Below are 57,671 nucleotides of genomic sequence, written 5' to 3' on the forward strand. Positions count from 1 at the left end.
CCTTCTCCAACAGGCTCACAAACAATCTAAGGCTGTCTGGCGGCCCCTCAACAAGTATTTCTACCTCAGAGCCGCCCATGTTGCGGACGTAGCCGGCGAGGCCTAGCCTCTCAGCTAGCCGGTGTACAAACGGTCGAAAGCCTACACCCTGCACGAGGCCTACAACACGTACCCGTAGTGCTTCACGGTTAGCCATACGCTACTTGCCCCAAACCATTTTCTCTATCTCCTCGGCCTTCTCCTCCAGGCTCCGGAGAAGCTCCTCTATTTCTCTAACCTGTTTCTCAAGCTCATCCTCTTTAACCTTCTCGATTATAACACCTGCATGCACCATGACCATATCGCCGGGCTTTAAGTCGCTGATAGCGCTAGCATACACCTCTCTAACAACACCATCGTGAAACTCTACAATCGCGATATCCCCGCGAACCTCCTTAACGAAACCGGGGACAGCCAGACACATACTAGCTACACCTCCAACTTAGAGGGCTTGTCAACAGTGCTATAGGCGCTGCGGCCGATAAAACCACCAGTATAAAGGAGAAGGTGAGCCATAGCTTCAACCCCTATGCGAGCCCCAGCTCTCTCGCTATCTCATCTGCTAGTCCTCCACCGCCGAAGCGGGCCCAGACGCTACATGTACCCTCGATACTGACCATGCAGGGTCCGTAGGGTGTACCTGGCGTACATACCTTCATGAAGAGTGGGCAGTCCGTCGGCTTGGCGAGGCCCAGGGTTACCTCGGCGCAGCGACAGCCCGGTGGAAGGTCGTAGCTCCACTCTTCGGGTGTTAGCTCCTTTATCCCGTACTGGTACATGGCGTCGTACCGGCGGTACTTGTCGCGGAAGGCTAGGCCGCTCTGTGGCACAAAGCCTAGGCCGCGCCACGCAGCATCGGTGACTTCGCAGCACTCATTGATGTAGCGCTGTGCCACCGTGTTGCCCTCCCAGCGGACTACACGCTTGTACTCGTTTATGAGGCGTGGCCTCCCCTCAGCGAGCATGGCGAGAATGTGGAATATTGCTAGGAGTATATCATGGGCCTCAAACCCTGCAACAACAGTGGGAACACCGTATTCCCTCGGCACGAACTCCCACGCCTTCGCACCAATAACGGCCGAGACGTGGCCTGGCGCTATAACACCGCGTATTGGGGCGTTGCGGTGACGCTCAAAGGTGTAGCGGAGTATTGGCGGTGTGAGTCTGTGCACATTTATGATCGTAAGGTTTTCTGGTACAACACCGTTAACTAGTGGCGCTGCTACAGCAGGCGCCGTGGTCTCAAACCCTACCGCGAGAAACACGGACTCTTTGCCATCCCTCTTAGCATGCTTCACAGCATCCATAAAGCTGTAAACCACTACCACATCGCCGCCAAGAGCACGAGCCTCCTCTAGGCTACGAGGACGTCCCTTATCGCCGAATGGACGGCCCGAGCCAGGCAGCCGATATGCATCGCCGTAGGTGTAAACACGGATCCCCTCTAGGGCAAACTTTATCGCAATGTCGACGTAGTAGGCGGGTGTTATGCAGACAGGGCAGCCGGGCCCAGCGACAAGCTCAACACCCTCCGGCATGAGGCTGCGGATTCCATTCCAGACAATGCTGTGTTCATGTGTGCCACAGAAATCCATTATCTTGATGGTGCCGCCGACACGTCTAATAGCAATAGGCGCAACTCGGTGTATAAGCTCTACAAGCCGGTCAATAACCTTCTTGTCAACCCTCCAGAGGCCGTAGAGGTTCACAACCTGCTTATCCAGGGTTGACGGGTCCTCCAAGCCATCAAACCCCGGACACCGCGATAGCTTGCAACTCGCCAATATAAACCTAAACACGAGTGAAACGGGGAAGTGTAGGCCATCTTTTTATAGTTCGCTTCGAGTAGACAAACTAGACGGCTAGCACGCATCCAGGGGGCGTTTCCTTCCGCCTTTCTCGGTGCTCCTGGCTACTTCTAGCTCCCCCGCTCTCTATCGGGTTTTTCCTCGGGGGCTACTAGCACGAGGAGCTTGCCCTCTATGAGTGCCTGGACAAGCTTCTTACGGCCGCTCGCTAGCGCTCTCCAAAGCGTACCCCGGGACACGTTCATCTTCTTCGCGGCCTCCTCTTGTGTAAGCCCCTCGTAGTATACTAGTCTCAGCGCCTCCAGCTCGTCTGGCAATAGGTAGACAGGCTCGCTAGGTATCGGCCTTCCCATCTCGTCTACGGGAACGAAAGCGCGGACACGCGGGCGGAACCATATCAGCCGGGGCTTTGGTGGTCTCCCCGGCCGGCTCCATGTCCACCGCCAGCGCCAGGGCCCGCCCGGCATACCTGCCATGTCCTCGTACACCCTGGGCCTGTGGCTGTAGTGTGGGACCCTAGTATCGGCAGCGCTAGCCCGGTAGCTTGGGATGCCGGGGCCAGCCCTCCCGGACCCCTACGTCAGCGTGGGAGGTTACCGCTCCTCTTGCCGGGGCTCGGGAGTAGTAGGAACTATTTTCTGGCGAGGGCTGTAGGACTTGTTGGGCGTTGGGCTTGCCGCGTATTGTACGGCTTCCTGGGGCGCCACCAGTACCTGGCGCCGTGGACGCCGGGTCTATTGAGGAGGCCGTGGAGGTTGCCGTCGAGGAGGCTTCCCGTGAAGAGGAGGTCTTGATTGTTGGCCGTGGCGCGTGGGAGGCCTACGGCGAGGCTGCGTGGAGGCTGCGGATGGAGGGTGGCAACTTCTACCTCTTGGAGGCCCTCGATGCTGACGAGGAGAAGCTGCACCGTGACGGGGCTTCGAAGCTGTTCATGGCGCGTCTAGCCTATCTTGCTAGACGCCGTGCCCGCGACGCTGTCTTAGAGCCTGCTGGCGGGGGGAAGAGGGTTAGCCGCCGCACGTTGCTCCGCACAGCTGTTGTCGGCTCCGCCATGGACTACACGGAGAAGCCGATACATGACCAGCTCTGCGGGAAGAAGCCCCTCGGAGACTACTGTAGCTGGTGCCTAGACGCTTGCGACGTTGAGGGGGGTTGCGCCGCATCCGCCGCGCTGTGCGGTGTTGAGCTGCTCCACGTGCCCGGGTATTCCCGGGCTGGGCTCCAGGACATGCTGCGGCTCCTCTCCATCACGGGGCCCGGCTACGCCCTAATAGCTCCACGCTCCGTGCTCGCCAAGCTCGTCCAGGAGCTAGGCAATAGCAGCCCCGGCCATCCCGTTGTCGTTGTGCCGGTCTCCTGCCCCTACGTCGTCGGGCTCGAGGAGCTTCTCGCCCTCCGGGGCCTCGGCCTGGAGCCCATCATGGTTGACGATGGCTGGGAACGGGAGCTGAGGAGGTGTAGGGAGAGCCGCAAAACATACCTCGAAACCGTGGCTGCCGACTACGAGGGGATTACCGGGGCCAGCCTCGCCATTGTGGAGGCCGGCAAGGCTGTCGGGCTCGTGCAGGAGGAGCCGGGCCTGGAGCCGCTCGGGGACGCGCTGGAGCTGCTCGGGAGAGGGCTGAGGCCCCTAGCGCTAGCTGTCGCCAAGAGGTCTGGGGTCTCGGCCGATCTGCGGACAGGGTTCACGGGGCTAGTAATAGTTGACCAGGAGCGCTGCACCCTCTGCGGCGCCTGCGCTAAGGAGTGCCCGACGGGCGCCCTCAAGCTGAGGGAGGAGGCGGAGGGTTCGGCTCTGCTCTTCCTGCATGACCGCTGCATAGCGTGCGGCTGGTGCCGGGAGGTCTGCCCAGAGGACGCGATAACGGTTAAGCGGGCCATAAACCCCGCCATCATAGACTCGCTGGTATCCCTCGTGGCAGGGGAGGAGCTGCGCTGCATAGTCTGCGGCAACCCGGTAGGCCCAACGAGGATGGTCGAGAAGGTCGTGGAGAAGCTGTTAGCGTCGGGCATCGACCCGGAGAAGATGCCTACTATACTCATGTGCAGCACGTGCAAGCAGAAGTATAGCCTAGGCCTCATAGACGAGGCGAAGGTAGACTGGGAGGCCCTGCGACGCTTCGTGCAGCGGGCACGAGCTAGGACAGCGGCTGGATAGGCAGCTGTTTAAAAGGCCACGCCGCAGCCTAGCAGCTGGGAGCACGGGTATGAGCATGCAGGTAACCGTGAAATACGACGAGGTACGCGAGGCGCTCCAAACGCTAACCGGGCTAAAGCTCCGAGGCAACATTAGCGGCCCCCCAACCTCCAGGCTCCCCCTCCGCAGGATAGTAGAGGACGCCATGAAGCCGAGGATAGCCGCTGTAGAGGAGTATCGCGGCAGCAGGATAGTAGCAGTGAAGATAGACGATAGCCTCTACCTGGTCTGCCACTTCGGGCTAGACCAGCCAGACGACTTCTGCATAGCGCTGGAAGGCGAGAACGCTTGGCAGCGCGTAGCCGAAGCCGCAGACAAGCTCTCGAGGAAGATGAACGAGTCCTACACGCTCACCCTCTCAGCCATAATCCACGCCCTCCAGGGAATCATAACCGGCGAAGAGGAGGAGGTAGAGGAGATAACCGACCCAGACCAGGTCATCGAGGAGCTGCTAACCTGGCTCCCCGAGTACATAGCAGTGGTAGAGTAAGCCTCCCCGAGACCGCCAGTTATGCCACGAACACTCTGAAAACGAGCATGCTCAGCAAAACTCCACTTCCGAAACCATAGCCTACTTTGAAACATCCACGACTGGATTCTCTTAAGAGCGTTGACCTCCTCCTGCCCGGACTACTCTGCCAGTCTAACAGCTGTGAAATACAGCATCTCTCTCTCGAAGAAAAATTGAAGAGTCATACAGTGCAGAATTGAACATGAGAGGAAGGGGGCTTCTATGCCCTCATTGAGGGCTAAAACCGTTATTGCAGCTTCCCTCGCAGCCGTTGTGCTCGCAGGCATAGCATTCTACGTGTCGCCAATACTGTCCGGCTACTTCCCGAAGCCGGGAACTGTAACTATTGTACTTGAGCCAAGCATATATAAAGCGGCTGGCAGGGAGTTCTCAGGGCATGGCCACATCTATATCAGCTACGGGGATAAGATTATTCACCGCGAGCTTGTTAAGGAGCTTGAGGAGGTTAAGGCCGGTAGAACGGTTAGGGTGCAGGTAGAGATACCGGATAACATTCTCGATGATTGGGCTAGGCATAGCAGGGCGCTAAAGCAGCTGCTCGCCGAGCAGAATTATGGGGTATCTGTCGAGATACCAGCTGTGACAGTCACATTCTACTTCACGTCTCCCAGCAGCAAAGTGAAGATCTGTACGGCAACCTACTCCGCAAGAGACTGGTACCTGGAGAAGCTCCATAACCCCATAGAGGCGGGCAAAAAGACCATCGAGGACCCCTTAAGGATGTTCGTCGAGGGAGCCATTATAAGGATAAACAGTGAGAAGCTGCGCTGCGGCACAGTGGAGACAAAAGCCCTTGAGGAGGCGCTAGTAGAAAACCTACAGAGCCGTGGCGTCAAGGCTAGCTGGCAGCCCGGCTTCGGGCTAGTCATAGGCGGGAACAAGACAGCAATGGTGGTAGCTAAGCCGGGTAAAACCGTAGACGGCTTAACAGCTACCACCACTGCTAGCAACTGTCCAGGCTACATGGAAGTAGTGTACAATTGGGACCTCTACAACTCCAGGTACAGCCCGCCCAGCAGCTGGTACGAGAGGCTGAGAGGCATACCTCGGAGCCAGGCAGAATGCCTATGGAGGCTCTTCGCTGAGACATACTCGAAGAAGTACTACTTCAACGCAGACATCTACAGCTACGACGAGGCCAGAAGCTACACCGTAAACAAGCTCGGCGGCGGCCTATACCCAATGCAGAACTTCATAGCCAGGCTCATAAACACCAACGGTGGCGCATGCACTGGAGGCTACATACCAACATGGTACCCCTCACCAGTACCAGACCCCAACCCAACACTAGACACGCCATGGCTGGGAGTAGTACTCTCATACACAACAACAGACCTAGAAACATTCAAACCGATACAAGTGTCTGGAGCATTGGCAGCAGGCAAGCTACAGTTCGCATACAGCGGTATATCATTCTTCGGCATACCGGTATGGGAGAACCCGTACGGCGGACTCCAGATGTATGCAAGCCCTGCCGGAACATCGGCTGAGGAACGAGCTTATGTGTTAGCTCCTACAATGTTTCTCTACCTGGGTGATGCAGCAGTCGTACTCTTCAACTCGGAGACAGTAACGTTTCCGGATGGATGCCGCTACTATGTGTTCTGGGCTGACGTGGCGTTCATCCCGCTCTACAAGATACAAAGCGTGGACTGGTCCAAGATGAAACCTGATCATCTAGACTTGACACAACTTCCTCCCAACTATATGGCGCTTAGCTGGAGCGCTCACGCAGAGCTAGTAAAATACGCCTATGCTGGAACCCGGAAAGAGACATTGCTCTATGAAACTTCATCGGCTGATGTGGTGGAGGGTGGTGCTGGCCTAGCAGCAGCGATATACTCTGTGTACCAGCCCTGGCTAGAGTCCGTGCTCAGCGGCATCCTGGGTACTACAGGGAACATACTAGCGTCCTACATGGTTTCCGTGATTAAAGCCGCTATAGGCTTTACCCAGTTCACCATAGAGGGTGAGGGCATGGCACACGCTGTTGAAGTAAGAGTGCAGGATGTAACGCCATATGCGTATCCTATTAGGATCTATAAGATGAGATGCCCTGACGTGCTTGCCGAGGAGTATACGTCGATAGGCTATGAGCCGTATACTGTAGAGTATATTGTTGAGGCAGGCGAGTATACTGGCGCTCCCCCTGGCGCGACCTAGAACGACAATACTAGCACCCGGCTGCAGCACCCAACATTTTAATATTCTTCAATATTAGCAATAGTTATATACATTATAAACTTTGAACACTACGAACACTACGGTAGCAATACAGGGACTCGCCAAGCCCCGGCTTGACATAGAACTTTGTGGCTAGTGGTAGGCTCTTATATTGATGGTTTAAGCTAGAAATAGTGGTGTCCAGGGAAGAGTGTAGGTTTATGTGGCAATAGACGTGCTACCAGCGTGTCCAGGGTGGGGTTCGAAAGGCGAATGTTGAGGCCTTGGGTGGTGAAGAGGAGAAGCGGTTTTAGGGCCTTAGAGGTGGATGATGAAGAGTTTTAGTTTGCCGTTGCAGCCAAGCTGGTTATACTTGAGATCCTAGACGAACTGAAGGGGCTGAGGGAAGACTTACAAGCTCTACAAACCCCCCTACCTAGAGAGTCTGAGCACGGCAAGAGGTTTTGACGGGTCAAACGTCGCGGAGGTACATAGGATGGGCCACATTGTCTGCCCATTCTTGCTCGAGAAGAGCCAGACCGGGGAAGGTTGCTAGAGAGGTGTTGAGCTGGTAGTGGCAGTAGGATCCGCGCCGGGCTCAAGCGCTAGTCGCTGGTGGGTAAGCGCACGGCTTTACCAGCAACGGAAAAACCGAGGTTCACTTCTTATGGGCTACTTGTAAGCCAGACCCTTTTCACGTCAGGTACTTTATCCAGCTCCTTATCCTCGCTTATCACTAGCCTTATACCATTCATCTTCATTGCTGCTACGTGGAGAGCATCGGAGGGTTTAAGGTTGAGCTTGGCTATTAGCCTAGCTGCCTCTCTGTACTCATCCTCGCCAAGCCCTATTACTGTAACGTAGGGCAGCACTATAGCCTCTATGAAGTCTAGCGTTACGCTATAGGGGATACCGTATTTCCTCTTGGAAACATAGATTAACTCGTCAAGTACAAGTACATCCGTGTAGAGCTTGTACCGGGATAGTATGTCCAGGTAGAAGCTCTCGTAGACGAGTCTACGCTCGTCCTCAGCTATAGTGTTGAGATATACTAGTAGTGGGGTGTCGAGAAAGGCTTTCAACTTTCAAACTCCTCCTCGAGATAGTCGGCTGCCGCCTCGCCCGGCGCTGGCTCACGTCTTCCCTGAATGCTTCTCAGCCTTGCCGCATGCGCTCTAAGAAGCTCTTTGATCCTATCCACATCAACCCGCTTCTTAGCGGGCTTTAGAAGTATACCATCCCTTATTTCAACTATCACCTCGTCACCCTCGTCGATGCCGACTGCCTCCCTCACAGCCTTCGGAAGTATAATGTAGCCCTTCCTGCCAACCCTGAGCTTGAGGGTCAAACCTGGCCCACCCAGGGGTGGAACTAGGCTGAGTAGCCACTAATTATTTGTGACACCTATAACCACACTCTAACCCGGCCATAAGCCATAGTGGATGAGTGTGTGCCTGGAGAAGCAGGACACACCAGCCTTCGGTGCCCCAACCACTTAATGGGGCTGTCTCTAGCCGCGATAGGCTTGTCCTGCGATGGTAGGTGCTCTCAGGAGTGTTTTCCAAGATCCTTGTGGTCAGAGAGGGTATGACGAGAGAATGGTTTGGGTTTTGGCTAGCGTTTAGTTGTAGGCTGTTCTCTCCAGCGGCCATTCTCTCGCTCAGACTCTAGGCTTTGACGAGCCCTAGGTATAGCTTTCCTGGCTCCGGGTGTGAGAGTGTTTCTGCTGAGCCCTCGATGCTGCCTGCCCCTGCACCAGTATGTAGCCCCTATCAGCTATCTCGAGGGCTTTCCTAGCGCTCTGATCTACTAGCAGCACTGCTATGTCGGAGTCTGCTATGCTTCTTATCGGCTTGAAGATCTCCTCTGCAGCTCTAGGGAGAGTGCTACTGTAGGGGCTTATCTAGCTTAACTCTGGTTGTTCCGGGCTCATGCTATCTTGGCTAGTTTTGCTATGAAGAAGCCTTGTGTCTTGTGTAGGTGTGGTAGCATGCGCTGAGCCTTTGGTAGGCCTTGTGGGCGCTCGCCGAGCACGGGCTCGGGCTCCACTATCTCCACGTCGGGGTGTGTTTCGAGGAGCCTCCGGAGAACCCATACCGTCTCGCTCCTCGTGAGGGTGCAGACGCTGTAGACTATCGTGGCTCCCCGGGGCAGCGACTTAGCTACTGATGCCAGTATTCGGAGCTGCAGGCGGCGGTAGTAGTGGAGGTCGCCTCTGGTGAGCCAGAGCTTGACCTCGGGCTCGTACTGCAGCCTACCAATATCAGTGCATGGAGGATCCACTATCACTACGTCCAGCTTTCTCCAGTACGGCATCCTTGCATCGCCAACGGCGAGATCCACGATGTGGCCTAGACCCAGCCTTGACAGCGTCCTCTTGGCCTCCTGGAGGCGCTGCGGCTTCACATCCCCCGCAACCACGTAGCGGGCGCCGAGCCACGCCATGTGGCTAGCCTTTATCGCCGCGCCAGCAGTGGGGTCAGCTGCCACCCTACCCCTGGGCGAGGCGACCCAGCCCACCAGTGTGGAGGCCTTATCCTGTATCGTGTAGAGGCCCTCCTGGTACTCCCTGGTGCGTGTGGCCTCAGAGGCACCCTTGACTATCCTGGCTACGTCTGGGAGGTCTTTGTCGGGTTCTATGACGACGCCCTGCTCTTGCAGCCTCTCTGCAAGCCATTTACGGTCTACGCCGGGTCTAATCCTTATCCAGCGCACTGGATCACTGTTCAGCACCTCGAGCAGCTTTGGCAGGTCTGGTATCCTGGCTTCCAGCAGCTCCTCCAGCATCCACCTGGGGAAGCTGTAGAGCACACTCAACCTGTCAAGCCCCGACAAGCCCTTCACAAACTCGCGGGGATCGGCCCCCCTCAGCTCCAGCAGCTTATCCGGGTCGAGCCCCGCCTTCTCCGCCAGCTTCCGGGCCCGGGTCGGCTTCAGCTTACCCGACAACGCCTCGTACACGAGGACCCTGGCTAGCATCCAGCGCTGAGAGTGGCTCGGGGGCCCATACCCTAGGCTCACCAGGACACGGTCCAGCAGCAGGTAGTGCCTTGCAACGCCAAGCGTCAACACCCTCACAATGGGCTTCATGTAGTCCAGCTCGGGGTTCCGGGAGAAGAACCCAACCGCAACGTCGCGGAGCGAAGCCCTCCTCCTAACGGTCTCAGCGAGAATCCTAGCGGCAACCTCCTCCGGCAGCACCATACCCTCTAACCCAGCTCCGTCAAACACCACACTGCGGTCTTCTAGGCTTCTCCCACCCACCGATCATGCCTATATAGCCCTCCGCCTAGCCATGCTGAGGCCCATGTAGTCCGGGAGACCCCTCCTAGACCATCAGAGCCCTTCACCAGCGAGGTGGAAGGCCTTATTCTGTCAGCCAGCCCAGCACCGTCGAGACAATAGCTATTCACTGGCGCGAGCCAGGTTAAAACCTAAAAATAATCTTCATGGAGTCGTGTTCCGATGAGGTGTCCTCCACCATGAAGTTTATGGTGCTTGTTCGAGGCTTTGTTCTAGGTGTTGCTCTCCTCCTAGCTGTATGGGATTTCCTCAGCGTATACTTTGTCGTCATGTCTGGTGAGGGCTGGTGGAACGGAGAGAAGCTTAGCGGCTGGGAGGCCATACGCACGCTTGCGCCTCTCTTCGCAGCGCAAGCTGTGCTCGAAGCCACAGCATTCTACATACTACACCAGGGATATAGGCCGTGGATTGCCTCGTTCCCCCAGCTGCTGCAGCATTGTTGCACGTCTATGCTGGGCTCCACATTTGCGCCGACTGCCCAATGTCGCCAGGAGAGGCCGGCTCGGCCTTGCCAGCGGGGCTAGCAGCTATGTTTGCCCCGTTCCTGCCAGGATCTCGTAGGGGAGAGCTCTCCAGTTGAGCCCCACCGATACAATGTGTTCTATAGGGGCTGGGTTGTTATAGATGCCGTGCCGGGTTGCTGATGCTCCGGAAGCACGTTATGCGGGTACACCGGCTTGGACAAGAATTAGGACTTATAGAAAGCCTCTTGAGGTTCGGTGGGCTGGGCCACCTTGAGCGCCGATGACAGGGGCTACAACGATGTCACCGTTGTTGTGCCAACGCTGAACGAGGAGAAGGCTATTGGGGCCGTTATAGACGAGCTGCTCTCTGTTGGTATTCCGCGGGAGCGCATCCTGGTCGTGGACGGGTACAGCACTGATCGTACGAGGGAGATTGCCGGGTCGAAAGGTGTACGCGTGGTGCTGCAAGAGGGGAGAGGGAAGGCTGCAGCAGTAAAGACCGCGTTGAGGTACATTGATACCCCTTACACCGTGCTCGTCGACGGCGACTACACGTACCCCGCCAACTACATCCCGGAGATGCTGGAAAAGGCTCGGAAGGGCTGCGACTGGGTTGGCGGTGCGAGAGTGAAAGCAGAGCCCGGAGCGCAATCGCTCATATACAAGCTGGGTAACCGGGTGCTCACAAGGCTCTTCAACCTCCTCTTCGGCACCAAGCTTCGCGACGTGCTCACCGGCCTCTACCTTGTAAGGACGGATGTGCTGCACGAGGTGGACTTCGAGTTCCACGGCTTCAGCGTTGAGAGCGAGATAGCAGCACACATGGCTAGCCAGGGCTACCGTGTATGCGAGGTGCCGATACTCTACCGGCGGAGGCTCGACCCCAGGAAGAAGCTTGGAATTCTCCACGGCCCACAGATAGCCCGGGACATGATCCGGCTCGCGTGGAGGTACAACCCAGCCTTCCTCATATTCATCCTTGGCGCCCTGCTGCTGGCACCAGGCATAGCCCTGGGGGGCTACGTGGCCTACAAGTACCTCGTCTACGGCGTGAAGCACCATGTTAAAGCATTGATAGCTACTACTACTATGACCTTGGCAGGATTTAACTCTCCTCCTGGCAGTGCTAAGCCTCTACCCGAAGAGGATGGAGATAAGGATTATGAGGAAACTCCGGGAAAAGACGGGCTAGAGCATCCCGAGGTACAGCTTCGATACTAGTGTGAGGATCTCCGCTGCGCAGTCGGTAACCTTGTAGTAGCCCTCACCGAGGCTTTCAAGGGCGCCACTCTGGGCTAGGAAATAGAGTATCCATTGCACCTCGACCAGCTGGGGATCGTCGAGCCTTATCTTCGGCTTGTGGTGAGCTAGGTATTCGAGCTTTGCCACTATAGCCAGTACACGGCCCTTATCCACGTTAAGCGGTATCAATGGAAGCATTACTGCCTCCCTCATAGACTCATGCTTATAGTACGCTGCAATGGGGCCGGCGAGGGAGGCTGCAAGCAGCGCTATGCCCGCCTCGGGCTTGAAGCCACCAGTAGCGTTTAGGTAGACCGTGTATCCTTCCCTGGCCAGCTCCTTCACGTCGCTGGTAATGGCTTCTACAATGTTTATGAGTCCCCGCCAGAAGTCTGTTCCGAGCCCAGAGACCATCCTCTCGGACACTTCTGCACCCCTGCATTTTCCTGTCAGGAAGCCCCTGAGTATTTCGGCTGCATACCTCCCCTCCAGCGTATCACTAGCATAGAGGACGATTCTGCCCACACCGGCACAGCCACTGCCGAGAACCCACTCCATAGCGTTCAGCTCAGCACTCATCCCATACGGGTCGCTCTTAACAAGACACTCCACGTAGCTCCAACACCTGCTATCCCTCCTCAGCTCGGCACACTTGCCCCGATCGAGCCTACGGGGATCAGCGCATGAAGCTAGCAGCTCCAAGCACCGGTCGCCAGGCCAGCTACAACCGTCATGAGCACCTCTCTGAGCCCTCTGGAGAGCATTACGCAGCACACTAGTACCAACAATCACGAGGTGTGCCTGCAAGACGCCTAGGCACCCCGCTGCACGTGAGAACCCGGAAGGCCGGGAGGTGCTGGGCTCCGGGTGGGAGGAGATGCACTAGAGCAGCTTTAGCTTTCCTGTTACCCGGTCAACAATAGGTGAAGGCGCTGGCCCCACAGCCACAGCCGTCCTAGTACCGGGTGGCAGCTCTGTCCGCCCCGCGTCAGCTATGAGGCTTGTTGGGAGCCCAAGGCGGAGCGCCTCCTGGTAAACCCGGAGCAGCTCAGCCTCGCTATCAACCTTCACCACGACCTTCTTCTGGCCCTGCCTCCTCCACTCCTCCAGCCACCTCCTCCACTCCGGATGGCCCGAGTCAAGAATCTCTAGTACAGCTTCAACAGCTGCATGAGCAGCCTGGGCAGCCAGCTTCCCACGGCTCATCTTTAGATCAGCCCTAACAACAATAACTTGCTTATACTCCGTGCCATCCACCATTATTAGCACCCCAGGCTGCCACAGCTGCTATCCCGCAGATCCCTAGCCTCTCACAATCTTATCATGCTTTTGAGGTCTTCTGGTATAATTCACCGCCAATACAGAGATAGGCTAACCCGGCCATTACATGTTCTTCGTCAAGTATATGGGATAGCTTTGCAGAGAGCCTCCCCGCCCCCTCCTCAAGCTCTTAATCCATCCTCTTTCTAGCTTCGTTCTCCAAAGCTCTCTTAACAACATCGCTAAGGCCTAATACCACGTTTGCCAAGCAGCCTCTTCAACTTCCTGTTATCTTAGCGGAAACCATAACATAGCCCAAGCACAACAGCATAGCCGAGTAGAGTGATTGACGCCGCGGAGTGGACTGCCATAATCTGCTGCTCAGACTGTAGGGCCCACATATGCAGCCGCTATAGCGTGCGCATGGCTTTGTGTAGCGTGTAGGGGGTAACTTTCTTCCGCTGCAAGCTGAAAGCATATTGGCGTGGGGTTCGGCGTGGCTGGTAGAGCTAAGCTAATAGCTGCCTTCGTTGCTCTCGCTGTCTCACTTGCCTACTTCGCTTCGCCCGACACGGTTACCAGCATGATAATCGATGCTGCGAGGACTGTATACGAACTCGTCCAGGGTCTTACCGGTGGAGGAGAGGCGCCGGCAGCTCAGCCGTCCACTGCCCAGCCTCTGCAAGCTCCTTCCTCGGCAACTGTGCCTCCAGGAACACAGGAGCCCTCCAGCGAGTTTACCGTGAGAGTGGAGGAGCTGAAGAAGCTGCTGGAGCAGCTCCAGCTTGTGCCCCTGGTGTCGGAGGAGGCTTCTAGACTGCTCTCCCAGCTAGACTCGCTAGTCTCTGCTGTCGAGTCCGGCACTGCCACCCCTGACGAGGCTCTTGAGAGGCTTGGAGAGCTAGAGGATGCGTCTAGACTGCTCGCCAGCCGTGTCGAGGAGTATGTTGGTGAGGCTGTGACGAAGGCTGAGCAGGTGGCGGAGGAGGCTAGGAGCCTGGTTGCGGGCAACGAGACCATGGCTCGTGTCTTGGAGCAGGTTCTTAGCGTGCTTGAGGAGGCTGTTAGGACTGCTCGTGAGGCTCTCGCTGCTGGACGCCACGCTGAAGCATATACTGCTGCCCGTCAGGCCTTGGAGGTTGCTGGCATGCTTGAGGAGAGTCTCCCACTGTACCAGATGGCTCTCCAGCTCCTCTCCAAGGCTGAGCAGCTCGCATCCGAAGCTAGGAGGGTTTCCAGTGCCGCGCTCAATGCTTCTACGTGGGATGCGCTAGCGGCTGCCGAGGAGGCTGCTGCAGCAGCCGTTGAGGCTAGGGCTAGGCTGCTAGAGGCCCTAGGCTCGTTTCCTCCGAACGCTACACTGGTTGAGGAGGCTGCTGGGCTTCTAGAATCTGCCTCGGCGAGGCTCTCAGAGGCCGAGGCGATGCTTTCTGCTGAGGCACCAGCTGTTGGTGAGGCTGTAGGAACGCTGGAAAGGATGCTAAAGCAGGCTAAATCCAGACTCGCGGAGGCCTTTAGGGCTGTAGAGCTTGTCGGCGATAAAGGCGTCAAGCAGTACCTTGAGGCGAGACTTGAGACCATCAGGCAAGCACTGAGCATACTAGAGGACTATGTAGCGAGGGCTGAGCAGCTACCGCCCCAACAGCTAGCAGCTGCTATACATGCAGCCGCAGCTGTTGCCGGAGATGTTGAGCAGGTGAAGCTCCTCGCTACAAGCTGGGCTGCCGTGCTCCAAACTGTCAAGCCCCGACTCTACGTGAACCCTGCTAATGGCTGGCTTGTGGCCGACGTACCGGGGACGATTGATGCCATAGCCTTCTACCGGGCCAACAGCCCTGAGCCAGTACTGGTTGTGAGAGCCTTCAACGTGGAGGATACTGTAGCCGAGATAGATCCCGTCATGGCGCAGTTCTCCCCGCTCCACAGCAGGCTAGCAGTAGGCCTATCCGAGCTAGCTGGGAGGCTCAAGCCCGGCCGCTACCTGGTAGTCGTAGCAGCCACCGACCCCGCCACCGGCGAACTCGTAGAAGCCTACCGGGGCGAAATAGTGGTCGAGAACGAGGGCTCGGTGACCATAGCCAGACAGCTCGAGGGCAACCCGGTATTCAGCCCCTGTAGCAACGTCAGCCCCTACCGGACAGCGATACTCTGCGGTTACACCCCATCAACACTAGCTATCATCAGCTTAGAGGTCTACGGCGCCTATAAGCCAACCTCGTCCGCTGAGGCTGCGTGGAGGGTGTTGGAATGGGTGGGTAGGAGCTTTACCTACGACACAAGCAAGGCTGAGACTGTACCCACGAGGATCTATACGCCGCTAGAAATGCTCTCAACCCGGCACGGCATCTGCAGCGACTATGCTGTCTTCACCGCTGCTGCACTGCTCGCCGGCGGAGTCGAGAGGGCACAAGTAGTGGTGATGCCAGCTACGAACCACGCAGTAGCAGCCGTAGAGGCTGAGGGCACCCTGCTACTACTAGACCAGCATCTCCCACCAATAGAGCCTGGAGACTATGTAGAATACGTTGCGCCAAAACTGAAGGAGAACCCAACAGTTACAGTCTACAATGTGGAGATGCAAGGCGGCCAGACCGGCATCCCGGTAGTTACAGCCTGGTTCGACACTAGGCTAAGCACACTCGACACCTATCCCGAGGACCGTCTGCCAGACGAGGTGTTCACGGACGCAGCAGAGAGGGCTGCGGCGAGACTGGGAATGGAGCTAAACCCGGTACTAAAAACCGTTATAGAGCAAGGGCTAGCCTACCACGTAAAGATCGTCTACGGCCTCTGGCTCGGAACGGTTACCAGCAAGCCCGTTCCAGTAACCGTCTACTACACGCCTATCCTGCGCAGCTACTGGGAAGAGTACATAACTTCAATACTCGCCGAGACTGTGGAGCAGGGCTACCCCGAAGCAGTAGAGGGCCAAGGGTCAATGGCAGCTCTACACAAGATAGTTGTGGTAGGAGATGGGAGCGGAGACGCATTCTACGTCTACGCGGTACCACTGGTAGGGCTACGCATAGACTACAGCGTCAAAGATGGAAAGGCGGTCCTACAGGTAAAGCCTAGCGGCGACATCTCACTACTAGTATACGATGCTGAAACCAAGCAACCAGCAGCCGGAGTAGTAAGACCAGGCTACATGTACACAACAATACCCTACATAGAGGCCGACGAATGGACCTGCACCCCCGCAGGCTGCACGATAGTATTCAGCCTAAAAGAGCTGGCCCAGCATCTACAGCCGGGCCGCAGCTACACCCTGACAGTCTGGATAAACAAGCATCTAGTCTACGCCATCCCGCTGCAATCCTAGCAGGTAGAGCCCAGCGTAAACGCAGACCTCGGACACGTACAGGGAAGGCCCCCCTCCTCCCCCGCTATGTCTGCGGCTAGGGTTTAGGACGGGAGTTCCCAGGAGTCTTTCCGGAAAACCCTACTATCCTGAAGAGGTGTCCTGGCTTTGGCGCGCGCCCTGGGCGTAGATCCTGGTACAGGCTCGTTTGACCTCGTTGTTGTTGATGGGGAGCACGTTGTCTGGGAGAAAAGTATCCCCACGGCTGAGGTTGCCCGTAATCCCCGAGTGCTTGTGGAGGCTATAAGGGAGGCCGGCCCAGTGGACATCATCGCTGGACCCTCGGGGTATGGTACTCCAGTGGTTTGTAACGAGGATATCGTCGACCCGGAGCAGTTCGCGCTCGAGATCCTGTTGTTGACGCCTCGGGAGCAGCTTAGAGCCGGACTAGAGAAGGGGCACGTTGGCATTGCTGTGTACAAGGCGTTGGCAGACGTTGTTGTTGAGCTTTGGCGTGAGCGGCTCCCCGTCTGCTACATACCCGGCGTAGTGCACCTCCCCACCGTGCCTCGGTGGAGGAAGCTCAACAAGATAGACATGGGTACGGCTGACAAGATGGCTGTCACCGTGCTCGCCGTCTACGACTACGCCCGGACGCATGGTGTGGACTATAGCGAGGCCACGTTCATACTCGTAGAGATGGGCTACGGCTATAACGCCGTGATAGCAGTCGAGAACGGCAAAATCGTCGACGGGCTTGGCGGCACACTTGTATCGCCCGGCTTCCTCACGATAGGAGCTGTTGACGCTGAGGTAGCTGTTGCGGGGGGCTGCTGGGAACGTAGCGACGTGTTTGAGGGGGGCGTCGCCAGCATCTGCGGCACCGCCGAGCTGGATAGGGCGCTTGCAATGAGTGGCCGGTGCAAAGAGGCGTTCCAGGCCCTCTACGAGGGTGTGGAGAAGTCTGTCCGGGCAATGCTGGCAAGCGTTAAGCCAAGGGAGATAATAGTTTCGGGTAGGCTTACGAGGATACGTGAGGTCTACGAGGAGGTTTCCAGGAGGCTTGAGAAGATCGCGCCGGTACGCCGACTAGGCTTCCTAGAGGGCGCCAGGAATGCTAAGGAGGCCGGGCAAGGGTACGCCATTGTCGGGGAGGGTCTTGTGGGGGGCGTCTTCTCCAGGCTAGTACGCCACATGGGCATACCCGAGGCACGTGGAACCGTGATGGACTGGATTGTACATCCCCGCCTACGCAAGGCTAGGGCGAGGCTACGCCGAGCATACCTGGAAACAGTGGTGCCGGGTAAGGCTGTGGAGATTCTCTGGGAGCCTGATATAGCCCCGTAGGATGTGGAGTGATGGGGCTACTTGAAGTACTCGAGTGTTTTTAGCCCCGACCCAGTGAGTGGTGCCAGCACCTCCTCGCCCTTGTCTATGCAGCCCCTCTCAACAGCCTCCAGGAGGGCCGGATATAGCGTCGCACTCGTGGGCTCGACTATGAAGCCCATCGACGCCAACATCTTCAGCCCCCTCCTAATCCCCTCGTCGTCGACGAGTATCACGCAGCCCCCCGTGGCCTTTACGGCTTCAGCAGCCTCACCGAGCCGGGGCGGCTCCGACACCATTAGGCCGTCGGCTAGCCTCGAGCTGCGTTCCTCGGCTTCGGGCTCCTTACCGTAGACTGCCCGGTAGAGGGGCGGGTTGGAGTAGCCCTGCACCGCGATGATCCTGGGCACGCTGTCTATGAGGCCTTGCTCGACAAGCTCACGGAAGCCATGGTAGATCCCGAGGAGGAGCCCGCCAGAACCCACAGGTACAAGCACGGCTGACCCACGGAACCCGTCCTCGAAGGCCTCGAAGGCTATTGTTTTCGCGCCCTCGACGTAGAATGGGCTCCAGGTGTGAGCCACATAGAACACGTCAGGCTTCTTGAGCTCCCATAGTACGGCCTGGGCAGCCTCGCCACGACTAGGAGTCAGGACCACCTCCCCGCCGAGGGCTCTTACAAGCCTCTTCTTTCCCTCCGGAGCATTGACAGGCATGTATATCCTTGCACGGAGCCCGTAGGCGGCAGCGTACGCGGCTACTGAGATCCCGGTATTGCCCGAAGTATCCTCTACAACCAGCCTGAACCCCATGCGGGAAGCATAGGCTAAAGCAAGGCTGGTTCCACGGTCCTTAAAGCTCCCGGTAGGGTTCAGATACTCGAGCTTGAAGAACACCCTAACCCCCTCAACGCGGCGTTCAACGAGCGGCGTGCCACCCTCCCCGAGAACGCGGGGAACCTCCAAGGGGAGCATCGAAGAATACTTCGCAAGGCCGCTGCAGCCGCTGCGGGGCTCCCAGCGCCGCGTATACCGGAGCTGCAGAGGCCCGCTACAACGGGGGCAGCGCCAGTAGTAGCCGGAGCCTATAGCCGCACTCCACCCACATCGAGGACAAATCCATTCAGCGCTACCAGCCAAGACAGACTAAGCCCCCGGGAAGACAACGTACACGCAGTCCCCTAAAGCTGAATACCTCTCCAGAAAGAGGGGCTAGGAATACTCTACAACACAACGATATTTTGTGGAACAGCATGGAGTGCTGCTAGCCTGGTGTAGTCTTGAAAAAACGGCCTAAGCTTCGGCTATAATGCTCCGAACACCCCTATGGCGGAAAGGCTAGCCTGCTGTGCAGTAATCCGCCTCAGTTGCTGTCAGTATGTCTTTCATCTTGTGTATCTTCTTGAGCGCGTCTACCAGGGCTTCCACTTCCTCCTTGGTGTTATAGATGTAGTAACTTGCCCTAACCGTGCCCCGTAGGCCTAGCCTGTAGTGTAGCGGGTGGGCGCAGTGCATCCCGGTTCTCACTGCTATGCCGAAGGTGTCTAGTGCTCTACCTACAGTGTGGTAGTGGAGGCCCCGCATGTTGAATGCTATGACTCCTCCTCGGTGCTCGGGGTTGCGTGGACCATAGAAGTCCACTATGCCTGCTAGCTCCTCCTCGAACAGTTTAATGGTGTAGGCTACCAGCTCCTTCTCGTGTGCCCGGACGTTCTCCATGCCTAGCCTCTCTAGATATTCTACTGCTGCTGCTAGGCCTATGGCTCCGGCTATGTTTGGTGTACCGGGCTCGAGGCGCCAGGGCAGGTTTGCCCACTCCACACTCTCCAGTGTTACGTCCTTGATTGCGCCTCCTCCGGCTATTACTGGCTCCACCTGCTCCAGAATGTCCTTGCGGCCCCAGAGAACACCGATGCCGGTTGGCCCGAGCATCTTGTGGCCGCTAAACGCTAGGAAGTCTACGCCTAGATCCCGCACATCTACTGGGAGGTGGGGTACTCCCTGCGCGCCATCAGCCACCACTATTGCGCCCACCTTCTTCGCCTCCCTAACTATCCTCTTTACATCATTTATTGTGCCGATGACGTTGCTCATGATTGTGACCGCTACTATCTTTGTCTTCTCGGTTATCATCTCCTCTAGTTGGTCGTAGCGAAGATAGCCCTCATCGGTTATGTCTAGATACTTTACCTTGGCACCGGTTAGCCTCGCCACCGTCCTCCAGGGAAGCATGTTGCTGTGGTGCTCCATGACTGTTACGAGTATCTCGTCGCCGGGCTTTAGCAGTTTAAGCCCCAGGCCAAGAGCTACCATGTTGATCGCATAGGTCGTGTTGTGGGTGAATACTATCTCCTCCCAGCTCCACGCATTGATGAACTTGGCCACCTTCTCGTGGGCCTGCTCGTAGGCCTCGCTAGCCTCTTGGCTGAGCGTGTGTAAGCCACAGGTGCACAGTTAGCGTTGTACTTCTCGTAGAACTCCCGAACCGCCTCTATGACCTGGCGGGGGCGCTGCGACGTAGCCGCATTGTCAAGGTAGATTATAGGCTTGCCACCAATCTTGCGCTCAAATATGGGGAAGTCCTTACGAATCTCGTAAGGGTTAAAGCCCAAGGCCAGCCCTACACCCGAGTTAAAGTGGGTAGAAGCAAATTGAGGCTATTATTCATTATTTTCAATCATTGCACTCAACTGCAGGACCCGGGAAGTGTAGGGCTGTGAGGAGTAGGTCGGCAACCCGAAGCCCCATGACGCCATGGGCGATGTGGGTTGCCGCGGTTTGCCGAGCCCCATCCTAGGCTTCGATGGGTGTAGCTAGGACTGCCTCGATCTCCTCTGGAGGTATTGGGCCTCTTCTCACCAGTCTCGGCTTGGGTGTTGTGAGGTCTACTACTGTTGACGGCGTACCCCCGGGGGTGGGGCCACCGTCTAGGTATATGTCTACGCGGCAGCCTAGTTGCTTCATTGCCTCCTGCACAGTGCAAGGTGAGGGTTTACGGTGGAGGTTTGCACTTGTGCCAGTGATTGCTCCCCCGACGGCCTCTATGAACTTCAGCGCTATGGGGTGGTTTGGCACACGCACACCGATCCTCCCGGTTCCCGCATGTAGTAGGCTGGGAAGCCCTGGTTTTGCCGGTACGACTATGGTTAGTGGACCGGGCCAGAATCTCTCGGCGAGCCTTCGAGCCCTATCGTCTAGCTCGGCTATCTTCTCGGCAGCCCTTAGGCTGGAGACCAGGACCGGTATTGGCCTGTTTGAAGGCCTCTCTTTCGCACGGAAAACCCTCCACACGGCATAGCTGCTAAAGGGGTTGGCGCCGAGGCCGTACACGGTGTCGGTAGGGTAAACTACGAGGCCTCCCAGGGCTACAATCCTAGCTGCAACCCGGATTGCTGCCATCGTAGCAGCTGCCGCACGAGGCGTACACCAGCTGGACAACCTGAGCACCCCCAAGGGGTTCTTGGGGCTCCAGGGCAGTTATCTCTACTCGCCACCATACCTCCCCATTGACACATTTATATTGTTTGTATTGTTTATATGATATGATTATTTTCTCCTGCAGGAATAGTTTCTAATAGCTTCCGACAAGCTTTTCACCGATGTGGAGTAGTGTTAAACAGCGCCAGTGTGATCGCGAATAGCCAGCTGGGTGTAGTAGCGCCTTGACACCCGATGCATGGGACGAGTTCGACTCCCTATGGGATGAGTATGTGGCTAAGGCTGTCGAGGCTGCTAAGCGAGCAGGGGTAGTGCTCGCCCGGAGCTACGATGAGTATCGTAAGGCTATCTGCAGCAAGCCGGTAGCTGTTGTAGTATTTACGAGCCCTACATGCCCGGCATGTGCTGCTTACCGGCCGATATTCTACGAGTACGCCCGGAGGATGAGCCAGTACCGTGGCAAAGTAGCGTTTGTAGAGGTTGACAGCTATAGCGCCTATGAGGCAGCGATGGAGGCTGGTGTTATGGCCACGCCTACTACAGTAGTATACCTCAAGTGCAAGCCCGTGGATGGCTTTATTGGGCTAGCCGACGAGGAAACCCTAGACGAAATAGTGCGCCCATACATCACCAAAGCCGTGGAGGAGGGTGAGGAGGACGAGTAGCAAGAGGCCGGGGGCTCGGACCCGCCGAGGACCCCCTCCCCATGCCGTGGCTCTCGGTGAAAGGGCGTCCCTCCCCATAACCCCCGGCCATGTCTTTATGTGGCGGTGACTCCTGGTGGATAAACGTTAGCTCTGCTGTCTCACGTCTTTTCAAGTGGCGAAAACGTTTTCTAGACCGGCGGAGCTTGCTAGACCGCGATGAGCCCGCCTTGCAGCCCAGGAGTGCTGTGACTGGGCGCGAGCTTCGCAGCATAGTTATTACTACACTGCTGGTTACCCCTAGCGGAGCGTTAAGCCCTGGCCTCCTATCAGCGTCAGCCATAGCTGTGGGTGTTTACCTTGGCGCTGTGGGTGGCCTGGTTGTAGCGCTGGGCCACATGGTTTTCGAGCTGCCCTACGTTGGACTACTTGTCTACTGGGCTGAGCGGTTCAACCGTGTATTGAGGAAGCTTGAGAAGCCCCTGGCACTGCTAACGCTTGCTGCGGCAGCTTACTTTGCAGCTGGGTTGTTCGAGACGGCTGCCGGGCTGCTCTGGGGCACGGGGGATACAAGCTACGGAGTTTCCGTGGGGTCTACGCCAACTCAAGCATTTGTCGCCGGGATCGTGTTTACCGGTGGGAACCCTTACTTCCTAGCATGGTGGCTGACCATTGGCCTGCCACTGGTTCGTGGAGCTGCAAGCCTAGGGGCAAGAGGTTTTGCTGCAATGTATCTTAGCCACGTATGGATAGACTATGCGTGGCTTGTACTGCTAGCAGCTGCTGGTGGCGGACTGGCCGGAATACCTAGCCTCTATGCAGCTCTGCTAGTAGCACTAACACTACTACTCATCGTCTTCGCTGTAGACGTAGCGCTGAGAGCCTTCACGGGTAAGAAGCTATTACCATTCTAGATGAGCCTTGGCAAGCAGGCCTAGATGAACACTTGTACTAGCACGCAGCCTCCTCCAAGCCCCACGTCGCCAGAGATAACGTCCACCACAGATGCTAGGAGTGCTTTTCCGCCACCGCACCCGGTGCATTGCCAGGCTTAGAGCATGTTTTGCTGAGCTTGCAGCGTCTTTGTCTACCTCGACTGTGCTACTGCTCTTAGGCCTCTAAGACCCTTCCATGTCGCCCCAGGGCGGTATAGATGGAAGCTACTCCACAGGAGACCCATCGCCCAATTCTATCCTGCCCCTCGTGGAAGACCTTATTACCTGGGTTTAGAGTTTGCAGCACTCACTCTAGGCGAGAAGCTGTATGGGATAGGTATGGGGTGGTGAGTACTTGTTCCTCCTGGTATGGGACCCGCTAACATTCACCGTGCTCGTGCTTCTCTATGCGGCTGGGTTCCTCCTGCTCCAGCTGCTAGCTATGCGTGTAGCACCCCGCGTAGCTGGGTTCATATCTAGCCGGGTGAGCCTCTACACCGCGATGCTCATCACGGCCGGCCTCATTGTTGGTGGTGGCCTCATAGCGATCTATGCTATCTACAGCCTAGCTGCGAGTTATGGCTATAGCCTGCCTATTGGGTTCCTGCTGGCATTCCTCATCGTAGCTAACCTGATGAGCTACCTGCTGGCGCCATACATGATCAATGCTGTTTACAGGGCTAAGCCTGACCCGGAGCTCCAGCGCATCGTGGACGAGGTTGCTTCGAGGGCTGGTGTTAAGCCGCCAAAGGCTGTTATCGTTGAAGGTCCGCCAAACGCATTCGCCTATGGCAACTTCCTTACTGGCCGCTACATCGCCGTGTCGAGGAGCCTCTACGAGATTCTGCCCCGCAACGAGCTCGAGGCCGTGGTAGGCCACGAGATTGGCCACCACAGGCACCGCGACGTAGTCATAATCATGTTGCTGGGCCTTGTGCCAAGCATACTCTACTACATGGGCGTATGGCTTATACGTATAGGGCTGTGGAGCGGCGCCTACCGTAGCCGCCGCGAGGGCAACGGCGGCCTGGCCCTTGTCGCTGTGGGCGCGCTGAGCGTGCTGCTAAGCTTCATCATGCAGGTAGCAGTGCTAACGTTTAGCAGGCTACGCGAGTACTACGCTGACGCCCATGGAGCTATCGTTGCCGGCGCGAGGCCCATGCAGCGTGCCCTGGCTAGGCTCCACCTCTACTATCAGGGCCGTAGGAGGGAAGAGCTAGAGAAGAGCAGTCTGAAGGCACTCTTCATCTACGCACTTGTAGAGGCTGCAGCATCACCATTCTACAGCTACACTGGCAGCAGCTGGTCCTGGAGAGGAGACATCGACAGCATCGTCGAGAGGCTGAAGAGGATGGAGGTCAATCCTGCAGAGGAACTGTTCAGCGACCACCCACCGATACCCAAGAGGCTAAGGTTCCTTGACAACCTCGAGCAGGCCCTAGGCAAAGCAAGAGTCTAAACAGCCAAGTTTTCACGACACAAAGCCACACTGCATGTAATATTTTACAGTGTGGTCTTCAATCCAGCCCCTCAGCAGAGTGGAAACATTCCCCTCCACGGCCCATGCACAACATATGTGCACTATGTTTCAACACGTATAGCCCAGGTTTTTCTCAGCACGTCAATCCTTAGTCACCATAATTATCTTGACGAGCTACGCATGGATATACCAGTGTGTTATTGGCAGCTATAGCTGATAGGGAGGAGCCTGCTGGATATAAGCAATGATGCGTATAGGTGTGTCTCGTAGCAAGGTGTGTCTTGGCATAGGTTGTACGGGGGTGTTAGCCGGGTATTCCAGCTATGCTTTCAGTTACCACCGTCTCCCTCTTTCAGCGATGAACCCCTCTACTTAGATGGTGATACGCCATATACCCTACTGCATATGGGTGTACCGCCTTGGCTCACACGGCTACGCGGTATATCGGGCTAGCTGCTGCTATTGAGAGGGTGCTCCGGGAGCTTGGCGGTAGTGCTGACGTGGATACCGTGCTTGCTGAGGTTTGGAAGCGCTACGTAGAGGGTGGGGGGCCGGAGAAGGTTACCATGAGGCTGTTCCGCCACCCAGCTGGCTACTACTGGAGCCCCGACGCTGAGGAGGCACTCTCCGTTCTAGAGGCTGCTGGAAAACTGGTAAGGCGTGGCCGGCACCTCGTGCTCGTTGGCTAGGCTTTTCTCCTCTTCTTCGCCTCCTCGTCGAGAGCCTTTATCAGGTCTATGGCCTTTCTTGCTGCTGCCCCGTTCTCCGGTGTTGTGAACACTGCTATTCGGTGCATGCCTAGCTGTGCTAGCTTCCCAAACCTGCTATACTCCTCAGCCTGCATGGCATCCTTTACGTCTACGAGCCTCCCACTGTTCCTCTCGTAGATGTTTATCTTCTCGAAGCTTGCTACGTGGACGCGGAGGGGCCGGATTATTAGTAGCGGGTTTTCCCTCTGCATCTCAACCAGCTCCTCTAGGAGTGGCTTTGCCCAGTCTTCGGCTAGGCCCTTCTCCAGGTAGTTGCTGTAGATGCCCCAGGCCTCGCGGCTCTCATAGTACGTGTAGTGTTTGGGATGGCGCCTCTCAACTATCATTGCTGCTAGTTTCCTGGCTTCGCTGCTAGCTTTAACCCTGCCCGCAACGATTTTCTTCATGAGGCTCAGCACCATGTTGTCGTCGAGCATGCCCCAGGCCTGTATTGCCTCCGGCTTACTCTCCTCTAGCTCCGGTGGCCGGGGTATGTCCACCTCACAGCCCTGGAGGCCCGGGCATAGCAGACCGTCCCGGGCGAGGACGCCCATGAGCCTCGCGTAGACAGCATTGTACGCCTCGACCACACGGTGAAGGTATACTTCGCTAAACATGTAGAATCTTGCAAGTAGGAATGTTTCGAGGATGCTTAGCCCTTTATCGAGAACTGCTACCTGGCACGCTGACTCGCTTACCCGTACACCGCTCAGATCCTCGCTCTCGGCTAGCAGGAGGGGTGAGGCTATGAGTACTCTTATGAGCCGGTCTACGTCGAATATGCCGTAGCGTACCCCGGCATAGATGCTGTCGCGGAGCAGGTAGTCCATACGGTCCACATCTAGGCCTCCTGCTATGAGCTGGTGGAGGACATGTGATGCACACTCGCTGGTGTAGTCCCTTGGAGCTAGCCCCGCGCCCCTCCCCCGGAGGATTAGGAATAGATCCTTGGAGAGGCTGTTGGTGAAGACTGGCTCGACGCCGGAGGCCGAAGCCATCTCCGCTACTGCTGGTATGAGGCTGTAGGTGTACTCCTCGTGACGGAGGGGTATACCCTCGAACTCCGATACCTGGAATACCCTGCGGGCCTCAACTATGCCGGATTCACTGGCATGGCTGAAGGGTAAGTGGCCGATATCGTGTACCAGTGCTGCCAGCTGGAATACCTCGATGCTGCGGAGCAGCGTGTTTGCAAACTCCTCGCCGCCCACGCCACGGTAGTGGGTTCTCGTGTTGCCAGCAAGGAACACTAGGGCCTCCTTTGCGAGGTGAGCAGCGCCAAGGCTATGGTTGAACCTGCTATGCTCCATACCGTGGTACACAAGGTACGCGAAACCGGTCTGCCTTATACCGCGAAGCCTCTGCATAACCCACGAGTCTACGACGGGTACAAGCTTGCCGCAAAGGTCGACATAGCCGTGGACCGGGTCCTTGAAGCTCTTTATCGGCGTACACCAGTCCATACCGCTAGCAGCCCTCCCCTAACCGAGGGATACTCCGGGCTACTAGAAATGCAGGTTCCAGCCCCGAGGCGGGGAGGCCGGGCTAGTTAAATAGGCTCCAGCAGCCTCCTCTTTTGGCCCGGGGCTACAGGTATGCCTAAGAAGAGGCAGAATAGGGGTAGGCACAAGGGCGATAAGGGCCGTACAAGACTAGTACAGTGCGACAACTGTGGCAGGCTAATCCCACGCGACAAGGCTATATGTATAACCAAGTGGTACACCCCGGTGGACCCGCAGCTGGCAAGAGAGCTAGAGAAGAAGGGCGCCATCATAATGAAGTACCCTGTCGAGAAGTGCTACTGTGTCAGCTGCGCCATACACTATGGCATAATCAAGGTTCGCCCCGAGGAGGAGAGGAAGGCCATACGCGGCCCAGTCATCTAGCCCCACGCATTACTCAAACCATGTTTTTACGCTTCAAAAGCAGTGAACCCAAGCTACTCCTCATCCTCCCATCCATGGAAACGGCTAGGTTGTTACCAGCCATCTCTGCTACGAACACCTAGCATACTACTAGCCAGCCCGGTGAACCTGCTATGAAAACTGTGGCGGAAGTACCCAGGCTTGAGCCTAGCTATACGCTCGTCTGGGTTGCCTATGCAAGAGAGCCAGCCAACTCTCCCCCCAAGCGGTGGACCGGGCTAGTGGGATATGGTAGGCTCGACATCCTCGTAAGGGTTGTCCTTGCAGCACTGTACCCTGGCGGGGTGCGTGACCCCCACTCGCTCCTCATAGCCTTCCTCGACTCCACCAAGCCCCGAGCAATAGTCCTTACCGGGGACTGTCTCCCCCAGAGGGCGGTCTACGAGAGCGACATCGGGGCATACATTCTCGAGGCTCTGCGGGGCGAGAGGTGTAAGAGCTACATAGTTTCTGGCGGGCTTAGAGAGTTAATCGCCTGGCTGAAGAGCCAGGGGTACCGCGTTGTCGTGCTCCATGAGTCTGGGCGCCCCTTTACAGGCTACCAGCCCTACACTGCCTACATCCTCGGGCTCCGCGATGACCCACCTCTCGGCGTGGGGGAGGATGCCGTAGAATCGCTTGGGGCTAGAAGCTATCTCGCAAGCCACGTGACTGCATTCATAAGGCTCGCATCCTCTATACCACTTGGACTCCAGAGGACCACGCAAGCTGGTGATGAGGGTTAAAAGCGGCCATAGGCCCTCGCCACGGGGGCCGATGGGCTGAGCCAGGCCGCTGAAGCACTCCACACAAAACAACAATAATACCGTAGGCCAGCCGGTAGCACCATAGCCACTGGGAGTGTTACCCAGGACTTATAGGCTGCCATCTCTCCAGCCTGTCAGGTGTTGAGGCTACCGGCTTGATAACCAGCACCGTCAAATCCTAGGCTTGGGGGTCTGCTGTGGGCAAGGTGCTCGTAGCAGTCGTGCTAGAGGAGGAGTACGCTAGGAGGCTTGAAGAGATTGCAAAGCGTAAGGGGATAACGATTGGCGAGGCTCTGGAGGAGGCGCTGAAAACACTACTCATTGGAGAGCCTAGTACTTCTTCCCAAGCCTTATACTCGTCACTGCGGGGCGGCCGCATACAGGGCATTGCTTGCCATTAACCCAGCTGGGCCTCTCCAGCGGCGAGCCAAGTACGCCTGCATCAACCATTTCTTCCAGTTTGAGTCCACATTCCTCCCGGCCACACCACGGGATCTCTACTATACCCCTCTCCTCCTCGAGTATCCTACGTGCCTCCTCTATGGTCTCGACACGCTTAACCATCGTACTTAGCCACTGCCAAGCTTTCTCGCGTAGGTTTCTCCTTATGTCCTCGAACAGCTTTGCCCGGAAGTCTGGTAGCTCTTCAAAGCTTAACCACGGTCTTCTCTAGGGTGTCCCTACGGGCTACGAGAACCGTGCCAGTCTCGGCTTCACGTAGCCCAACCTCGATGCGTACTGGTACGCCCTTGGCCTCCCACTCGTAGAACTTCCTACCTGGCCTCACATCCTCACGGTCATCCACGCGGAACCTTATCCCAGCCTTCTTCAACACCTCCTTAACCTTCTCGAGATGCTCAGCTACCAGCCTCTTCTTTTCCTCGTCATCTCCAGCTGGTATTGGTATAACCACTACCTGTATGGGAGCCACGTTTGGCGGCAACACAGCACCACGATCATCGCCATGTATTGCTATTACCGTGGCTACTATGCGGTCACTTATACCGTAGCTTGTCTGCCACGCATAGTCGATACTTTCGTCGCGCAACTGTATCTTGACGTCAAAGGGTACCGTGAAGTTCTGGCCCAGGTGGTGAACCGTGCCTATCTGCAGCGTCTTACCATCCGGCATAATGGTGTCAAAGGCCACGGTATAGACTGCACCGGCGAACTTGTCCCATTCCGGCCTCCGGCTAATCACATAGGGTATGCCTAGCTCGTCGAATATCTTCTTGTAGAGCTCTATAGCCTCGGCAACCTGGCGGTCCGCGTCAGCGAAACTATCGTGCACCGTGTGGGCCTCCTTGAACGTGGTTACCTCACGCAGCCTTATCATCGGCCTCGTAGCCTTCGTCTCGTAGCGGAATATGCTGACTATCTGGTAGTACTTCTTTGGGAGCTGACGATAGCTCTTAATCCAGAAGCTCTCCATGTAGGTTATGCTTGTCTCGCTTGTTGGACGCAGCGCAAGCTTCACGTCAAGGGGCTCGTGCCCGCCATGGGTTACCCAGTAGACCTCACCCTCGAAGCCGCGTATGTGCTCGCTCTCCTTCCTCAAGAGGTGCTCTGGGATCAGTAGAGGCATCAGTATTTCCTCGTGCCCCGTAGAGTCCAGAACCTCCCTTACTAGTTCTATGATTCTACGGCGCAGCTGGAACCCGTAGGGCAGCCATATACCCATGCCCTTGACGGGGTAGCGTCCATAGTCGTAGAAGCCTGCCTCCTCGAGAATCCAGTCGAACCAGCGGGGGAACTCTCTCCTCCACCGGTCCCGGCTAGCACCCGGCAAGGGCTGTGGTACCTCGCAAAAGCCTCGGTGGCTAAAGGGATAACATAGGTGGGCTATAAAGGCTGGGCTCCCAGTGTGTAAAAATGCTTGTCTGACCTAGCGAGGAACGGACCAGCCTATGATTAGCCGGTGAAGATTATCAGTATTGCTACCAGCAGACCATAGATGGCGATACCTTCGCCGAGCACTAGGTAGATCAGCAGCTTACCGCTGACCTCGGGCTTCTCAGCCACTGCCGCGCTTGCAGCACTACCAGTCCTTCCAAGCGCAATGCCTGCACCAATAGCGCTAAGACCCATTGCCAAGGCGGCAGCAATAGCCTTCCAGCCCTTTGCAGCAGCCTCCGCAGCTGCTACAGCATCTTCCTGAGCAGCCGCGACTAGGGTTGTTGCAGCGAGTAGCGATAGAGCCGTGAAGAGTACTAGACCTAGGACAGCCCTCCTCATGGCATGAGCACCGCTCTGCGGGTTTGGGGGGCTCAATATAAAAAGATTGCCTAAATCTCGCTCGTACCGGAAATATTGGTTACATTACACGGGTTCAACAGCTTAATAGAGCCTCTAGGCTGCATGCACCGACACTCTGCGGGGGTGACATACGGGATTGCTAGCGCTCATATACTCTGCACGCGATCCAGCCGGTTCGGGCACCGCCAGGATAATCAGGGAGCTACTTGGCGGGGATAGGTGTAGCCTGCCACGCGCAGTAGAGTGCACACTACTAAGCAACGGGGTCTACCTGGTTGGCTTCGATGCTGACAGTATATTCCTCGACTTCCTCGGCGAGGTACTCCCCGCCAATATTGAGGGCTACGTGGTGCTTAGCAGGCATAGCGGCGGCAAGCCGAGTCTAACAGTCCACCACACGGGCAACCCAGGCCCCGAGGCACCCTATGGGGGTAAGCCGTGGAGCCTCGCACCAGCATGGCCACGTACTGCCGCGGGACTATTGAGGACCTACAGGCGGGTGGCAGAGGAGATGGGGCTTACGGGAGAGTTCCAGGTAACCCTCGAGGCTACCCACCATGGCCCCACAGAGCTGGAGAAACCTATAGTCTTCATCGAGATCGGTAGTAGTGAGAGGGAGTGGGTTAGGAGGGATACACAGAATGCTATGGCCGAGACTGTGATTAGGTTCATGGAGCGCGATCTTGTAAGCGTTGAGTGTAGCAAGGTTGCAATAGGTATTGGCGATACCCACTACCCAATTAAGCACACACGTAACGTGCTAGAGAGGGGGTACTGCTACAGCCACATATTCTCTAAGCACGTCCTGGACAACCTCACCCTTGAGCTGCTAGAGCAGGCGCTGGAAAAGACGAGGGACAAGGTGGACACCGTGGTTCTGGCAAAGGTTCCATCGCGGGTTAAACAACTCGCGAGGAGCTTCGCTGAAAAGTACGGGCTCCAGCTGGAAAAGTAGAGGGACAAACTAGGCGAGGCCTTCTCCGCCGCGGCGACGGGCTAGGCGACGCTTGAGCGTCTTCAGCCTTACAACCTCTTCTCTCATACGGTCGTCCAATACTAGCTTGATGTACTTTATACTGGACTCGTAGCTAGGTATGATGCTATAGTCTAGGGCGTTGAGCAGCCTCTGGGTCTCCTTTAGCTCCCTCAGCAGCTTCCTTAGCGCAGCCTCGGACTCCACAACTCGTATAAGGTCTTCGAGCGCCTCGAGCATTTTCCTCCTAGCTTCATACACCCTTGCTGGCAACCTTACAGCGGAGATAGCAGCCTCTGGCACCGTCTCCTTGCGCAGCCGGAAGCCTGGCGTCTTAACCGCGAATAGCACACGCTCGTACACTGATAGTCTTAGGCTCTCAGGTAGCCTCTCAATAATTGGCTTTGCCTGCTCGAGCCCACCAACAGCTGCTAGAGCCATAAAGAACTCTCCGTAGGCTTCCGCTAGCCGGCGGGCTGCCTCCTGGTAAGCTCTCTGATAATCGGCGCCAACCTGCCTTATGTAGAGGAGTAGTACGTCACGCTTCTCCTCAATAACCTTCCTTATTCTACGGAGCGTTGCTAGCTCGCGGCGGAGCCTGATAAGGTTAATCTTTGTTGGCAGTACTCGAGAGCCACCGAACTGTAGTGACAAGCGCTACTTCCCTCCGCTGCTCTGGCTCTGCTTCTTGCGGTACTTGGGGTGGTATTTCCTGATGTACTCGTCCTTGATCTTGTATAGCTCTGATTCTGGCAGTATTGATAGGATTTCCCATGCTAGGTCTAGCGTCTCCTCGATGCTGCGATTCTCGTAGAAGCCCTGCTTTAGGAATCTCTGCTCGAAGGCCTCGCCGAACCTTAGGTACTTGCGATCTACCTCGCTCAGGCTCTCCTCGCCCACAATGGCTGCGAGGCTCCTCAGCTCAACAGCCCTGCTGTAAGCAGTGTATAGCTGGTCAGAGACGTTTGCATGGTCCTCTCTGGTCTTGCCAGGGCCTATACCCTCTTTCATGAGCCTCGAGAGGCTCATGAGCACGTTTATTGGCGGGTAGATGCCCCTGTTGTGCAGTTCTCTGCTGAGCACTATCTGGCCCTCGGTAATGTAGCCTGTTAGGTCTGGTATCGGGTGTGTTATGTCGTCGTTGGGCATTGTTAGGATGGGCATCTGGGTTATGCTGCCCTTCCTGCCGTGGGCTCTGCCGGCTCTCTCGTATATGCTTGCTAGGTCGCTGTACATGTAGCCTGGGTAGCCCTGCCTGCCGGGCACCTCTTCACGTGCCGCGCTTATCTCACGCAGGGCCTCACAGTAGTTAGTCATGTCTGTAAGTATGACTAGGACATGCATGCCTAGATCGAATGCTAGGTGCTCTGCTAGTGTCAAGGCTACCCTCGGCGTGATTAGGCGAACGCTAGCAGGCTCGTCTGCAAGGTTGATGAACAGCGCCGCTCTCTTTATGGCGCCTGTCTCCTCGAAGAACCTCTTGAAGAATATTGCCTCATCATACATTACGCCTATTGCTGCGAATACTACGGCGAACTCCTCGCCGCTACGCACAGTTGCCTGCCTTGCTATCTGTACGGCGAGCTTGTTGTGTGGGAGACCGCTGCCGCTGAATATTGGCAGCTTCTGGCCTCTGACCATGGTGTTCATGCCGTCTATGGCTGAAATACCTGTCTGAATGAAGTCCTCTGGGTAGGCTCTCGCCGCGGGGTTTAGGGGCTCGCCATTGATGTCGCGGCGTACACCACTGGTTATCGGTGGACCACCATCTATGGGATCTCCGAGGCCGTTAAACACTCTGCCTAGCATCTCGTCGGAGACCTTTATCTCTAGCGTCCTGCCGAGGAACCGTACCTTTGTACCAGTCACCGAAATGCCAGTAGTGCCCTCAAACACCTGGACTACAGCATAGCCCCGCGCTGTCTCGAGAACCCTACCCCTCCTCCGCTCGCCGCTCGGCAGCTCAACCTCTACAATCTCGTCGTAGGCTGCATCGCTTATACCCTCAACTATGAGTAGTGGACCCCTAACCTCCCTAATCGTCTCATACTCCCTTATCACAGGTGAAGGACCCATAGCAGCCTCCATAGCTCGACCCCTCATCAACCAGAGGCGGGTGAGGGATAAAAGACCCCGACTAGGCTGCCTATGTTGCTGCTGATGCTCTACCAGCCTTAGCCTCTATCAGCTCTTGGAGTGCCTGGAGTAGCTCTTGCTTGAGCTTGTCAAGCTTTTCTAGTTGGTCGTTTGGCACGTTATATCTTGCCAGGATGAGTTCTCGTATCTTCGGGGCTAGCTTTTCACGTATCTCCTTCACCGTTACGCCACGCTTTATCGCCTCTAGAGCTGCGTGGTAGAAGTCTATGATTGTCTCTAGCTGCTTCCACTGCTTCTGGGGCGTAGCGAAGGCGTCTACTGGGTCGAACGCGTTCTGCTGCAGGAATCCTGTCTTGATAATGTTTGCAATCTCTAGTATCAGCTTGTCCTTCTCGCTTAGGCCCTCTGTACCAACGAGGCGGACTATCTCTCGCAGCTCGTCCTCGCGGAGGAGTATCTCGTAGGCCTCGTTGCGGTATTCTAGCCACTTGGGGCTTATGTTCTCGTGCCACCACTTAGCTACCGTCTCAACGTAAGCTGAGTAGCTTACTAGCCAGTTTATGGCTGGGTAGTGCCTGCTATACGCTAGCCTTGCGTCCAGAGCCCAGAACACCCTTATGAACCTCTTGGTGTTGGCTGTTACCGGCTCTGTGAAGTCGCCACCTGGCGGCGATACCGCGCCAACGATGGTTACGCTGCCGAGCCTCTCTGGCCGGCCGGGCACCTTCACCCTACCGGCACGGGCGTAGAACTCTGCAAGCCTTGATGCCAGATAGCTTGGGTAGCCCTCCTCTGCGGGCATCTCCTCTAGACGACCAGCAATCTCACGTAGCGCCTCAGCCCAGCGACTTGTAGAGTCAGCTACTAGCAGAACATCGTAGCCCATGTCTCTGTAGTACTCTGCAAGCGTTATGCCTGTGTAGATGCTTGCCTCTCTAGCTGCTACTGGCATGTTGCTAGTGTTGGCGATGAGTATGGTACGCTCCATCATTGGCTTGCCGGTCCATGGGTCGGTTAGCTTGGGGAACGTCTCCAGGACCTCCGTCATCTCATTACCGCGTTCGCCACAGCCAATGTATATGACTACCTTTGCAGCACTCCACTTTGCCAGGCTCTGAAGGGTGACGGTCTTACCGCTGCCGAAGGGGCCTGGTATAGCGCCAGTACCACCCTTAGCCATGGGGAACATTGTGTCTATAACTCTCATACCGGTAATCAGCGGCTCAACCGGCTCCAGCTTCTCGATTATTGGTCTCGCTCTGCGCACCGGCCAGCGGTGATACATCTTTAGCTCTATCTCCTTGCCGTCAGCCTCGACTACTGCTATTACATCCTCGACCGTGTAGTCGCCCTCAGAGGCTAGCCACTTTAGCCTGCCATGCACGTCAGGCGGTACGAGCACCTTGTGGGTTATGAGGCTTGTCTCCTGGACCTCGCCGAGGACGTCGCCGCCAGAGACCTTGTCGCCGGGCTTGAGCGTTGTGTTCGGCTTGAAGTGCCACTTTCTGCTACGATCAAGGGCGTCTACCTTCACGCCACGCCTAACGAATATGCTCTTGGTTACCTCACGTATAACGTCTAATGGGCGCTGGATACCATCGTATATCCTGCCTATGAGGCCTGGACCCAGCTCGACGCTTAGTGGCGAACCAGTACCATAGACTGGCTCGCCGGGCTTGAGGCCAGTGGTGGACTCGTATACCTGGATGTAGGCCTTGTCGCCGACCACTCTGTTAACCTCGCCTATCAGCCGTTCCTCGCCTACCTCAACCATCTCGTACATCTGTATGCCCTCCATACCCTCGGCTACGACTAACGGGCCTGCTACACGGATGATTCTGCCCTTAACCGGCAAGGCTTACCCTGCACCCCTCACATTACTGTCCAAGTGGGGGTTATTGGTTGAGCACCTCCAGTACGCGTGCCCGCGCCTCTTCGAGGGCGGGGGCGAGTATAACTTCTAGCCTATAGTCTAGGGTTAGCCCCGCCTCTACAGCCCTCACCGTGAAGCCGCCAGCGCCTTCAACGGCCTCTCCCACCTCGACCTCTATACCCTTCTCAGCCGCTACCCTAGGGGCTAGCTCTGCTACTATGGCCTGGTCGGGTCTAGCCGGATGAACTATGACTCTCCTCGACCGTCTGGAGGCCGTCTCGAGAGCCGAGTCGAGGAGCCTCTTGATAAACTCCTTATAGGCTTCAAGACCCACGTACTCCCTTAGCCTTTGGAGAGCCACGGACATTATTTCCTCGACTGCCTTAGCTCTTATCTCTGCTAGGCGCTTACGCAGCTCAACCTCCCTCTTAGCAGTATAGGCTTGTACCTGCTCCTCCGCTTCACGCAGTGCACGCCTAAGCTCCGACTCTAGCTTCGATGCTGACTCCTCGTATGCCCTCTCAACTATCTTCCTAGCCGCCTCAAGGGCCTCCCTAACCCTAGACTCGACATGCTCAGCTATGCTCGAGACCAACTGCTCTGCGAACCTTGAAGGGTCACCCACTATGCGCACACTAGACGTCATAGTGTCACCCCATTCCGAGCGCTCTGAGGAGCTCCTTCTGGACGTCTAGAGGTTTTCCGGGCTCGCGGAGGGTGGGTAGCCTGGAGACGACGATGGAGGGGTTTGCCTTCTCAAGGGTCTCTATGTCTCCAGCTAGCTCGTCGTACAGCTCGGCTGAGACAAAAACTATGGCCACATCCCTCCTAGACTGTAGGCTGCGTAGCACACCACGCGCCTCCTCAGCGTTGCCCACAGGGTAGCCCTCGACGCCAAGCATTCTGAAGGCATAGACTGTATAGGGATCAGCAATGACTATCAGTTTCCTCTCAGCCAAGACTGGCTCTCCTAGACGGAGCGGCGCTGGGAGCTAGTATTTATAATTGCAGCAAGCCTTGAAGCTTTCCAGGCCGGGACCCCATTCAGCCGGGTAAGGCTGCTAATGTCCCCACTAGCTGGGTGGCGGTGTCGGCTATGCAGGCCTCGCTGCTCGTAGCCCAAGCCACCGTCGAGGTCATAGTCGGAGTTCCCCGCGGCGAGTACGCTAGGACTGTTAAGGCTCTGGCTGAGAGCAGTGTATTCCACCCCGAGCCCCTGGAAGGTATTGTTGCCCACGAGGTTAGGAGGCTCCGCAATGAGCTGGAGGCTGTGGCAGAGCGGCTCCGGCAGGCTGCCACTGTCGCCGGTGTTGCTGCCGGCGGAGAGGCTGTGGTGAGGATTAAGAGTAGCAGTGATGCTGGGTTATCGGAGCTGCTACGCGAGCTATCCACGCTAGCGTCAAGCGTGTCTGAACTCGTGGAGAAGCTAGCACAGCTCCAGAACCCCGAATCCGAGCTCTCTAAGAAGCTCCGCATCCTACAGTACTACGCGTTCATAGATGTTGACCTAGAGAGGCTTACTAGAAGCCGCCACGTTAGAGCCAAGGTGTATCGCATACCGCTAGGTTTCGCCGAGGAGTTCATCGCTGAGCTGTCAAGGGTCGAGGGTGTTGTAGTAGCCTACACCGACGGCATTGAGCCAGGCTACATGACTATCGTAGTAGTATACCCTGCCAGGCTCGAAACCGAGGTTGGCAAGGTTGCGCTACGACACCGCGCCGAGCCCCTAGAGATACCGGAAGACTGGCCACGGATCCCTGCGCGCGCCGTGGAGAGGGCTAGGAGGGAGCTAGAGGAGCTGCCGCGCCGCATAGGCGAGTACCGGCCACAGATTCTCCGCGCACTAACAGCTGTAGAGGCTGCTGTGAAACTACTCAGGCTACTGGAAGCCACCAAGTTTACGAGGACCGCAGCCTTCATCCACGGCTACGTTGATCCATCCCAGCTCGACAGGCTAGAGGAACAACTCCAGGACATAGGCGTCAAGGGCTTTGTGATCCTGGTACGAGAGGAGAGCCACCGCCACGGAAAACCCGGCCACGGCGAGGAGGAGCACGAAGCTAAGAGGACGCCGAGCTTCTACCGGGTAACAAAGCTGCTAGCACCCTTCGCCGACCTTCTCTCGATGTCTGGGCATCCCCGGCCGGGTGAGGTCGTACCAGTTGTATTGATGGCTATAACGCTCCCAGTAATCTATGGCCTCATGTTCCCCGACCTGGGCCACGGCCTGGTACTACTACTCGCCGGCTACTACCTGTTCTATAAGAGGATGGGCAACGTCAACCTTGGCAGACTGGTAATGTACTTCGGTATCGCCGCAATGGTAACTGGATTCCTGGCTGGTGAGTTCTTCGGCCCCCACCCCGTTGTCGCCGGCTGGCTCTCAGAGGGTATATGGCATGGCCACCCACCGCTTGCTAGCCCCCTCCACGAGTTCGTAACAAAGCCCGCCGAGGAAGCTGCCGAAGCTGCAGTCCCGCTACTGTTCAACGCGATATACTTGTCACTGCTCATTGGAGCACTAGTAATGACCGTCTCCTCGCTAATATCGATTGTCAATGGCGTACTGCTTGGCGACCGCGAGGTGCTAGTAGCGAGTATCGGGAAAACCCTCATCTTCGGCTCGATACTACTAGCATTAACCCTCGGTGCAGCCGCTGGAGCTGGAGCCGCAGTACTAGAGAGAGCTGCTGGTATACTAGCTGATGCCGGTATGTCCCTCGTGCCAGAAACTACTCTAGGCATGGTGGTTAGGCTGCTCTTCAGCATTGGCCTGCTAACGGTGCTAGTAGCCCCCATAGTGTTTGGCCATGGTGGCCTCGGCGAAAAGATCATAAACGGTTTGATGGAGGCCTTCGACATGCTACTAATGGCTATAGGCAATACGGCATCATTCATGCGAATAATGGGTCTCATGCTGGCCCACAGCGGGCTAATGTTTGGCTTCACCATATTAGCAATGGTGGCTGGCCCCGTGCTGGGAGCAATAACCTACATATTCGGCAACATACTGACGATAGGCCTGGAAGCCCTAGTAGCCTATGCGCACTCCCTCAGGCTGCACCTCTACGAAATGTTCAGCAAGTTCTACCTCGACGAAGGTAGGCCCTACCAGCCCCTCCAGCTGCCAGCAACCGTTAAGATTGAAGCTGCCTAGCGCCAGGGTACACGAGGACCCATACTCTTTTAGCATCAAACTTCTCCTTACACAGTACCTCCCACACTACGCTACACGCGCCAAGGTTGGCGACGAGCCTTCACCCCAATGGTTAGGCCACCACCCTACCTTCACCGGCAACCATTCGCTCATCCTTAACGCTTGCCACTCCGAATCCGGCTAGTCCCACAATATCCTCTAGAGGACAATGCTGTATAAGTTCGATACTACCGCTGGCACTCTATGGAAGCCGCCAAGAGCCTCCATGGCGAGTGCGATGTGTAGGGTATCCTTTTAGCCGCGATGAGGCTTGGCTACGTGCCGGGCTGGCAGCGGCATGCCCCTCATAGACTATAGGCAAGCCGCACGTGTCGCAGAGGTTTTCAAACCGATTGTCAAGTCCTATGCATCGAGCCCGGATACTTTTACCGATCCACGCTTCTACCCTGAACCTAGCGCTGATAGTGAGACTGTAGCATTGTACTTCCTGGTAATGGTTGCTATGGATCACCGGCTCTCCAGACCCGGGAGGCCCTACGAGGCTGTCATCGATGGCGAAAAGTTTCACGGTGCAGACCTCCTCTACCGGCTTGGCATGCTGAAGCTTGAGCGTGACCCAGACTTCTTCACCGCCGATAGGCTCGAGAGGATCACCCCGGAAGAGGTCCGTGCATGGCTCTGCGTAGGCTCGGTATGCCCACCAGATCCCGCGTTGAGAGCTAGCCTTCTCCGCGACCTTGGCCGCAAGCTCAGGCTACTATACGGTGGTAGTGCGCTTAGACTCCTAGAAGAGTCCAGGGGGCTTCTCCATAGCTGGGACCCGGATTCTCCAGGCTTTGTCGAGAGGCTACGTGTCTTTGAAGCCTATGGCGACCCGGTGGAGAAGAAGGCTATGCTCCTGGCGAAGTTCCTGGAGAGAAGGGGGCTCCTGAGAATCCGTGATCCATGGAATAAGCGGGTACCTGTAGATAACCATGTGGTAAGAATTGCACTGAGGCTTGGACTTGTAGTACTTGAAGAACCCCTTCGCATCAAGGCTGAAAGGAAGGAAGACTTCACGCCATGGGAGGATATAGCTGTGAGAATAGCTGTGCGCGAAGCCTGGCACTATGTTGCCACGCGGACGGAAGTAGATGACTTCCTACTAGACGACATCCTCTGGACTATGGGGCGTAAAGTCTGCATACATGGTAGACCGAAATGCAGCAACTGCCAGAGCCACATCATCTGTAGAGGAGGGAGCCGCTGCCTACTAGCTGGCATATGCCCTGTTGGTCTTGGAGCTGCAGAGGCTATTGACGAGCCAGTATTCTACGACACATGGTGGTACTAACAAGCGCATGGTGTGCTACAGCAATGCCATCCACACCTAAATGCTGCAAGTGTCAATGCTAACTGTTACCCCGCTAGTATTATCGTCCGCCTAAATACGGTAGATGTATCGTCCCTAGAGGCGAGTAGACGATGAGCCCCGCTAGTCCCATCCAAGGGTTTGTTGCTGCCTACGTTTTACTGGTAGCTGCGCTGCTTGCTAGGTTGGGAGCTGTTGAGTCCATAGCTCTGCTGATAGCATCCTATACAGTCTTTACCTGGAGTTGGCGCGAGCTAGCGGGTTCGCTAGCAACTATAGCTACTAGCTGGAATGACTTACGTGTCTTTGTATTCATATTTGAGAGCATACTACTAGCAGGTCTGCTGAAGGAGAAGCAGGTTCTAGACAAGCTAGTGAATTCGATGGGCATACTGGGCTGCCGGTTTAGCTTTGCAGCTGTACCAGCTGTTGTAGGCCTCCTACCAATGCCTGGAGGTGCCCTCGTATCAGCCATAGCTATGAGGAAGAGGTACCTCGAAGAGGCACGTCTTAGCCCCGAGGCAGCCACCTATATCAACTACTGGTTTCGCCATGTCTGGGTTCCGAGTTGGCCCCTCTTCCAAAGTGCAGTCATAACAGCTACTATATTCGCTGTAGACCCCGTCGAACTTGTAAGACATACTTGGCCCGCGTCGATAGCAGCTATAGCTGCGGGAGGCCTCATAGCTTATATTATTACGAGGCACGCGTCATGTCCACGCAGCAGAGCGAGGATACAAGATCTAGTTGCCAGCATTTCACCATTCCTAGCAATAGCTCTTCTAGTGTTTAGCCTAGGCATCCCTCTCCTCTTGAGCCTAACCCTAGTTCTTGCAGCAACAATCACAGTACTAAGGCCTAACAGGAAGGAGTTCATGGCAGCATTAAAGCTCGCTACGAAGCCGAGAATACATGCAGTGCTTCTTGAAGCACTCATGTTCAAGAATTTGCTTCTAGCAACTAACGCGCCAGGCGAGCTACTTAGCATGCTCTTAGAGAGGGAGCTGCCTATTGAGGCTATAGTTTACCTGCTTCCGTTCATAGTCGGGCTTAGTGCTGGTGGCGAAAACTTCTTTGCAGCTGTAGCGATGCCTCTACTAGCCTCAGTAATAGCAAGTAGCGGAGCTATAGACTGGAAGCTGATGATTATAGCCTATACTGGGGGCCACATGGGTGTAATGGCTAGCCCTGTACACCTATGCCTTGCACTGACAGTGGAGTACTACGAGGCAAAGCTGGGGAAGACATTGGCGTATACGCTAGCATCAATAGCCGTTGCAACCGCGTTACTAGCAGCAATACTAGCCCTAACTCGACTATATTGAGAAAGGATCTATCTCTTCCATAGCTGCTGATTGTGCTAGAGTTAGTTTTGCGGCTTTGTTACCACAATTCTCCTGGCTCGGAGCGCTTGCATCATAGCGATAGTTGTTAGTATAGCTATAGCTCCGTAGGCTGCTGTGTAGCCATAGCTTCCAGCTATCTTTGATACTACGAAGAGGCCTAGCGCTCCTCCGAGATCGAAGCCTAGGACGTATACTCCTATAGCACGGTTGCCTAGGCTTGGCGGCACGCTGGTGCTCGCCAGTAGCTGGTGGCCCGGTATACATAGTCCGGAGCCAAAACCATAGAGTGGTGCTGCTAGATAGGCTAGATAGGAGCCCATACCAGCCACGAGGACCGTAAAGCTGATTGTTTCAAGAATGTAGCCTATTGTGAGCAAGAGCCAGGCGGGATATCGGGAGTACAGTCTACCTGATGAGAGTCTAGAGATGAATGCCGTAGCTGCTAGGAGTGCCTGGTACATACCGTAGGCCGTTGCGGAATAGCCTGCGTCGCGGAAGTGCATCTGCACTATCGAGGCCATCGTGAAGAATGCTACGCCATCTACGAGGGCTAGGCTTGTGGCGAGTAACAGTACAGGGTTCTCCACGAGAAGACTCCACGCGCTTACCCTTCTCTCGCCACCGCTGCTGCCTTGGACGCGTAGGCTTGGAAGACTCGTAGAGATTGCTGCGCCAACCAGAGCTACCAGGCTTGCAGCGGTAAACGCTGCATAGTAGCCCACATTGTCTACAAGTATGCCGGCTGTTACCGGGCCTGCTACGGTTGCAGCATTCAGCGTTGCCGACCTGTATGCTATGCCATGAGCTGCCCTGCCCTCCGAGAACACAACGGCAGCATATATTGAGGGGCCTATGAAGAACGCGTTCGCGATACCCTGCAGCATCCTCACTGCTAGAAAGTCCGTGAGGCTTTTCGCCCTGGCCGCGAGTACCGCTGCCACCGCGCCAGTCGCAACACCAAGAGCTAGGAGCGGCTTTGCACCGTAGCGGTCTGCTAGGCTTCCAACCGGCAGCCTGAGCGCCGCAGCTACAAGCGGCGTTATCGCTATGATCCAGCCGGATACGGTAACACTAAGACCTGTATCCCTCATATAGCGGGCTATTACCGAGTTAAGCATACTCACTGCCATGAAGTGGGAGAATACCAGCACCAGTAACAGGTAGAGCCTACGCAACAGCCTAACCCTAGGGGAAGCACACCCTCCTCCGGAACCAGCTTATGGGATTAGTGTTAGCTAGTGTCCAATACGTACACGCCGCAAAACCTCCGCCATGAGGCTAGCCTCAGCTAGCTCCTCAAGAACCTCAAGTCTATCCACAGCCTCGTAGATGGCCTGCCTGGGATCGTCGGATACGCCTACAGCTACCGCTCCATGCTTCTCGAGGATGGCTACGTTGCAATCCTTGAGCGCCGAGGCTACAGCTTCTGCGAGCTGCTCAGAGCCGGGCTCGTATGCACCAACCCTACCCACGCAGCCCCCAAGGTAGTACTTGGCCTCGACGCCTAGGAGATTTGGGTCCAACTCGACGCCGAGTGCTGCAGCGAGAACCGCCCGGGTGTTATGAGCGTGGACAACTGCCCTTACATTGCTGCGGCTGCGGTAGACTGCTAGGTGCATACGGTACTCGATGCTAGGCTTTCCCTCGTAAACCGTGCCGTCAAGCCCTATGACTGCTATATCCTCGGGGCTGAGTAGCGGCTTAACCGCCCCACTAGGCGTTATATAGATGAACGTAGTGCCGTCGGGCAACGTAACCCTTACACTTGCATTACCTCCAAGCAGGTTTACGAGCCCACGGTCATGCAGGATCCTCATAGCTTCAACAAGTGCCCTACGCACCTCAAGCCCTATAGGCCTATCCAACACCGACTCCACCCACCAGGCAGCAACACGCTGGGAAGGCCCCTTCTAAAGACTAGCCGATTATCTAGAGCCCCGCCGAAACAACACCATAAGCAACGTAGGAGTACTCGGTAATACTGGGGGCAAGACTCCAGTATTACCCTGTCCACCCTTCAAACCGCTAGTAGTACAGCACCGTCCCCCCTCCTTGACGGGTTGTAGGGTCTTATCGGACCCACCGGAGTCCTACTAGCACTTCTGCATAAGCCTACGGGGTGAATAGTTACAGAGACCCCGGTGCCCCCTCGTGCCAATCGTGTATAGGTGTAGGAACTGCGGGTTCATCCTCCACGTATTCGTGAAGGTTGGCCAGAACAGCTACGGTGTGCCCACGCCAAGCGAGCTAGCCTCATGGTATGGTGGTATTTGCCCCATGTGCGGCCATCCCCTTGGAAGGCCAGGGCTTGACGACATAGTGGTTAAGCCGAATGGCATGGAGGAGCTGAAGTACGTGCTTGAGGAGGCGAGACTGAGGATGAAGATAAGCTTTAGGAGTATTGAGAAGATACTAAGCCAAATCTCGGTACCCCGCTCCACAGTCTCAGAAACCGAGGCCGTCGCGTAAGCCGCCTAGAAGGGCTCAGGCGGGATCGAGGCTCCGCATCCCCCTATCCCTGGGGCTCGGTGCAGGCTACATTCATCAGAGCCCCTCGCTAAGGCTCCTACATGTTTTTGAAGTTGTCCCAGCCTCTTACGGAGAGTGTTCTCCCCCTATACGTTATCCCCTGTGGGCCCTCCCTAAGCCTACCTATTCTCGCCACAGCAAGGCCCAGCGTTGCAGCCCTCTCCTCAACTAGTTTTTCGCATCCACCCCGCACAGCGAAGATTACCTCATACTCCTGACCGCCGTAGAGCGCGAGCTCCAAGGGGTCCACACCATACTCCTCGGCGTAGCGTAGCGCCTCCGGTTCTACCGGTATATTCTCAAGCTCTACCAGCGCATGTGCAGCTTCTGCTATTTTACCGAGGCTATAGGCGAGCCCATCGCTAGAATCTGTGGCTGCTGTTATGCAGCCAGTGCCTGCAAGTTCTACGAATTCTAGCCGGGCCCTGGGCCTGGCGAACTCGCTGAAGGCCCTCGGATAAGCCTCCATGGCTTCTCGCCAGCGGCCCTTGGCGAGCGAGTCGAGGACGAGCCCCGCGAGGCCTATGCGTCCGGTAGTCACATAGACTGTGTCTCCCGGAGAGGCTTGCAGCCCTACGGGCTTCTCGGCGAGCCCTACTGCGGCGACGTCTATCCAGCCACAGTTGCTGCAGCTGTTGGTGTCTCCGCCAAGGAGCCAGGCGCCATGAGCTTGCGCCGCCTCAGCTGCCCCCCGCACTATGCCTTTGAGGGTCTCAATATCCTCGCCCGGGTCCAGGCCTAGGGAGACAGCGAAAGCTAGCGGCTTAGCCCCCTTGGCTACTAGGTCGCTCGCTGCAGCAGCAACAGCCTGCCAGCCAATATCGGCTGGCTCCATCCAGGGCGCCCATAGCGAGGCCAGACTACCACCATCAATCTTGAGTATGAGGTTTTGGAAACCACCGCCTACACACGCAGCATCGTCGCCAGGCCCTAGGCTCGGGCAACGCCACTGCCCAGCAAGTATTTCTTCTATGAGTCTTTTCACCGCCTCGTGTTCACCAAGCTCGCTGAGCTTCAAGCTGGTTTGCCCCACGTTGATAGTGGGGTCTTGGAGGCTAGTCCTGTGAAGCCCGAGGAGCGGAGCGCCTCCAGGATGCGGCTCCACGCTGTACTACTAGCTGTCACGACAACGCTTCCAACGCGTTCTATGCTCAGGAGGCTCACATCGCTACGCTCTACGATGACTTTTGCACCAGCCTCGGCAGCAAACCAGACAGCCGCTGCGACGTCGACTGTACGGAGGCGGCCCCGGACATCAACGAATAGTTCCGCCCTGCCCATGCCTGCCCATGCTATTTCCAGGCTGGCACTTCCCAGAGCCCTCACGCTCCGCTTATCACCAGTGAGCGCAAGGTAGCTGTGAACAGCGCGGGCCTGCTCTGGAGTTTCAACGTAGGCTAGTACGAGCCTATCATTCTGTTGCAGCTTGACACGAGCACCGCCCTCAAACGCGCCGTGGCCCCGGGCGAAGCTGAGTATAGGCCATGGGAAAACCGGGGCGATAGCACCGGCGACGATGCTAGAGAGGCGAGCATCACCATTCTCTACCAAGGCTATAGCTATGCTTACAGCACTCCAAGGTATGAGGGAGGCATAATTCTTACTCCCATCCAGGGGATCCGCAACCACGAGGAGAGGATCGTTGCCGAGTTTAACGACACCACTCTCCTCGCCGACAAATATGCCGCGGAACCCCTCGGCATGGAGGAGTTCCACTATGTTCCTCTCGCTCTCAACGTCGATCCTCATGCCTTCATCCGAGTCGTGCTCATGCACTGTGACGACGTGGAGTACCTCCTCAATACCGAAGCGGTCACGTAGAAACGCCGCAGCTTCGCCAGCAACACGTACAGCTAGGCGGCGCAGGTCCTCGAGGCTCCGGCGCTCGGGAAGCTCCACCCAGGCCTCCCACCCGGCCAGCTGGGCTAACCCCCTTTATCCATATTCTCCACGGCGGAATAGAGTTTCTACAAGAACACACTATAGGTAACACTGTATATCATCACTGTATACTATTGGGCTCTGCAGTCCTAGCCTAGCTGCTAGCCACCCGGCCCTCAAGCTGGTAGTGCTGTATCCCCGTCTTACGCAGAGCAAGCCTATAGCTTGTATCAAGGTCTTCTACGAGGAGCATTCCGGCCCAGTAGTCTAACACTCTGAGCCGGTGCCCTTGAAGCTCTCCGATATCATCCACTACACGGATCCTCGTTATCCATTCGAGGCTACGGGGGAGCACTGTGTACGCATTGAAACTACCCTCTAGGCCAAGTGCTGAGAGGGACTGGGCTAGCCTAGCTGCTGCACGGTCGTAACGGCCATTGAGTCTCTCGAGTAGCGCCACTGCCGCCGACAGTCTATGCCCAAGCCTTGCCGCCGCCCCCTCCGTCGCTAGGCGGTGCCTGCCAAGCCTCTTCTCGGCCTCACGGGCGTCGAGTAGTTCTGCTTCGTAGACCACTGCTGCAGCTACATGGGGCTGCTCTGCTATGCGCCAGAGGAGGCGCCAGGACTGGGTAAGCCCTACCTTGACGCGGGGGCCGCCGTAGTCTAGCACGTAGACCCGGAACATCTCGCCCCTCAACAACCTGGCAGCTGTAATGCAGGCTGAATCGACGCCCTGCGCACACTGCTCATAGAGAGCTTGCCAGCTCTCACGGTGGAGGCTGCAGAAACCACTCCGCGTCACAGCTAGCCGCATACAGTACCTCTGCCGCAGCGGATCGCCACGAGGCCCATCATGGAACCTGCATAGCCGCCCGCCAACGGAGTCCACTTTGAGCAGGGGCTCCCAGACAACCTCCACATCCGGCGACTGTTGATACTGGACAAGGAGCCCCACACGCTTCACGCGGAGCACGTGAAGCTTAACAGAAGCCTCCAAGCCACCACTGCCAAAGAAGGCGTCGAGGCCTCCGCCACGGCTGCTCGCCGTGTACACACCCTCCTCTACATAGTCGAAGATTACCGCCCTAACCACGTACAAGCCGCCCAAGCCCCAGAACCATGCTCAGACAATCTCATACTCATTAAGCCTAGAGGCTCGCCGCCTAGGATGGCATCCTTCCGGGGGCTTGCAGGGCTGGCTCAAGCCCCCCGGCTTAAAAACCCAACAATAGGCTGTAAGGGAGGCTAATGGTGGCCTACCGGTATGGCGCGTGCACCCCTAACCGTGGATGTTGTACAGCAGATGATAGGCGAAACGGTCTACGACCCCTACGGCCGCGTTATCGGTAAGCTTGTAAGCCTCGAGAGCGACATAGACGGTACGGTGCAGCAGATAGTTGTTGAGACAGAGAATAAAGACATAAAGTTCATACCGTCAGAGGCTGTTGAGGTTAGCGAGGGCAGGATAATCGTCTGGCCAGAGTGGAAGGTTCTAGCCTACAAGGTCCTAGCCAGCTACCAGAGAGCACTCAAGAGGCTAAAGGGCCTCGAGGAGATGTATAGCCGCAACGAGATACCAGCCGCTGTCTACCAGGAGCTCCGCCGCAAGCTAAACCAAAGCCTAGCCAGGGTACGCGACGAAGCTAAGAAGCTAAAATCACTCATCAAGAGCCGGATAGACGAGATAGACGACAACAACTTGAAGCTCGACAGAGCAATAGCAAACCTCAAGGTATCCTACATGGCTGGCGAGATAAGCGAGAAAGCCTACAAGACCGCCATAGAGTATCTACGCAGCGCAAAAGACAGCAACACCAGGGAGCTAGAAGACCTCAAGAAGACCGGCGCCAAGCTAGAATCACTAGAAACAGGTACGATCGAGATATCTAAAACTGCAAAGAAGAAGGAGTCGAAACCAGCTAGTAGAGAAGAAAAGCACGAAGCCAAGCCACCAGCTATAGAGGGTATACAACCAATACCCGTAAAGGTCATCGAAGGCTAGATAGGCAGACACCCCCAGGTCTAGTCCATCATCCACGTTTTTACACTGTTCCCATCACCGCAATTCCCTCCTCCCCCTACCACCCCCGCCCCTTCAAATCCACGTATCTTCGGTGGCCAGTCTAGCAGCTGCTGAGCCCCAGTATTTACAGTGGAGACGCTCCCGCCGCGGTACAGGGTATTTACCGGGTAATAGCGGGGGCGAGGGGCTAGCACTACGACCCATGCATACATTCTTGCATCGGGAGACCACCACAAACCCGGTAGCAAGGGTGATGTGAAAGTGTCTGCGATTATTTCACGCTTACTAGGCTTCCTCGGTGTTGGTGAGCACAAGCAGCCAAGCCTCAAGGAGAGGATAGACCATGCGATAGTAAAGCTTGAGCTGCTAGAGGACCGCGTAGCAGAGCTTCGCTACAGGTTTGAGAAGAGGAGCCGCGAACTCTTCGAGAAGGTTGTAGTACTGCTTAGGCGCGGGGAGAAGAGCCGCGCAGCAATCTACGCTGGCGAGGTTAGCCAGGTACGCAACATACTCAAAATGGTAGTCACAGTAGAAAACCTCATCATCATGACCAAGGAGAGGCTGAAGACTGTGAGAGACGTGAGAGAGCTAGGCCAGACCCTCATGGTGTTCGGTGCAGCACTGGAAGAGGTTAAGGACCAGATAACAAGCATCTACCCCAACCTCAACCTAGCATTTGAGGAGATAACCAGAACCGTTAAGAACATGATAGTCGAGACAAGCATGGACATAGTGGGCGAGGTTGACCCGGCAATAATATCCCACGACGCGCTAAAGGTACTAGATGAAGCAATGAGGATGGCCGAGGAGAGGATAAAGAGCGAGTTCCCAGAGCCCCCCGTGGAGCCCATCATACACCTCGAGACGAGAAAGCAACCAAAGAAGACACCAGTGCCAGTAGCCGTGCCAGCAGCACCCAGCTCCACGAGATCTGTGATGCCACAAGTTGCTATAGCCAGGCGCGAGCAGCAAAATCTTGAGGAGCTAGTACTAAACTATATCAGAGAACACAACGGCTACCTAGACCTCAAAGACTTTACAACACGCTACGGCGTAGCAAGGGATGAAGTGCTACGTGCACTATACAAGCTCGCAGAGAAAGGCCTCATAAAACTCTCCTAAAACCCATAGGCTATCGGGGCTCATGCTAGAGTTTTTCAAGCTCCTCGAGTATATCCTCCGTGAGTCTCCACCCAAGTGCCCCAAGTATTTCTCTCAAATGATCCATATTCTCTGTCTTGGGTATAGCGATAACACGCGGCCTGGATATGAGGTAGTTTAACGCTATCTGGATAGCTGTTTTACCCAGCTTCCTGGACAGCTCCAGGAGTTTGGGATGTTTTGCTACAGCACCACGCTCAAGAGGTGTATATGCTTGTATGGTAACGCCATACTTGAGCGCTATAGGGAGAAGCTCTTCTTCAACATGCCTCTTGTGCAAGATGCTATAGTGAACTTGGTTTACAACTATTTCAGCTCTCGACGTTGCGTGGATGGCTTCTAGAAGTTCTTCCGGGCCGAAGTTGCTTACACCTATGTACCTTGCATACCTCCCATAGATTATGCGCTCAAACCTCCTAACCTGAACACTTATGGGTAATTGATAGTTTGGCCAATGTATAAGAAATAGATCAACCATACCAACACCTAGCCTTCTCACACTTGCCCTTGCAGCCTTCTCTATCTCCTCCTCGCTCACAAGCCTCTCTGGCAGCATCTTAGTAGTAATGAAGACCCGGTCACGACCGACACTACTAACTACGCGGCCTACAAGTTTCTCGGCAAATCCAGCCCCATACATCTCAGCTGTATCTATGAGGTTAACCTTGCCCGATTCTATAGCAGCTAGCATAACTTGGTAAGCAGCCTCGGGCCTGCGTATAGCCCACGTGCCAAGTCCTATAGCTGAAACCCTATCCTTGCCAATAAGCTTCCAGTCACTATTATCAATGGAGTAGCGTGGCAAGACAGAATCCAGCCCCACATACCAGCATTATGGCTCTTTTACCCTTAATTTTTACGGAGCTTTTGGCTTGGATATTGCCATGCTGTATTCGGATCTGTTATTTCGATCCAATAGACTTTACGTCTACCGCTATGAAGCATAATGTTAAATTTAGCTAAATCAATATCTTTACTTTAACACGCTATCCCCATTGGAAGATCAATAACTATTTTGCTGCTACCATCAAGGCGCTACCCTGCGCATAACCAGCAATGAACCGTCTTGCATTGAGGAATTCCTGGGCTTGAGGTTTAAGGGGTTAGAGGCTGGTATCATGACTCCCCTGGCTTTTAACACCGGGCCATGCTATGGTTAAGACTACCATAGTGGGGCTCATCGGTGTCCGCTGGACTCCATAGACTTGAAGCTATAGCTAGGAGCTATGCACTAGCTGCTGTTAAGGCTGACCGTGAGGGGAGGATACAAGAGGCCATAGCGAACTATAAGAAGGCAATAGAGGTACTAGCGAAGATAGTTAGTCTGTATCCTGACAATCCGCTGGCACATGTCTATCGTGGGATTATACAGCAGTACCAGAGGAGGGTTGAGCAGCTCGAAAAGCTTGGAGTGCCGGCTACTCCTGCTGAGGCAGAGCAGCTTGAGGATTGGATTGTCGCGGAGAAACCCAAGATTCGCTTCAGTGATATAGCTGACCTTGAGCATGCCAAGCAGGCAATCAGGGAGGCTATCATATATCCCGTTAGGAGACCAGAGCTGTTCCCGCTGGGCTGGCCGCGTGGCATACTCTTGTTTGGCCCGCCAGGCTGTGGTAAGACTATGCTCGCAGCTGCTGTCGCCAATGAAGTTGACGGCGTGTTCTTCAACGTCGACGCTGCTACCATTATGAGTAAGTGGCTTGGAGAGGCTGAGAAGAGGGTTAGGATGCTCTTCGAGAAGGCTAGGGAGGTTGCTAGGTCTGGCAGACCAGCAATAATCTTTATAGACGAAATCGACGCGCTACTCGGCGTCTATGAGAGCGAGGTTGGCGGCGAGGTTCGTGTTAGGAACCAGTTCCTCAAGGAGATGGATGGCCTCCAGGATAAGAGCAATAAGCTCCACGTATACGTTATAGGTGCTACGAATAAGCCATGGAAGCTCGACGAGCCCTTCATAAGGAGGTTCCAGAGGAGGATATACATACCGCCACCGGACAAGAAGGCGCGCCTAGAGATATTCAAGCTGTACACGCGCAATCTCAAACTTGCACCAGATGTCGACCTCGAGAAGCTTGCTGAGATGACCGAGGGCTATAGCGCGAGCGACATAAAGGATATCGTCATGGAGGCTCACCTCCGCACTATTAGGGAGCTGTTCGAGGAACGGGGTGGCGAGGGCGACCCGAGACCGATAACTATGGAGGACTTTATAGCAGCAATAAGGTCTAGGAGGCCGAGCATAACGCCAGAAATGATTAGGCGCTACGAGGAGTGGTATGAGAGGTTCAGGGGCTAGCGTGGAACCTTACCATATGACTATTTCGCGATATATTGAGCGGGGCCTCCTGGCCTCCTCCCTGCATAGCAGTATGCGGCTGTGCACTCTACCACAGTGGGGGCACCTAGCTCCGTCACCTCCTCCAGCTGGCTGGGCGTGTATCCTAACACCCCACGGCTTCCTCGACAATAGCGGTTTTCCACAGCTGCACAATGTGTCGGTGACTGTGTAGCTCTCATCCCGGTAGAGGTAGACAAAGCCAAGGCCCTTATTCCGGAGCTTTTCTACGATTGTGTACGCCCGGTCAGCTGCCTCCTCCGATAATGGTATGACGTGTATCGCTGCCTCTGTATACTTTGAGGCCAGGTCGCTCACGATTACTCCGGCCCGGCGACTGCCATCGTAGAGTACGTGTATCTCGACTATGCGGAATTGCTCGTAGACCCTTGGGAGAATAGAGGTTACATGGTCAGGCATTGGCGGCTTCTCCACCGCGAGGACGTACTCGAAGACTGCAACGCTGTAGCCGTTACTAGCCGCTTCCTCCAGCCGCCGCTCCGAGACAAGCCCCGTAGTCCTAAACGCATAGACCCTTGGCGCGTAGCCGCCAAGGATGCTCTTCAGCTTTGAGGGCAACTCTAGCACCCAGTCCTGGAGCAGCGGCTCGCCGCCATCAACCAGTAGTACGTGGGGCCTCGCGAGACGGAGTCTTGCAAGCTCGTTGTCTCCGAGTCTGCGCAGCACTAGTCCCTGGGGACTAGCGTACTGTGACCAGAAACAGACACCACAGCGCCACGGAGCGCCCGGCACCATGATTCTTGCTGTTAAGCCCCCGGGACATGTATGGTATAGTGGCACTTCTTCAACCGGTAGGAGAGACATGTAGACAGCATGCCAGGGATAGAGGTCGCCTTGCCTGGATGCATCCACCACGCCGCAGCTGCTCCCACCGCTGCACGATAGTGGACAACGGTTACACGGCAAGGCCTCCGGCCGTCCCTCCCTACCTCCTGTAGAGCCACTCCCTGCTAGCATACCTGGGGGCCAGCTGTTCTGCCAACCTTTTCTCCTCGCCGGACAACGCGTCAATACGTATTGCATCGTAACCCAGTGCTATACGGAACCCCTCCACGAGGGCTACCGCCACCTCCCAGTAGTGGAGTTCGCGGCCAAGAAGCTGGGAGAGCGTTGCTACGCGGTCCCTTATCCTTAATGCTCCATGGCTTTCGAGCTTTGCCCTAGGGACGCGGAGGACCCTCTCCATCACGTCAAGGTTCGTGGCGTACAGCACGGTGCCATGCTGTAACACCGCTGTGGCCGTCCTAGCCTGCGCATTGCCCGAAACCTTTCTGCCACCAGCCACCACGTCGTTGATAGGCTTGTACTCTGCCTCCACACCGAGAATGCGAAGTGCCTCTACAACGCCGCGACAGAGCACACGGTAGCTCATGGCTACATCACGCAGCTCTGGACGGCCCTCAAGCCCCAGGACTATGGAGTAGGTGACCTCTCCATCGGTGTCATGGTAAACGCTTCCGCCCCCAGTAAACCTGCGAACAACGTCTATGCCTAGCTTCCTAGCCTCCTCCAGGTCTACGCTAGACTCTAGCCTCTGAAACCGTCCAATGGTTACCGCGTGGGGGCGGAAACGGTAAATGCGGAGCGTGTCGGGTATCCTTCCCATACTCCGCAGCCTAAGCAGCGCCTCGTCCACCGCCATCTGCCAGACTGCTGGAGCACCCTCTAGGTCCAATATGACCCGCAGCGTCCCCCGCACAAATCATCCCCCGAGGGCATGCAATGCCAGGCCACCTATTAGGCCACAGTCTGCCGTGCACAATTTAAACACGCGTTGTGCCGACTACGATAGGGTTTAGGGTCTTGCTACGTGTCGCAGTTATAGGCGGCGGAGCAGCTGGGATGGCTACTGCTAGCCGCGTCAAGCGCCTTCTACGGGACCGCGCTGAGGTAGTGGTGTTCGAGAAAACGCCATGGGTTAGCTTTGCCCTTTGCGGCACCCCCTACTACCTGAGCTGCAAGGTGAAGACGCTCAATGATCTCCTCCACTATCCCCTTGAGGAGTTTACGGAGAAGCGCGGCATAAATGTGATGCTTAGGACGGAAGTTACCGACGTGGAGCTTGACGCTAGGAGGCTCAGGTACCGGAGGCTAGACACTGGCGAGACCGGTGTCTACGAGTTCGACTATGTCGTATTCGCCACTGGTGCTAGGCCACGAGCGCCCAAGAATTGGCTACGATTCCGCAACGTCTTCACCCTTCACAGTCTCGCAGACGCTGATAGGCTTAGAGAGGCCGTTGTAAGGGATTCTGTACGCCGCGTCATAGTAATCGGTGCCGGCTATACAGGGATAGAAGCCGCTGACAACATCGCACTGCTAGGCCGCAGGGTCGTCATAGTGCATAGTAGCAAGAGGATTCTCAGCCGCAGCCTAGACCCGGATATAGCTGAAAAGGTTGAAGAACGTGCAAAAACTGCCGGAATAGAGTTCGTCCTTGGCAGAAGCGTAGTAGATGTAGAGGGCTCTGAGGGCTACGCTAGGAGTGTAGTCTTAGACAACGGGGAGAAGATGTATGGCGACCTCTTCGTAGTTAGCATGGGCATAGAGCCCAACGTCGAGCTTGCCCGGAGGGCGGGGGTGAGGATAGGCGGGACTGGAGCAATCTGGGTCGATACTAGGCTTAGGACGAGTAGAGAGGAGGCATACGCTGTCGGAGATGTTGCTGAGACCGTCGACATACTCACCGGGGAGAGAATATGGTGGCCCTTCGCCACTGCAGCCAATAAGATGGGGTTTGTAGCTGGGACAAACATTGCGGGAGGCGATGCATTCTTCCCCGGCGTTGTTAGGACTAGGGCCATGGGGGCCTTTGGCCTCTACATTGCCGGCACTGGTCTACTGGAGGAGGAGGCTCGTAGAATGGGCTTTGACGTGGTAACTGCAACTCTAACAGCTCATACCAGGGCCAGGTATATGGGCCACGGGCCGGAGATAGTGTTGAAGGTGCTCGCAGATGCTAACACTGGTATGCTTTTGGGAGCACAAGCATTGTCTGAGGATCCGAGCGCCTTCTGGAGGATTGCTGTGGTTGCGACACTACTGATGAAGAAGGCTAGCGTTTGGGACCTCTTCAACGCCGATATAGGCTATTGGCCCGGGGTGAACACTGTATGGGACCCACTGGTTGTTGCAGCGAGACTGCTATTACGCAGGCTCGGCACGAGGCCTAGGGAGGTTTCCCGCCAAGATACCGGCTCCAAAGGGGCCTAGAGACCACGGTGTTAAAGGCAAACAACGCGTAACCTGCAACTATTAAGGCTGGAGAGGGTTCTGCTACAACCTTCTCAGCCATGGAGGCTAGGGCGAGCCATGCAAACGAGTATATTGCTGCAGCCAGTCTCGCCCTGGTCTTCTTATCGTTTTCGAGCACCGGCAACACCCAGTTCTTGGCTGGGAGTAGTAGGAGCCCGGCAGCCAGCAAACCCACGTCTATGCCGAGTAGCTTTACCGCCGACATGTAGGTTGGACTTGTGGCTGCAGCATAGCCGGCCAGGGGGGTGGAGGCTGCGGCGGCGAGGGAGACGTATTCCAGCGTGTCGAGCCTCCTCCAAAATAGCATGCAGAGCACGCACAACGCAACCGCAACAAGGATGCCACCAACAACGTCTACGGGGTAATGTACACCCAGCACTACCCGGGAATAGGATACCGCTGCAACGTGTAGAACTCCCACAGCAGTTAGGACCGGGCTACGGGTATAGAACGCTATAACGAGCCAGAACGCGGTAGAAAGAGCGGCATGACCACTCGGAAATCCAGGCCCCGAAGCCTCTACCAGCCAATGCTCCCTCGGAGGCCTAGGCATTCCGAGGCCAACCTTCAACGCCACAACAATACTGGACACGCTTACTAGGCTCGCAACAAGCCTTAAGCCAAAACCGCTCGGCCCCAGCGTGTAAATGAGCAGACCCACAAGCATGTAGAGGGCTTCCTCGCCTAGCAGCGAGGAGACCTTGCAGACCGCCACCGAACCTGCAAGACAGCCAGCAGCCTCACCCATCGCGCCAAGGAGTAACAGCAGCGCTAACATCCTAAGCCTGCGCTTACCGGGCGTCTCCATGCCCAGGCTTTCCTCTCAATTCGCGCTCTCGGAGTAGCCAGGGTAGCCGCGTCTACTTAAGCTGTTACGCTACCAGGGCCTACCGGTGCTAGTGCTACAGCCCTGAGGCTTAACGTCAGGGCTGGGGCTTCCCAGAGTGTAGGCTGGGAGGTGATTACTTGAAGGTAGCAATAGTGACAGGGAGAAGGGCTACAAGCTTTTTACGCGATATCGCGCGAGAGCTAAGCAAAAGGATCGGCTGGACCGTAGACGTTGTTGCTGTACCGGTGGAGGTTGCAGCTCTCATACCGCGTGAGGCTCTCGAGCAAACCATTGAGAGGCTAGACTGTAGCTACGATATGGTTATCGTGCCGGGAACTCTGCCCTATAGCTTAGATGAGATACGGGCTCCGGACTGCCTCACTATTGTCAAGGGCCCAATCGACCCAACTGACTTGCTCATCCTCGCGGAGCTTGGTGAGGAGGGGCTCCGGGAGCTGAGGGAGAATAGGGTTCTCTCGCCGGAGCTAGTTGCTGGTAGGTGGCTTGAGGAGCTAAAGCGTCATCACAATGAGACGTTGAGTATTGAGGTTTGCGGTGTCCGGGTACCAGTTAGGCCTCCGCCAATAGTGGTTGCTGCTGAGCTATACTACCGACCCGGTCTCAGCATAGCCGATAGGGTTGAGCAGTTACTCTCAATGGGCGCTGACATCGTGGTCATGGGCTTCGGAGCAGACATAGACCCAGGAGAGGCCATGGAGGTTGTTAGGACTGCTGCAAGGATTGCCGGTCAAGTAGCCATTGATAGTCCCGACAAAAAGCTAGTAGCTAGAGCCGTGAAGGAGGGCTACGCATGTCTCGCCTTCACTGCTAGCGAGGCTAGCAAGCTGCTTGACCTGCTCCCTAGAGGCTCTAGCGTCGTGGTAGCACCATATAGGGCGGACTATAGCGTACCCAGCAACCCCCATGAAAGAGTCGCGCTCCTCCAGAGACTAGTCAGGGAGGCTAGGAGCCGGGGCCTCACACCCATAGCTGACCCCCTAGTCGAGCCACCGGGCCACGGGTTTGCCAAGAGCGTTACAGCGTACATCCTAGCCTCGGAGGTTATTGACACACCGCTCCTCGCAGGAATAGCAAACGTGTATGAGCTAGTAGATGCTGACAGCCACGGCCAGATTGCCGTGCTAACCCAGCTCTACGGCGAGGCTGGCGCCTCAATAATGCTCGTAACCGAGGAAAGCCGTAAGTCGAGATTTGCAGTAGCAGAGGCAGCCATAGCAGCTACGCTTACAGGGCTATCCCTGCTGAAGAAGAGGCCACCCAAAGAGCTAGGACTAGGCTTATTCTATGCTAAGGAGAAGAGGCCACGTAAAGGGGTTCCTCTTGCATCTAAGCCCGAGAGAGTCTACGATGCCTCTAAGCTCGCAGCCTGGGTTAGCTTCCGCCAGGACCGGCTCGGCAACCACCTCATAGCCGTGGAGGGCGGAGTTATAAGAGACTTGTACATTGGGAGCCGGGGCATTGTGGAAGTTAGGGGTAGAAGAGCTGAAGACATATACAAGGCCATAACGTATCTCGGCTTGGCAAGCGAACCATCCCACTATGCGTATCTCGGCTACGAGCTGTGCAAGGCTGAGCTGGCGTTAGAGCTTGAGTTAAGCTACGTACAGGAAGAGCCTCTCATAACACCGCCGTGGAAAAATGCACTCATCTACAGTGTCCGCGAAAAGAGGCCACGAAGGCTAGGATGACTGCTGCTCCTGGCTCTCCTGTGCAGGCTTTATCACGACGCTCCTGCCGCGCCACTCGTAGCGGCCCTCCCTGAGGGCCTTGAGTAGCTCTAGTGCCTGCTTGTCGTTAGGGTGCTTCTTTAGGTGTCTTTCAAGCCTCCGTATTAGGCGCAGCTTCCTGCTCATAGCTTAGCACCATGTTGTGCTATAGGCCTATAGGCGGGGCCCTAAAGAGCCTAACTATCCCCAGGGGCTATGATGAGCAGCTGCCTGGTTGCAGAGCCCCGAGGAAGCAGGGGCGATGCAGTTAACCCCCCTTCGCTGAGCCTTGGGCAAGTTTTGAGCGTATAACTACAGCCATGTCGGGATAGTCGGTCGCTATTCCGTCAACGCCGCGTCTGGCAAGCTCTACTACCAGGTTTGGCTCATTAACTGTCCACGCTACCACACGTAGCCCGAGCCGGTGGGCAAAGGATACAGCCTTGGCAGTTGCTAGGGGGTAGCGTGGCAATACTAACTCGCAGCGGAGCCGTCGACACTCAACAATCTTTCCTGGCGGCTTGAAGTAGATGATACCGGCTGGGATGCGGGACGCCCGGCTCTTAACAGTCTTCACCACTTCCTCGTGGAAGCTTATGATGGCTACATAATCCTCTGCCGTTTCGGACAAAATAAGGTCTATTAGAGTGTGAGTATCACTGGGCTCCTTCACCTCTAGGAATAACGCTATCCTTCCGCGAGCCTCAGCCAGCAGCTCCTCAATCCTTGGCACGTACTCGCCACCGGGCAGCTCTACCCTTCTAACCTCCTCGTAGCTAGCCGAACGTATATCGAGAATTCCCCCGCCATGTTTTACGACTGGATCATGACTAGCTACTAGCACACCGTCACCGGTTCGCTGCACATCAAACTCAGCTATGTCTGCACCAGCTTCTATAGCCTTTCTGAGTGCAGTAATTGTGTTCTCGGGGGCTAGGCCAGCTGCACCACGATGACCCACAACTGCGAAAGGCTTACGCGACAACCGTTCAAGAACAAGGTTCACGGCCTACCCCTCTCTCCTGCAGACGGGCCTAACTACCTCTATGTAGTCTTCGAGCTGTGCCACATCCTCTAGCCTACTTGGCGGCTTCTCTACATGCATTATCTTGACTATTGATGCTGGCTGGTTTAGGCTACATGCAAGTTCTTCCAGGTCGCGGAGGGCGCGCGCTTCAACTGTTTCAAGACCCAGGCTCTTAGCCCTAGGTCCTAGCACCCTGTTAGCAACTATGGCCTCAACATTCAGCTTCTCGCTCCTAAACTTGTCAACAACCATGCGTGCCTCGTATACAGGCAGTGGTTC

56 protein-coding genes and 1 pseudogene (2 of these 57 running past the window's edge) are annotated in these 57,671 nt (G+C 56.1%); 24 read left to right on the top strand and 33 right to left on the bottom strand.

What is annotated here, in order from left to right; all coding sequences use genetic code 11:
* From hypF to HBUT_RS03975, 4 genes are all read right to left on the bottom strand, one after another.
* Nucleotides 1-196: the 5' end (the start) of a carbamoyltransferase HypF gene (gene hypF, locus HBUT_RS03960; RefSeq protein WP_011821925.1), read on the bottom strand. The gene continues 2,120 nt to the left of window position 1, outside the view; the window shows 196 of its 2,316 coding nt (coding positions 1-196); the start codon lies at nt 194-196; its stop codon lies beyond the left edge, outside the window.
* 3 nt (nt 197-199) lie between these two features.
* A complete protein-coding gene (locus HBUT_RS03965) occupies nt 200-463 on the bottom strand; it encodes a HypC/HybG/HupF family hydrogenase formation chaperone (RefSeq protein ID WP_011821926.1) in 264 nt (87 codons plus the stop codon).
* A 103-nt stretch (nt 464-566) separates the two neighbouring features.
* Nucleotides 567-1,781, bottom strand: coding sequence for a hydrogenase formation protein HypD (gene hypD, locus HBUT_RS03970; protein WP_011821927.1), 1,215 nt, complete (start codon nt 1,779-1,781; stop codon nt 567-569).
* A 176-nt stretch (nt 1,782-1,957) separates the two neighbouring features.
* Nucleotides 1,958-2,323, bottom strand: a complete 366-nt coding sequence (locus HBUT_RS03975) for a DUF134 domain-containing protein (protein ID WP_011821928.1) — start codon at nt 2,321-2,323, stop codon at nt 1,958-1,960.
* Between the two features lie 197 nt (nt 2,324-2,520).
* Between HBUT_RS03975 and HBUT_RS03980 the strand changes: the two genes are divergently transcribed.
* From HBUT_RS03980 to HBUT_RS03990, 3 genes are all read left to right on the top strand, one after another.
* Nucleotides 2,521-4,005, top strand: coding sequence for a 4Fe-4S binding protein (locus HBUT_RS03980; RefSeq protein WP_011821929.1), 1,485 nt, complete (start codon nt 2,521-2,523; stop codon nt 4,003-4,005).
* Nucleotides 4,006-4,054: 49 nt separating this feature from the next.
* Complete coding sequence (locus tag HBUT_RS03985; protein ID WP_011821930.1) at nt 4,055-4,534, top strand: hypothetical protein; 480 nt, start codon at nt 4,055-4,057, stop codon at nt 4,532-4,534.
* Nucleotides 4,535-4,777: 243 nt separating this feature from the next.
* A complete protein-coding gene (locus tag HBUT_RS03990) occupies nt 4,778-6,739 on the top strand; it encodes a hypothetical protein (RefSeq protein ID WP_011821931.1) in 1,962 nt (653 codons plus the stop codon).
* 665 nt (nt 6,740-7,404) lie between these two features.
* Here the strand turns inward: HBUT_RS03990 and HBUT_RS03995 are convergent.
* The 3 genes from HBUT_RS03995 to HBUT_RS04005 all read right to left on the bottom strand — a co-directional run bounded on the left by HBUT_RS03995 (nt 7,405) and on the right by HBUT_RS04005 (nt 9,943).
* The gene (locus HBUT_RS03995) at nt 7,405-7,821 is read right to left on the bottom strand and encodes a type II toxin-antitoxin system VapC family toxin (RefSeq protein WP_011821932.1); all 417 of its coding nucleotides are present in this window, start codon (nt 7,819-7,821) and stop codon (nt 7,405-7,407) included.
* Nucleotides 7,818-8,087: an AbrB/MazE/SpoVT family DNA-binding domain-containing protein gene (locus HBUT_RS04000; RefSeq protein WP_011821933.1), complete on the bottom strand. Its 270-nt coding sequence runs from the start codon at nt 8,085-8,087 to the stop codon at nt 7,818-7,820. The genes HBUT_RS03995 and HBUT_RS04000 overlap by 4 nt, the downstream gene beginning before the upstream one ends.
* A 581-nt stretch (nt 8,088-8,668) precedes the next feature.
* Nucleotides 8,669-9,943, bottom strand: a complete 1,275-nt coding sequence (locus tag HBUT_RS04005) for an RsmB/NOP family class I SAM-dependent RNA methyltransferase (protein WP_011821934.1) — start codon at nt 9,941-9,943, stop codon at nt 8,669-8,671.
* A 278-nt stretch (nt 9,944-10,221) separates the two neighbouring features.
* Here HBUT_RS04005 and HBUT_RS04010 point away from each other — a divergent pair, with 278 nt between their 5' ends.
* Together HBUT_RS04010 and HBUT_RS04015 are read left to right on the top strand one after the other, a co-directional pair.
* Complete coding sequence (locus tag HBUT_RS04010; protein ID WP_048061458.1) at nt 10,222-10,566, top strand: hypothetical protein; 345 nt, start codon at nt 10,222-10,224, stop codon at nt 10,564-10,566.
* A gap of 210 nt (nt 10,567-10,776) precedes the next feature.
* A complete protein-coding gene (locus HBUT_RS04015) occupies nt 10,777-11,727 on the top strand; it encodes a glycosyltransferase family 2 protein (RefSeq protein ID WP_011821935.1) in 951 nt (316 codons plus the stop codon).
* Here HBUT_RS04015 and HBUT_RS08905 read toward each other — a convergent pair.
* On the bottom strand, nt 11,695-12,555 hold the full coding sequence (locus HBUT_RS08905) for a putative CRISPR-associated protein (protein ID WP_011821936.1): 861 nt from the start codon (nt 12,553-12,555) through the stop codon (nt 11,695-11,697). The genes HBUT_RS04015 and HBUT_RS08905 overlap by 33 nt on opposite strands.
* Nucleotides 12,556-12,630: 75 nt before the next feature.
* Nucleotides 12,631-13,008 carry a peptidyl-tRNA hydrolase Pth2 gene (pth2, locus tag HBUT_RS04025; protein ID WP_011821937.1) on the bottom strand — a complete coding sequence of 126 codons (378 nt, stop codon included), beginning with the start codon at nt 13,006-13,008 and terminating at the stop codon, nt 12,631-12,633.
* Between the two features lie 496 nt (nt 13,009-13,504).
* Between pth2 and HBUT_RS04030 the strand changes: the two genes are divergently transcribed.
* Both HBUT_RS04030 and HBUT_RS04035 read left to right on the top strand, forming a co-directional pair.
* On the top strand, nt 13,505-16,330 hold the full coding sequence (locus HBUT_RS04030; protein ID WP_011821938.1) for a transglutaminase-like domain-containing protein: 2,826 nt from the start codon (nt 13,505-13,507) through the stop codon (nt 16,328-16,330).
* A 147-nt stretch (nt 16,331-16,477) separates the two neighbouring features.
* The gene (locus tag HBUT_RS04035; RefSeq protein ID WP_011821939.1) at nt 16,478-17,656 is read left to right on the top strand and encodes a DUF1464 family protein; all 1,179 of its coding nucleotides are present in this window, start codon (nt 16,478-16,480) and stop codon (nt 17,654-17,656) included.
* Between the two features lie 17 nt (nt 17,657-17,673).
* On the opposite strand, the gene HBUT_RS04040 is transcribed toward HBUT_RS04035, so the two are convergent.
* The 4 genes from HBUT_RS04040 to HBUT_RS04050 form a co-directional block, all read right to left on the bottom strand.
* Entirely contained in the window at nt 17,674-18,774 is a 1,101-nt protein-coding gene (locus HBUT_RS04040) for a threonine synthase (RefSeq protein ID WP_011821940.1), read from the bottom strand.
* Nucleotides 18,775-18,972: 198 nt separating this feature from the next.
* Entirely contained in the window at nt 18,973-20,019 is a 1,047-nt protein-coding gene (locus HBUT_RS04045; RefSeq protein ID WP_338034156.1) for an aminotransferase class V-fold PLP-dependent enzyme, read from the bottom strand.
* On the bottom strand, nt 19,980-20,246 hold the full coding sequence (locus tag HBUT_RS10100; RefSeq protein ID WP_338034157.1) for an aminotransferase class V-fold PLP-dependent enzyme: 267 nt from the start codon (nt 20,244-20,246) through the stop codon (nt 19,980-19,982). The genes HBUT_RS04045 and HBUT_RS10100 overlap by 40 nt, the downstream gene beginning before the upstream one ends.
* A gap of 181 nt (nt 20,247-20,427) precedes the next feature.
* Nucleotides 20,428-21,072: an L-threonylcarbamoyladenylate synthase gene (locus HBUT_RS04050; RefSeq protein WP_011821941.1), complete on the bottom strand. Its 645-nt coding sequence runs from the start codon at nt 21,070-21,072 to the stop codon at nt 20,428-20,430.
* A 224-nt stretch (nt 21,073-21,296) separates the two neighbouring features.
* On the opposite strand from HBUT_RS04050, the gene HBUT_RS04055 reads away from it, so the two are divergent.
* The 4 genes from HBUT_RS04055 (at nt 21,297) to HBUT_RS04070 (ending at nt 24,820) form a co-directional block, all read left to right on the top strand.
* A complete protein-coding gene (locus HBUT_RS04055; RefSeq protein WP_011821942.1) occupies nt 21,297-21,737 on the top strand; it encodes a thioredoxin family protein in 441 nt (146 codons plus the stop codon).
* Between the two features lie 209 nt (nt 21,738-21,946).
* Nucleotides 21,947-22,630, top strand: a complete 684-nt coding sequence (locus tag HBUT_RS04060) for a LysE family transporter (RefSeq protein ID WP_011821943.1) — start codon at nt 21,947-21,949, stop codon at nt 22,628-22,630.
* Between the two features lie 376 nt (nt 22,631-23,006).
* Nucleotides 23,007-24,110, top strand: a complete 1,104-nt coding sequence (locus tag HBUT_RS04065; protein WP_011821944.1) for a zinc metalloprotease HtpX — start codon at nt 23,007-23,009, stop codon at nt 24,108-24,110.
* A 440-nt stretch (nt 24,111-24,550) separates the two neighbouring features.
* A complete protein-coding gene (locus HBUT_RS04070; RefSeq protein WP_011821945.1) occupies nt 24,551-24,820 on the top strand; it encodes a hypothetical protein in 270 nt (89 codons plus the stop codon).
* On the opposite strand, the gene HBUT_RS08910 is transcribed toward HBUT_RS04070, so the two are convergent.
* The gene (locus HBUT_RS08910; protein WP_011821946.1) at nt 24,817-26,343 is read right to left on the bottom strand and encodes an HD domain-containing protein; all 1,527 of its coding nucleotides are present in this window, start codon (nt 26,341-26,343) and stop codon (nt 24,817-24,819) included. The two genes, HBUT_RS04070 and HBUT_RS08910, sit on opposite strands and share 4 nt — an antisense overlap.
* Before the next feature lie 132 nt (nt 26,344-26,475).
* Here HBUT_RS08910 and HBUT_RS04080 point away from each other — a divergent pair, with 132 nt between their 5' ends.
* The 3 genes from HBUT_RS04080 to HBUT_RS10135 all read left to right on the top strand — a co-directional run bounded on the left by HBUT_RS04080 (nt 26,476) and on the right by HBUT_RS10135 (nt 27,952).
* The gene (locus tag HBUT_RS04080; protein WP_011821947.1) at nt 26,476-26,766 is read left to right on the top strand and encodes a 30S ribosomal protein S26e; all 291 of its coding nucleotides are present in this window, start codon (nt 26,476-26,478) and stop codon (nt 26,764-26,766) included.
* Nucleotides 26,767-26,918: 152 nt separating this feature from the next.
* Entirely contained in the window at nt 26,919-27,530 is a 612-nt protein-coding gene (locus tag HBUT_RS04085) for an RNA methyltransferase (RefSeq protein WP_011821948.1), read from the top strand.
* Between the two features lie 242 nt (nt 27,531-27,772).
* Nucleotides 27,773-27,952 carry a ribbon-helix-helix protein, CopG family gene (locus HBUT_RS10135; protein ID WP_420804950.1) on the top strand — a complete coding sequence of 60 codons (180 nt, stop codon included), beginning with the start codon at nt 27,773-27,775 and terminating at the stop codon, nt 27,950-27,952.
* Here HBUT_RS10135 and proS read toward each other — a convergent pair.
* Together proS and HBUT_RS04095 are read right to left on the bottom strand one after the other, a co-directional pair.
* A pseudogene (gene proS / locus HBUT_RS04090) lies at nt 27,882-29,340 on the bottom strand (proline--tRNA ligase). The gene HBUT_RS10135 and the pseudogene proS sit on opposite strands and share 71 nt — an antisense overlap.
* A gap of 122 nt (nt 29,341-29,462) precedes the next feature.
* Nucleotides 29,463-29,786, bottom strand: coding sequence for an ATP synthase subunit C (locus tag HBUT_RS04095; RefSeq protein WP_048061459.1), 324 nt, complete (start codon nt 29,784-29,786; stop codon nt 29,463-29,465).
* A gap of 157 nt (nt 29,787-29,943) precedes the next feature.
* On the opposite strand from HBUT_RS04095, the gene HBUT_RS04100 reads away from it, so the two are divergent.
* Entirely contained in the window at nt 29,944-30,762 is an 819-nt protein-coding gene (locus HBUT_RS04100) for a D-aminoacyl-tRNA deacylase (protein WP_011821952.1), read from the top strand.
* Between the two features lie 9 nt (nt 30,763-30,771).
* Here the strand turns inward: HBUT_RS04100 and HBUT_RS04105 are convergent, their stop codons facing one another.
* The 5 genes from HBUT_RS04105 to HBUT_RS04125 are packed head-to-tail and all read right to left on the bottom strand — an operon-like array spanning nt 30,772 to nt 35,709.
* Entirely contained in the window at nt 30,772-31,434 is a 663-nt protein-coding gene (locus HBUT_RS04105) for a V-type ATP synthase subunit D (RefSeq protein ID WP_011821953.1), read from the bottom strand.
* Between the two features lie 3 nt (nt 31,435-31,437).
* Complete coding sequence (locus HBUT_RS04110) at nt 31,438-32,868, bottom strand: V-type ATP synthase subunit B (RefSeq protein WP_011821954.1); 1,431 nt, start codon at nt 32,866-32,868, stop codon at nt 31,438-31,440.
* Nucleotides 32,869-32,926: 58 nt separating this feature from the next.
* Nucleotides 32,927-34,732, bottom strand: a complete 1,806-nt coding sequence (locus HBUT_RS04115) for an ATP synthase subunit A (protein WP_011821955.1) — start codon at nt 34,730-34,732, stop codon at nt 32,927-32,929.
* 40 nt (nt 34,733-34,772) lie between these two features.
* Nucleotides 34,773-35,396: a V-type ATP synthase subunit E gene (locus HBUT_RS04120; RefSeq protein WP_011821956.1), complete on the bottom strand. Its 624-nt coding sequence runs from the start codon at nt 35,394-35,396 to the stop codon at nt 34,773-34,775.
* A gap of 4 nt (nt 35,397-35,400) precedes the next feature.
* Nucleotides 35,401-35,709 (bottom strand): V-type ATP synthase subunit F, encoded by a 309-nt coding sequence (locus tag HBUT_RS04125; protein ID WP_011821957.1) that lies wholly within the window; start codon nt 35,707-35,709, stop codon nt 35,401-35,403.
* Between the two features lie 137 nt (nt 35,710-35,846).
* On the opposite strand from HBUT_RS04125, the gene HBUT_RS04130 reads away from it, so the two are divergent.
* From HBUT_RS04130 to HBUT_RS04140, 3 genes are all read left to right on the top strand, one after another.
* Nucleotides 35,847-37,907, top strand: a complete 2,061-nt coding sequence (locus tag HBUT_RS04130; RefSeq protein WP_011821958.1) for a V-type ATP synthase subunit I — start codon at nt 35,847-35,849, stop codon at nt 37,905-37,907.
* A 337-nt stretch (nt 37,908-38,244) separates the two neighbouring features.
* Entirely contained in the window at nt 38,245-39,240 is a 996-nt protein-coding gene (locus tag HBUT_RS04135; protein ID WP_011821959.1) for a hypothetical protein, read from the top strand.
* A 131-nt stretch (nt 39,241-39,371) separates the two neighbouring features.
* Nucleotides 39,372-40,583: a DUF401 family protein gene (locus HBUT_RS04140; RefSeq protein WP_048061460.1), complete on the top strand. Its 1,212-nt coding sequence runs from the start codon at nt 39,372-39,374 to the stop codon at nt 40,581-40,583.
* Between the two features lie 41 nt (nt 40,584-40,624).
* Here HBUT_RS04140 and HBUT_RS04145 read toward each other — a convergent pair whose 3' ends face one another.
* Together HBUT_RS04145 and HBUT_RS04150 are read right to left on the bottom strand one after the other, a co-directional pair.
* Nucleotides 40,625-41,779 carry an MFS transporter gene (locus HBUT_RS04145; RefSeq protein ID WP_011821961.1) on the bottom strand — a complete coding sequence of 385 codons (1,155 nt, stop codon included), beginning with the start codon at nt 41,777-41,779 and terminating at the stop codon, nt 40,625-40,627.
* 60 nt (nt 41,780-41,839) lie between these two features.
* On the bottom strand, nt 41,840-42,469 hold the full coding sequence (locus HBUT_RS04150; RefSeq protein WP_011821962.1) for a class II aldolase/adducin family protein: 630 nt from the start codon (nt 42,467-42,469) through the stop codon (nt 41,840-41,842).
* Between the two features lie 286 nt (nt 42,470-42,755).
* On the opposite strand from HBUT_RS04150, the gene HBUT_RS04155 reads away from it, so the two are divergent.
* Complete coding sequence (locus tag HBUT_RS04155; protein WP_011821963.1) at nt 42,756-43,073, top strand: hypothetical protein; 318 nt, start codon at nt 42,756-42,758, stop codon at nt 43,071-43,073.
* A 97-nt stretch (nt 43,074-43,170) separates the two neighbouring features.
* Here the strand turns inward: HBUT_RS04155 and HBUT_RS04160 are convergent, their stop codons facing one another.
* The 3 genes from HBUT_RS04160 to HBUT_RS04170 form a co-directional block, all read right to left on the bottom strand.
* Nucleotides 43,171-44,151, bottom strand: coding sequence for a thiamine-phosphate kinase (locus HBUT_RS04160; protein ID WP_011821964.1), 981 nt, complete (start codon nt 44,149-44,151; stop codon nt 43,171-43,173).
* Complete coding sequence (locus tag HBUT_RS04165; protein ID WP_011821965.1) at nt 44,148-45,032, bottom strand: inositol monophosphatase family protein; 885 nt, start codon at nt 45,030-45,032, stop codon at nt 44,148-44,150. The genes HBUT_RS04160 and HBUT_RS04165 overlap by 4 nt, the downstream gene beginning before the upstream one ends.
* A 136-nt stretch (nt 45,033-45,168) precedes the next feature.
* A complete protein-coding gene (locus tag HBUT_RS04170; RefSeq protein ID WP_153801385.1) occupies nt 45,169-46,113 on the bottom strand; it encodes a hypothetical protein in 945 nt (314 codons plus the stop codon).
* A gap of 165 nt (nt 46,114-46,278) precedes the next feature.
* Between HBUT_RS04170 and HBUT_RS04175 the strand changes: the two genes are divergently transcribed.
* Nucleotides 46,279-47,016 carry a CdvA-like protein gene (locus HBUT_RS04175; protein ID WP_011821967.1) on the top strand — a complete coding sequence of 246 codons (738 nt, stop codon included), beginning with the start codon at nt 46,279-46,281 and terminating at the stop codon, nt 47,014-47,016.
* A gap of 282 nt (nt 47,017-47,298) precedes the next feature.
* Complete coding sequence (locus tag HBUT_RS04180; RefSeq protein WP_011821968.1) at nt 47,299-48,159, top strand: Snf7 family protein; 861 nt, start codon at nt 47,299-47,301, stop codon at nt 48,157-48,159.
* A 25-nt stretch (nt 48,160-48,184) separates the two neighbouring features.
* Here HBUT_RS04180 and HBUT_RS04185 read toward each other — a convergent pair whose 3' ends face one another.
* Nucleotides 48,185-49,003: an aldo/keto reductase gene (locus tag HBUT_RS04185; RefSeq protein WP_011821969.1), complete on the bottom strand. Its 819-nt coding sequence runs from the start codon at nt 49,001-49,003 to the stop codon at nt 48,185-48,187.
* Between the two features lie 378 nt (nt 49,004-49,381).
* Between HBUT_RS04185 and HBUT_RS04190 the strand changes: the two genes are divergently transcribed.
* Complete coding sequence (locus HBUT_RS04190; RefSeq protein WP_011821970.1) at nt 49,382-50,494, top strand: AAA family ATPase; 1,113 nt, start codon at nt 49,382-49,384, stop codon at nt 50,492-50,494.
* A gap of 9 nt (nt 50,495-50,503) precedes the next feature.
* On the opposite strand, the gene HBUT_RS04195 is transcribed toward HBUT_RS04190, so the two are convergent.
* Nucleotides 50,504-51,460 (bottom strand): hypothetical protein, encoded by a 957-nt coding sequence (locus HBUT_RS04195; RefSeq protein WP_011821971.1) that lies wholly within the window; start codon nt 51,458-51,460, stop codon nt 50,504-50,506.
* Nucleotides 51,461-51,479: 19 nt separating this feature from the next.
* Entirely contained in the window at nt 51,480-52,253 is a 774-nt protein-coding gene (locus tag HBUT_RS04200; protein ID WP_011821972.1) for a lipoate--protein ligase family protein, read from the bottom strand.
* 104 nt (nt 52,254-52,357) lie between these two features.
* On the opposite strand from HBUT_RS04200, the gene HBUT_RS04205 reads away from it, so the two are divergent.
* Entirely contained in the window at nt 52,358-53,767 is a 1,410-nt protein-coding gene (locus HBUT_RS04205; protein WP_011821973.1) for an FAD-dependent oxidoreductase, read from the top strand.
* On the opposite strand, the gene HBUT_RS08915 is transcribed toward HBUT_RS04205, so the two are convergent.
* Nucleotides 53,724-54,617, bottom strand: a complete 894-nt coding sequence (locus HBUT_RS08915) for a phosphatase PAP2 family protein (RefSeq protein WP_011821974.1) — start codon at nt 54,615-54,617, stop codon at nt 53,724-53,726. The genes HBUT_RS04205 and HBUT_RS08915 overlap by 44 nt on opposite strands.
* Nucleotides 54,618-54,775: 158 nt before the next feature.
* Between HBUT_RS08915 and HBUT_RS04215 the strand changes: the two genes are divergently transcribed.
* Complete coding sequence (locus HBUT_RS04215; protein ID WP_011821975.1) at nt 54,776-56,347, top strand: DUF4346 domain-containing protein; 1,572 nt, start codon at nt 54,776-54,778, stop codon at nt 56,345-56,347.
* Here HBUT_RS04215 and HBUT_RS09515 read toward each other — a convergent pair.
* From HBUT_RS09515 to HBUT_RS04225, 3 genes are all read right to left on the bottom strand, one after another.
* A complete protein-coding gene (locus tag HBUT_RS09515) occupies nt 56,339-56,512 on the bottom strand; it encodes a hypothetical protein (protein ID WP_153801386.1) in 174 nt (57 codons plus the stop codon). The genes HBUT_RS04215 and HBUT_RS09515 overlap by 9 nt on opposite strands.
* A gap of 121 nt (nt 56,513-56,633) precedes the next feature.
* Entirely contained in the window at nt 56,634-57,371 is a 738-nt protein-coding gene (locus tag HBUT_RS04220; protein ID WP_011821976.1) for a glycerophosphodiester phosphodiesterase, read from the bottom strand.
* A gap of 3 nt (nt 57,372-57,374) precedes the next feature.
* Nucleotides 57,375-57,671 carry the 3' end of an ArsA family ATPase gene (locus HBUT_RS04225; protein WP_011821977.1) on the bottom strand. Its footprint extends 441 nt past the window's final position, so 297 of the gene's 738 nt are visible here — the last part of the coding sequence; its start codon lies beyond the right edge, outside the window; it ends in the stop codon at nt 57,375-57,377.

The organism is Hyperthermus butylicus DSM 5456 (assembly GCF_000015145.1).
GTDB classification, from domain to species: domain Archaea; phylum Thermoproteota; class Thermoprotei_A; order Sulfolobales; family Pyrodictiaceae; genus Hyperthermus; species Hyperthermus butylicus.

Bases quoted from the DNA above. Each gene is read 5' to 3' on its own strand.
- HBUT_RS04120 (WP_011821956.1), bottom strand. From the start codon at position 35,396: ATGACGTCTAGTGTGCGCATAGTGGGTGACCCTTCAAGGTTCGCAGAG.
- HBUT_RS03990 (WP_011821931.1), top strand. From the start codon at position 4,778: ATGCCCTCATTGAGGGCTAAAACCGTTATTGCAGCTTCCCTCGCAGCC.
- pth2 (WP_011821937.1), bottom strand. From the start codon at position 13,008: ATGGTGGATGGCACGGAGTATAAGCAAGTTATTGTTGTTAGGGCTGAT.
- HBUT_RS04005 (WP_011821934.1), bottom strand. From the start codon at position 9,943: ATGGTGCTGCCGGAGGAGGTTGCCGCTAGGATTCTCGCTGAGACCGTT.
- HBUT_RS04110 (WP_011821954.1), bottom strand. From the start codon at position 32,868: ATGGAGGCTGCTATGGGTCCTTCACCTGTGATAAGGGAGTATGAGACG.
- HBUT_RS03965 (WP_011821926.1), bottom strand. From the start codon at position 463: ATGTGTCTGGCTGTCCCCGGTTTCGTTAAGGAGGTTCGCGGGGATATC.
- HBUT_RS04085 (WP_011821948.1), top strand. From the start codon at position 26,919: ATGAAAACTGTGGCGGAAGTACCCAGGCTTGAGCCTAGCTATACGCTC.
- HBUT_RS04140 (WP_048061460.1), top strand. From the start codon at position 39,372: ATGAGCCCCGCTAGTCCCATCCAAGGGTTTGTTGCTGCCTACGTTTTA.
- HBUT_RS04135 (WP_011821959.1), top strand. From the start codon at position 38,245: ATGCCCCTCATAGACTATAGGCAAGCCGCACGTGTCGCAGAGGTTTTC.
- HBUT_RS08915 (WP_011821974.1), bottom strand. From the start codon at position 54,617: ATGGAGACGCCCGGTAAGCGCAGGCTTAGGATGTTAGCGCTGCTGTTA.
- HBUT_RS04080 (WP_011821947.1), top strand. From the start codon at position 26,476: ATGCCTAAGAAGAGGCAGAATAGGGGTAGGCACAAGGGCGATAAGGGC.
- HBUT_RS08910 (WP_011821946.1), bottom strand. From the start codon at position 26,343: ATGGACTGGTGTACGCCGATAAAGAGCTTCAAGGACCCGGTCCACGGC.
- HBUT_RS04010 (WP_048061458.1), top strand. From the start codon at position 10,222: ATGAAGTTTATGGTGCTTGTTCGAGGCTTTGTTCTAGGTGTTGCTCTC.
- HBUT_RS04130 (WP_011821958.1), top strand. From the start codon at position 35,847: ATGCAGGCCTCGCTGCTCGTAGCCCAAGCCACCGTCGAGGTCATAGTC.
- HBUT_RS04175 (WP_011821967.1), top strand. From the start codon at position 46,279: ATGGCGCGTGCACCCCTAACCGTGGATGTTGTACAGCAGATGATAGGC.
- HBUT_RS03985 (WP_011821930.1), top strand. From the start codon at position 4,055: ATGAGCATGCAGGTAACCGTGAAATACGACGAGGTACGCGAGGCGCTC.
- HBUT_RS09515 (WP_153801386.1), bottom strand. From the start codon at position 56,512: ATGAGCAGGAAGCTGCGCCTAATACGGAGGCTTGAAAGACACCTAAAG.
- HBUT_RS04095 (WP_048061459.1), bottom strand. From the start codon at position 29,786: ATGAGGAGGGCTGTCCTAGGTCTAGTACTCTTCACGGCTCTATCGCTA.
- HBUT_RS03975 (WP_011821928.1), bottom strand. From the start codon at position 2,323: ATGGCAGGTATGCCGGGCGGGCCCTGGCGCTGGCGGTGGACATGGAGC.